This is a genomic window from Bradyrhizobium sp. IC3123 (assembly GCF_020193625.1).
In the GTDB taxonomy this organism is placed as follows: domain Bacteria; phylum Pseudomonadota; class Alphaproteobacteria; order Rhizobiales; family Xanthobacteraceae; genus Bradyrhizobium; species Bradyrhizobium yuanmingense.
Map to the genome: position 1 here is coordinate 563251 of NZ_JADYVF010000003.1, position 57400 is coordinate 620650.

At 64.3% G+C, this 57400-nt stretch carries 49 protein-coding genes (2 of these 49 running past the window's edge); 27 read left to right on the top strand and 22 right to left on the bottom strand.

Features of this window, described 5'->3' with window-relative positions; all coding sequences use genetic code 11:
- Together I6F20_RS12765 and I6F20_RS12770 are read left to right on the top strand one after the other, a co-directional pair.
- Positions 1-610, top strand: partial view of a type II secretion system F family protein gene (locus I6F20_RS12765; protein WP_057028159.1) — the 3' portion only. Its footprint begins 368 nt before the window's first position; only the last 610 of its 978 coding nucleotides appear in the window; its start codon lies beyond the left edge, outside the window; its stop codon occupies positions 608-610.
- A gap of 9 nt (positions 611-619) precedes the next feature.
- Positions 620-1594: a type II secretion system F family protein gene (locus tag I6F20_RS12770; protein ID WP_036021591.1), complete on the top strand. Its 975-nt coding sequence runs from the start codon at positions 620-622 to the stop codon at positions 1592-1594.
- A 48-nt stretch (positions 1595-1642) separates the two neighbouring features.
- On the opposite strand, the gene I6F20_RS12775 is transcribed toward I6F20_RS12770, so the two are convergent.
- Positions 1643-2470 (bottom strand): tetratricopeptide repeat protein, encoded by an 828-nt coding sequence (locus I6F20_RS12775; RefSeq protein ID WP_036021589.1) that lies wholly within the window; start codon positions 2468-2470, stop codon positions 1643-1645.
- Between the two features lie 96 nt (positions 2471-2566).
- Positions 2567-4072 carry a metallophosphoesterase family protein gene (locus I6F20_RS12780; RefSeq protein WP_225126423.1) on the bottom strand — a complete coding sequence of 502 codons (1506 nt, stop codon included), beginning with the start codon at positions 4070-4072 and terminating at the stop codon, positions 2567-2569.
- A 450-nt stretch (positions 4073-4522) separates the two neighbouring features.
- On the opposite strand from I6F20_RS12780, the gene I6F20_RS12785 reads away from it, so the two are divergent.
- Together I6F20_RS12785 and I6F20_RS12790 are read left to right on the top strand one after the other, a co-directional pair.
- Positions 4523-5896, top strand: a complete 1374-nt coding sequence (locus tag I6F20_RS12785; protein ID WP_225126425.1) for a leucyl aminopeptidase family protein — start codon at positions 4523-4525, stop codon at positions 5894-5896.
- On the top strand, positions 5889-6743 hold the full coding sequence (locus I6F20_RS12790; protein ID WP_225126427.1) for a C40 family peptidase: 855 nt from the start codon (positions 5889-5891) through the stop codon (positions 6741-6743). The genes I6F20_RS12785 and I6F20_RS12790 overlap by 8 nt, the downstream gene beginning before the upstream one ends.
- Positions 6744-6750: 7 nt before the next feature.
- Here the strand turns inward: I6F20_RS12790 and I6F20_RS12795 are convergent, their stop codons facing one another.
- From I6F20_RS12795 to I6F20_RS12820, 6 genes are all read right to left on the bottom strand, one after another.
- Entirely contained in the window at positions 6751-8388 is a 1638-nt protein-coding gene (locus I6F20_RS12795) for an ABC transporter ATP-binding protein (RefSeq protein ID WP_225126428.1), read from the bottom strand.
- Between the two features lie 4 nt (positions 8389-8392).
- Entirely contained in the window at positions 8393-9571 is a 1179-nt protein-coding gene (locus I6F20_RS12800; RefSeq protein WP_036021579.1) for an ABC transporter permease, read from the bottom strand.
- Entirely contained in the window at positions 9571-10680 is a 1110-nt protein-coding gene (locus tag I6F20_RS12805) for a microcin C ABC transporter permease YejB (protein ID WP_035998032.1), read from the bottom strand. Before I6F20_RS12805 ends, I6F20_RS12800 begins: the two co-directional genes overlap by 1 nt.
- Before the next feature lie 2 nt (positions 10681-10682).
- Positions 10683-12569 (bottom strand): extracellular solute-binding protein, encoded by a 1887-nt coding sequence (locus tag I6F20_RS12810; RefSeq protein WP_057028564.1) that lies wholly within the window; start codon positions 12567-12569, stop codon positions 10683-10685.
- Between the two features lie 14 nt (positions 12570-12583).
- The gene (locus I6F20_RS12815; protein WP_225126430.1) at positions 12584-14497 is read right to left on the bottom strand and encodes an extracellular solute-binding protein; all 1914 of its coding nucleotides are present in this window, start codon (positions 14495-14497) and stop codon (positions 12584-12586) included.
- A gap of 209 nt (positions 14498-14706) precedes the next feature.
- Entirely contained in the window at positions 14707-15261 is a 555-nt protein-coding gene (locus tag I6F20_RS12820; protein WP_225126432.1) for a c-type cytochrome, read from the bottom strand.
- 231 nt (positions 15262-15492) lie between these two features.
- Here I6F20_RS12820 and I6F20_RS12825 point away from each other — a divergent pair, with 231 nt between their 5' ends.
- Together I6F20_RS12825 and I6F20_RS12830 are read left to right on the top strand one after the other, a co-directional pair.
- Positions 15493-16233: a 3-deoxy-manno-octulosonate cytidylyltransferase gene (locus tag I6F20_RS12825; RefSeq protein WP_035998024.1), complete on the top strand. Its 741-nt coding sequence runs from the start codon at positions 15493-15495 to the stop codon at positions 16231-16233.
- 21 nt (positions 16234-16254) lie between these two features.
- Positions 16255-17112, top strand: a complete 858-nt coding sequence (locus I6F20_RS12830; protein ID WP_225126433.1) for a prephenate dehydratase — start codon at positions 16255-16257, stop codon at positions 17110-17112.
- Between the two features lie 185 nt (positions 17113-17297).
- On the opposite strand, the gene I6F20_RS12835 is transcribed toward I6F20_RS12830, so the two are convergent.
- Complete coding sequence (locus I6F20_RS12835) at positions 17298-18311, bottom strand: LLM class flavin-dependent oxidoreductase (protein WP_036021573.1); 1014 nt, start codon at positions 18309-18311, stop codon at positions 17298-17300.
- 373 nt (positions 18312-18684) lie between these two features.
- Here I6F20_RS12835 and metF point away from each other — a divergent pair, with 373 nt between their 5' ends.
- On the top strand, positions 18685-19605 hold the full coding sequence (gene metF, locus I6F20_RS12840; RefSeq protein WP_225126434.1) for a methylenetetrahydrofolate reductase [NAD(P)H]: 921 nt from the start codon (positions 18685-18687) through the stop codon (positions 19603-19605).
- Between the two features lie 6 nt (positions 19606-19611).
- The gene (gene metH / locus I6F20_RS12845) at positions 19612-23454 is read left to right on the top strand and encodes a methionine synthase (RefSeq protein ID WP_225126435.1); all 3843 of its coding nucleotides are present in this window, start codon (positions 19612-19614) and stop codon (positions 23452-23454) included.
- A 282-nt stretch (positions 23455-23736) separates the two neighbouring features.
- Here metH and I6F20_RS12850 read toward each other — a convergent pair whose 3' ends face one another.
- Both I6F20_RS12850 and I6F20_RS12855 read right to left on the bottom strand, forming a co-directional pair.
- Positions 23737-24366 (bottom strand): glutathione S-transferase family protein, encoded by a 630-nt coding sequence (locus I6F20_RS12850; protein WP_225126436.1) that lies wholly within the window; start codon positions 24364-24366, stop codon positions 23737-23739.
- 140 nt (positions 24367-24506) lie between these two features.
- Positions 24507-24809, bottom strand: a complete 303-nt coding sequence (locus tag I6F20_RS12855) for an ArsR/SmtB family transcription factor (RefSeq protein ID WP_036021541.1) — start codon at positions 24807-24809, stop codon at positions 24507-24509.
- Between the two features lie 27 nt (positions 24810-24836).
- Between I6F20_RS12855 and I6F20_RS12860 the strand changes: the two genes are divergently transcribed.
- Positions 24837-25820, top strand: coding sequence for a threonine/serine dehydratase (locus tag I6F20_RS12860; protein ID WP_225126437.1), 984 nt, complete (start codon positions 24837-24839; stop codon positions 25818-25820).
- An 11-nt stretch (positions 25821-25831) separates the two neighbouring features.
- Positions 25832-26251: a DUF6636 domain-containing protein gene (locus tag I6F20_RS12865; RefSeq protein ID WP_225126438.1), complete on the top strand. Its 420-nt coding sequence runs from the start codon at positions 25832-25834 to the stop codon at positions 26249-26251.
- A gap of 536 nt (positions 26252-26787) precedes the next feature.
- On the opposite strand, the gene I6F20_RS12870 is transcribed toward I6F20_RS12865, so the two are convergent.
- The 7 genes from I6F20_RS12870 to I6F20_RS12900 all read right to left on the bottom strand — a co-directional run bounded on the left by I6F20_RS12870 (position 26788) and on the right by I6F20_RS12900 (position 36926).
- A complete protein-coding gene (locus I6F20_RS12870) occupies positions 26788-27381 on the bottom strand; it encodes a GNAT family N-acetyltransferase (protein WP_225126439.1) in 594 nt (197 codons plus the stop codon).
- 269 nt (positions 27382-27650) lie between these two features.
- Positions 27651-29156, bottom strand: a complete 1506-nt coding sequence (gene glpK / locus I6F20_RS12875; RefSeq protein ID WP_225126440.1) for a glycerol kinase GlpK — start codon at positions 29154-29156, stop codon at positions 27651-27653.
- 377 nt (positions 29157-29533) lie between these two features.
- The gene (locus tag I6F20_RS12880; protein WP_109142412.1) at positions 29534-30307 is read right to left on the bottom strand and encodes an SDR family NAD(P)-dependent oxidoreductase; all 774 of its coding nucleotides are present in this window, start codon (positions 30305-30307) and stop codon (positions 29534-29536) included.
- A 143-nt stretch (positions 30308-30450) separates the two neighbouring features.
- Positions 30451-31593 carry a pimeloyl-CoA dehydrogenase small subunit gene (gene pimD, locus I6F20_RS12885; protein WP_225126441.1) on the bottom strand — a complete coding sequence of 381 codons (1143 nt, stop codon included), beginning with the start codon at positions 31591-31593 and terminating at the stop codon, positions 30451-30453.
- 173 nt (positions 31594-31766) lie between these two features.
- Complete coding sequence (gene pimC, locus I6F20_RS12890; RefSeq protein ID WP_172784944.1) at positions 31767-32957, bottom strand: pimeloyl-CoA dehydrogenase large subunit; 1191 nt, start codon at positions 32955-32957, stop codon at positions 31767-31769.
- Positions 32958-32976: 19 nt separating this feature from the next.
- On the bottom strand, positions 32977-34671 hold the full coding sequence (pimA, locus tag I6F20_RS12895) for a dicarboxylate--CoA ligase PimA (protein WP_225126443.1): 1695 nt from the start codon (positions 34669-34671) through the stop codon (positions 32977-32979).
- 158 nt (positions 34672-34829) lie between these two features.
- A complete protein-coding gene (locus tag I6F20_RS12900) occupies positions 34830-36926 on the bottom strand; it encodes a 3-hydroxyacyl-CoA dehydrogenase NAD-binding domain-containing protein (RefSeq protein WP_036021523.1) in 2097 nt (698 codons plus the stop codon).
- A gap of 130 nt (positions 36927-37056) precedes the next feature.
- Here I6F20_RS12900 and I6F20_RS12905 point away from each other — a divergent pair, with 130 nt between their 5' ends.
- From I6F20_RS12905 to I6F20_RS12935, 7 genes are all read left to right on the top strand, one after another.
- Positions 37057-37923, top strand: coding sequence for an IclR family transcriptional regulator (locus I6F20_RS12905; RefSeq protein WP_035997958.1), 867 nt, complete (start codon positions 37057-37059; stop codon positions 37921-37923).
- A 66-nt stretch (positions 37924-37989) separates the two neighbouring features.
- A complete protein-coding gene (locus I6F20_RS12910; RefSeq protein WP_035997955.1) occupies positions 37990-38787 on the top strand; it encodes an ABC transporter ATP-binding protein in 798 nt (265 codons plus the stop codon).
- On the top strand, positions 38784-39497 hold the full coding sequence (locus I6F20_RS12915) for an ABC transporter ATP-binding protein (protein WP_035997952.1): 714 nt from the start codon (positions 38784-38786) through the stop codon (positions 39495-39497). Before I6F20_RS12910 ends, I6F20_RS12915 begins: the two co-directional genes overlap by 4 nt.
- 13 nt (positions 39498-39510) lie before the next feature.
- Positions 39511-40389 (top strand): branched-chain amino acid ABC transporter permease, encoded by an 879-nt coding sequence (locus I6F20_RS12920; protein ID WP_035997949.1) that lies wholly within the window; start codon positions 39511-39513, stop codon positions 40387-40389.
- Positions 40390-40391: 2 nt separating this feature from the next.
- Positions 40392-41411 (top strand): branched-chain amino acid ABC transporter permease, encoded by a 1020-nt coding sequence (locus tag I6F20_RS12925; RefSeq protein ID WP_036021517.1) that lies wholly within the window; start codon positions 40392-40394, stop codon positions 41409-41411.
- A gap of 30 nt (positions 41412-41441) precedes the next feature.
- Positions 41442-42677, top strand: a complete 1236-nt coding sequence (locus I6F20_RS12930; protein ID WP_109142408.1) for an ABC transporter substrate-binding protein — start codon at positions 41442-41444, stop codon at positions 42675-42677.
- A gap of 116 nt (positions 42678-42793) precedes the next feature.
- Positions 42794-44020, top strand: a complete 1227-nt coding sequence (locus I6F20_RS12935) for an ABC transporter substrate-binding protein (RefSeq protein ID WP_225126444.1) — start codon at positions 42794-42796, stop codon at positions 44018-44020.
- A 10-nt stretch (positions 44021-44030) separates the two neighbouring features.
- On the opposite strand, the gene I6F20_RS12940 is transcribed toward I6F20_RS12935, so the two are convergent.
- Positions 44031-44213, bottom strand: coding sequence for a hypothetical protein (locus I6F20_RS12940; RefSeq protein WP_156447016.1), 183 nt, complete (start codon positions 44211-44213; stop codon positions 44031-44033).
- A gap of 55 nt (positions 44214-44268) precedes the next feature.
- Here I6F20_RS12940 and I6F20_RS12945 point away from each other — a divergent pair, with 55 nt between their 5' ends.
- From I6F20_RS12945 to I6F20_RS12955, 3 genes are all read left to right on the top strand, one after another.
- Positions 44269-45498 carry an ABC transporter substrate-binding protein gene (locus tag I6F20_RS12945; RefSeq protein WP_225126446.1) on the top strand — a complete coding sequence of 410 codons (1230 nt, stop codon included), beginning with the start codon at positions 44269-44271 and terminating at the stop codon, positions 45496-45498.
- 177 nt (positions 45499-45675) lie between these two features.
- Positions 45676-46905, top strand: coding sequence for an ABC transporter substrate-binding protein (locus tag I6F20_RS12950; RefSeq protein ID WP_035997932.1), 1230 nt, complete (start codon positions 45676-45678; stop codon positions 46903-46905).
- A gap of 190 nt (positions 46906-47095) precedes the next feature.
- The gene (locus I6F20_RS12955; protein ID WP_225126447.1) at positions 47096-48379 is read left to right on the top strand and encodes a glycerate kinase type-2 family protein; all 1284 of its coding nucleotides are present in this window, start codon (positions 47096-47098) and stop codon (positions 48377-48379) included.
- Between the two features lie 31 nt (positions 48380-48410).
- Here the strand turns inward: I6F20_RS12955 and I6F20_RS12960 are convergent, their stop codons facing one another.
- A complete protein-coding gene (locus tag I6F20_RS12960; protein ID WP_035997926.1) occupies positions 48411-48932 on the bottom strand; it encodes a MarR family winged helix-turn-helix transcriptional regulator in 522 nt (173 codons plus the stop codon).
- Between the two features lie 173 nt (positions 48933-49105).
- Here I6F20_RS12960 and I6F20_RS12965 point away from each other — a divergent pair, with 173 nt between their 5' ends.
- Genes I6F20_RS12965 through I6F20_RS12975 form a run of 3 tightly spaced genes read left to right on the top strand, consistent with a single transcriptional unit; the run spans position 49106 to position 52649 of the window.
- Positions 49106-50146, top strand: coding sequence for a branched-chain amino acid ABC transporter permease (locus tag I6F20_RS12965; RefSeq protein WP_035997923.1), 1041 nt, complete (start codon positions 49106-49108; stop codon positions 50144-50146).
- Positions 50147-50151: 5 nt separating this feature from the next.
- Positions 50152-51921 carry a branched-chain amino acid ABC transporter ATP-binding protein/permease gene (locus I6F20_RS12970; protein WP_225126448.1) on the top strand — a complete coding sequence of 590 codons (1770 nt, stop codon included), beginning with the start codon at positions 50152-50154 and terminating at the stop codon, positions 51919-51921.
- Complete coding sequence (locus I6F20_RS12975; RefSeq protein WP_035997921.1) at positions 51918-52649, top strand: ABC transporter ATP-binding protein; 732 nt, start codon at positions 51918-51920, stop codon at positions 52647-52649. Before I6F20_RS12970 ends, I6F20_RS12975 begins: the two co-directional genes overlap by 4 nt.
- Positions 52650-52855: 206 nt before the next feature.
- Here the strand turns inward: I6F20_RS12975 and I6F20_RS12980 are convergent, their stop codons facing one another.
- Positions 52856-53464 (bottom strand): pyridoxamine 5'-phosphate oxidase family protein, encoded by a 609-nt coding sequence (locus I6F20_RS12980; RefSeq protein ID WP_225126449.1) that lies wholly within the window; start codon positions 53462-53464, stop codon positions 52856-52858.
- A 121-nt stretch (positions 53465-53585) separates the two neighbouring features.
- On the opposite strand from I6F20_RS12980, the gene I6F20_RS12985 reads away from it, so the two are divergent.
- On the top strand, positions 53586-54470 hold the full coding sequence (locus I6F20_RS12985) for a LysR family transcriptional regulator (protein WP_225126667.1): 885 nt from the start codon (positions 53586-53588) through the stop codon (positions 54468-54470).
- Between the two features lie 55 nt (positions 54471-54525).
- On the opposite strand, the gene I6F20_RS12990 is transcribed toward I6F20_RS12985, so the two are convergent.
- Positions 54526-54945: a PaaI family thioesterase gene (locus I6F20_RS12990; protein WP_035997915.1), complete on the bottom strand. Its 420-nt coding sequence runs from the start codon at positions 54943-54945 to the stop codon at positions 54526-54528.
- 415 nt (positions 54946-55360) lie between these two features.
- Between I6F20_RS12990 and I6F20_RS12995 the strand changes: the two genes are divergently transcribed.
- The 3 genes from I6F20_RS12995 to I6F20_RS13005 all read left to right on the top strand — a co-directional run.
- Positions 55361-56377 (top strand): TRAP transporter substrate-binding protein, encoded by a 1017-nt coding sequence (locus I6F20_RS12995; protein ID WP_036021503.1) that lies wholly within the window; start codon positions 55361-55363, stop codon positions 56375-56377.
- A gap of 278 nt (positions 56378-56655) precedes the next feature.
- The gene (locus I6F20_RS13000; RefSeq protein ID WP_035997911.1) at positions 56656-57165 is read left to right on the top strand and encodes a TRAP transporter small permease; all 510 of its coding nucleotides are present in this window, start codon (positions 56656-56658) and stop codon (positions 57163-57165) included.
- A gap of 2 nt (positions 57166-57167) precedes the next feature.
- Positions 57168-57400: the beginning of a TRAP transporter large permease gene (locus I6F20_RS13005; RefSeq protein ID WP_057028189.1), read on the top strand. The gene runs 1087 nt beyond the window's last position; 233 of the gene's 1320 nt are visible here — the first part of the coding sequence; the start codon lies at positions 57168-57170; the stop codon falls past the right edge of the window.

The following is a 57400-nucleotide window of genomic DNA, read 5'->3' on the forward strand; positions in this document are numbered from 1 at the left end:
CGCCGGTCTTGCCTTTGCCGGCGGCTTCGGCCTGCCGCGCTGGGCACTCGGCTTCCTCAAGAAGCGTCGCGAAACCAAGTTCCTGGCTGCACTGCCCGACGCGGTCGACGTGATCGTCCGCGGCATCAAGGCAGGCCTGCCCTTGTTCGAATCGATCAAGGTCGTAGCCGCCGATTCGCCCGAGCCGCTGCGCAGCGAGTTTCTGGCCATCATCGAGACGCAGGCGATCGGCATGCCGCTGGGCGAGGCCTGCGCGCGGCTTTACGAGCGCATGCCACTGCCGGAAGCCAATTTCTTCGGGATCGTGGTGTCGATCCAGCAGAAATCGGGCGGCAACCTCTCCGAAGCGCTCGGTAACCTCTCCAAGGTGCTGCGCGACCGCAAGAAGATGAAGGAAAAGATCCAGGCGATGTCGATGGAAGCCAAGGCCTCGGCCGGCATCATCGGCTCGCTGCCGCCGATCGTGATGTTCCTGGTCTATCTCACGACGCCGCAATACATCTCGGTGCTTTGGACTCATCCCACCGGCCAGCTGATGCTGGTCGGCTGCGTCGTCTGGATGTCGATCGGCATCCTGGTGATGAAGAAGATGATCAACTTCGATTTCTGACGGTGTCGCATGGTCGAATTCCTCGTCTCGAAACTGCACGACGTCCGTTTCATGACCATGCTGCTCGCGGCGATCGCCGCGAGCGCCACCGTCTATACGCTGGTGATGCCGTTGTTCGCCGGCGAGGGCCTCTCCAAGCGCATGAAGGCGGTGGCGAGCGAGCGTGAACGCATCCGGCAGCGCGAGCGTGAGCGTCTCAACAAGAGCGAGAAGGTTTCACTGCGCCAGACGCCGAAGCAACTCGTCTCCAAGGTGGTCGAGGACTTCAACCTGACCAAGTGGCTCGCGCAGGAGGCTGCGCGGGACAAGCTCATCATGGCGGGTTACCGCGGCCAGGCGCCCTACATCACCTTCCTGTTTGCCCGCATGGTCGCCCCGATCGTGTTCTTGATCGGCTCGGCCCTCTACGTGTTCGTGATCGGAAACATGCAACAGGCGATGCCGATCAAGATCGGCATCTGTATCGGCGCCGCCTATCTCGGCCTCCAGGCGCCGATGCTGTTCCTCAGGAATGCGATCTCCAAGCGCCAGCTCTCGATCAAGCGTGCGTTTCCCGACGCGCTCGATTTGCTCCTGATCTGCATCGAATCGGGCATGTCGGTCGAGATGGCATTCCGGAAAGTTGCGACCGAAATCGTGGGCCAGTCGATCGCGCTGTCGGAGGAGTTCACCCTGACCACGGCCGAGCTGTCCTACCTGCAGGATCGCAAGGTCGCCTATGAGAACCTGGCACGGCGCACCGGTCTCGAGGGCGTCAAGTCGGTGTGTTTGGCGCTGCAACAGGCGGAACGATACGGCACTCCGCTCGGCCATTCCCTGCGCGTCATGGCGCAGGAAAATCGCGACATGCGCATGAACGAGGCCGAGAAGAAGGCGGCCGCGCTGCCGCCGAAGCTCACGGTGCCGATGATCCTGTTTTTCCTGCCTGTGCTGTTCGTGGTCATTCTCGGACCCACCGCCATCAAGGTCACCGAGATGCAATGAGCCGGGCTGGACCGTACGGTCCGCCACCAAGGCCAGGAAGTCAGATGATCAGCCGGGCTGGCTCAGCGAAGCGACCGGCGTCCGCTTCGGCGCGCCGCGCGGGGCCTCGCTACGGCTCAGCATCTCCTTGAGATAGGCGACATTGGCCGCAGCTTGGTCCGGCGGCAGGTCCGCCTTGACGATGGTCTCCGCCTCCGCGAAGCGGCCCTGCAGGCCGACGACCAGGCCGAGGTTCTGCCGGACCCGGGCGCTGGCACGCGGCGAGGCATGCGCCTGCCGCAGCGCCTCTTCCGCCTTCGGCAGCTCTTTCGACAGCATGTAGGACAGGCCGAGGTTGGAGAGCACGCCGGGATCACCCGGTGCGATCTTGAGCGCGCTCGCGTAATAGGATCGCGCCTCCTCATGACGGCCCATCTGGTCGAGCGCGGTGCCCTGCACCGAGAGCAGGCGCCAGTCCGGATTGTCGGGCGAATGCGCCTTCGACAGCACGTCGAAGGCCTGCTGGAAATTGCCGTTGTCGGCGAGTGCGCGGCCGTACTGGGCAAGCAGCGCCTTGTTGCCGGGGTTGGCGATCGTCGCCTGCTCGAGCACGGCGGCGGCCTGGGCGCGCTGGCCGTTGGCACGCAAGGCCTGTCCATAGGCGAGCGCGGCGTCGGCATCTTTGGGATTGGCGCGGTAGCGCTCGCCATAGGCTTCGACCGCACGCGCCGGATCGGTGGGCGCGCGATCGGCGGAGGCCGCGTCCGCCCGGGGGCCGACCGAGCCCGTCACCTCCGAGAGCTTCGACATCGCCGTGCAGCCGCCGAGGCTCATCGCCACCGTCGCGACCAGCGACGTCGAAGCAAGTAGCCGGGTAAGCCTGATCCGTTGACGCATGACGCTTTGACTCTCGAGCTGCTCGATCGAGCCGAACGTGTCAGCAGTAGAATGTTAACCCTAACGGCCGGTTAACAGCGCTCAGACGCGCTTCTCTCACGCCGGCGATGGTTGCGGCGGCGCTTTGCCGCCGAGGCCGAGATCGGGGCCGAGCGCCTGCACCTGCTGATCCAGCTCCAGCAGCAGTTGCAGCCTCTGCCGCCCCCGCCGCTGAACGTCGACACCTTCAGAAGGCAGCCGCGGCACCTGACGCAGGAAGTCGTTACAATTGATCAGGCCTCTCCCGTAGAGCTCATCGAGCTGAGCGCGATCGATGCCGAGCACGTCAGCGGATTGCTCGATCAATCGGCCGAGCAACGTCTTCACCGCGGCGAGCGCGTCGCTGTCGAATCCCGGCCGGGATCTCGCGGCCTTACGCTCGAGCTCCGCCCAGGCATGGGCCGAGACCATGTAGGTGTAGAGCGCTATCGCCCAGTTCGGCTCCGCCCCATCGTAAAAGCTGCCACGCATGAACAGCCGGCGGACGATCGCCGCGACCTGGTCGCGTTTCAGTGTGCGGGACGAGGCCGCCTCGATCGCCGACTGGACGGCCGGATCGCGGGAAAAGTCCCGCCCCGCCGGCAGCCTGATGACGCCGCCCGGCAGGTTGGAATCGAGCGGCCTGAAGGCCGCATCGTTGCGGAGCCTCGTATAGCGGGTGATCGCGAAGCGGTGCTCGTTGCGGCCGGCATGGGACGCGGGGCCGAAATGGACGAGGTTGAAACCGGCATCGTCGCCGGCTTGCCCGGTCGAGGACGGACAGGAGAGCACGTAGATCGTGCGCCAGAACGCCTCACCGCTCTCGCTCGACGTCGCACGCGGATCGGGGATGGAATAGCGGGTCAGCCCCTCGACATGGCGATGACCGTGCAGAACCAGATCGACATTGAGCGAGGTGGCGGCCTCGAGGAAGGTCGCGGGTGCGGCGAGATACATCAGCGGCTCGTCCGGCATGCCTAGAAAGCGCTTTCCTTCGCCGGTGGCCTGCGGCAGTGGGTGATGGTGCAGGGCCAGCACACGCACCAGATTTTCCGCCGGCTCGGCGTAGTCGGCGCGCCCGGCCGAACCGATGCTTCCCGCGACCTCGGCGCTCAGCCGGGCGGAATCGGCGACCATCGCCTTATAAGCGCTCTCGTCGATCTTGCCGCTCGCGAGCGCCTTCAAGTTGGCGCGATTGGAATCGAGCAGCACCAGGTCGAGGCCTGCCTGACGGTAATAGACATTCTTCGCGGTCCGCGGCAGGTGCAGGTAATCGTAGGCGTCGTGACGGCCCGCACGCTGGTTCGGCCGCTTGACGTCGTGATTGCCTGCCACGGCTTGGATGTCGGTGAACAGCCCCGTCTGCCGGAAGCATGCGATGACGGCGAGCGCCTCGTCGAGCGCGCGCGGCGTTGGGTCGTCCACCAGATCGCCCGTGATCAGCAGGATGCGATCGGGAACATTCGCGGCAGCCGCCATCTTCTCGCAAATCGCGGCCCTGAGCGTCTCGATGGCCGGAAGCAGCCGGCCCGACCCGTCCAGATGCAGGTCGGAAATCTGCGCAACAACGAACGATCTATCCATTTTGCGCCGCTCATCTGCATATGCTGCGCCGCCCAAACAATGAGAAAAATGCTTCGACGAGCAGATTCAGCCGTATCGACCCAACCTGGGCAGGCACCATGCCGCCGCGTGTCTGCGTTCGGGTTCATGCAGAACAAGCGACACAATCTAAAATGTTCGTCGATAATGCCACAACCGAAGCGCTAGTAAAGCCCTGGGGCCGTGGCGTTGCGAACGGCAGCTCTCGGCGTGAGATACGAGATTTGTCCGCGGACGGTTTCGTCGCGCCCGGTCGATACTCGATGGCAAGCCGCTCGCGGATCTCGTCGAGCGCATCGAACCGCATGCCCACCTTGCGGCGAGTAGCGGCTCGCTGAACGGTGACGGCAAAGCCGATTGCAGCGGCGGCCAAACTCTGCGAAGTCTCGTCCGTTCGCATGACTCGCCTGAACTGACGATCCGGACCCGCCAATGCCTTCTGTCTTCGAGACGTCATCCACCGCCACCCCGATCACCTTCGTCACCAAATCGAGCTGGGATCAGGTCGCCGAAACGCTGCCGCCGGCGCAACGCCAATTCGCGCGTGCCAGCGCCTTCGCCGCCAAGCCGGGCAGCTATCTGGCGCTGCCCGCGACCGACGGCACCATTGCGCAGGTGCTGTTCGGGCTCGAGGAAGAGGATGCAAGATCGCGCGACCTGTTTCGGCCCGGCGCCCTGCCCGGCCTCTTGCCGCCCGGCACCTATCGGTTTGCCAATGCACCGCACGATGCGCGGCTGGCCGCGCTCGCCTTCGCATTGGGTTGCTACCGCTTTGCCCGCTACCGCAAGGCAGATCGCCCCGAGATCCGGCTGGTGCCGCCTGACAGTGTCGACGCGGCCGAGATCGAGCGGATTGCCGATGCGGCAATGCTCGCGCGCGACCTCATCAACACGCCGTCCAACGACATGGGCCCGGATGAGCTCGCCGCAGCCGCGCAAGCGCTCGCCGCCGAGTTCGGCGCGAGCTTTTCCTGCACCGTCGGCGAGGAGCTGGCGAAGAACTTTCCGCTGATCCACGCCGTCGGCATGGCCTCCAGCCGCGCGCCACGGCTGATCGACATCGTCTGGGGCGATCCTGATCATCCCAAGGTGACGCTGGTCGGCAAGGGCGTCTGTTTCGACACCGGCGGGCTCGACCTGAAGCCGTCGAGCGGCATGCTGATCATGAAGAAGGACATGGGCGGCGCAGCCAACGTGCTGGCGCTGGCGCGCATGGTGATGGATGCGAAGCTGAAGGTGCGGCTGCGCGTGCTGATTCCGGCGGTGGAGAACGCCGTCGCCGGCAATGCCTTCCGTCCGCTCGATATCTTCACCTCGCGCAAAGGGATCACCGTCGAGATCGGCAACACCGACGCCGAAGGCCGCCTCGTGCTCGCCGACGCGCTGGCGCTGGCCGATGAGGAGAAGCCCGATCTGCTGATCGACCTGGGCACGCTGACCGGCGCGGCCCGCGTCGCACTGGGGCCGGATCTGCCGCCGTTCTACACCCATGATGAGACGCTGGCTGCCGACCTCGCGCGCTGCGCGATGAGGGAGAACGATCCGTTGTGGCGCATGCCGCTGTGGCCGCCTTACGATGCCTGGCTGGACTCCAAGACCGCCACCATCACCAATGCACCCTCGGGCGGTTTCGCCGGCTCGATCACCTGCGCGCTGTTCCTGCAACGCTTCGTCGAGCACGCCAAGAGCTGGCTCCATGTCGACATCTATGGCTGGACGCCGTCGGCGAAGCCGGCGCGGCCCGAGGGCGGCGAATGCCAGGCCGCACGCGCCATCTACGCACTGCTGAGCGAGCGCTATGCCTGATCCAGGACACGACCCGAGGCTGACGCCGGCGCGGGGCGACCTTGCCGCCAAATATCTCGAAGGCAAGGTCGAGGCGCAGCGCTTCGTCGAGGGTGACGAGTTCGAGGTCGTTGAGCCGATCGCGCCCATGCGCGAGCAGCCGTCCTCGAACGCGACGTTGATGACCGAAGCGCTGCGCGGCGAACGCGTCACCATCTACGACCGCAACGGCGAGGGTTGGGCCTGGGGCCAGCTCAGTAGCGATGGCTATGTCGGCTGGCTCCCGGATGCGGCGCTCGCAAAACCGTCGGCTGCCGCAACGCACTTGGTCGGCGCACTGCGGACGTTTGCGTTCCCCGGCCCCTCGATCAAGCTGCCGCCGGCCGACACGCTCGTGATGGGATCGAAGCTTGCCGTGGCGCGCGAGGACGGCAGCTTCGCCGTGACGCACGACGGCAGATATCTGCCGAGAACGCACCTCATCCCGCTCGATCATCGCGAGCCGGATTTCGTCGCGGTGGCCGAGCGCTTCGTCTGCACGCCCTATCTCTGGGGCGGCAAGAGCAGCTTTGGCATCGATTGCTCCGGCCTCGTCCAGGTCTCGCTGACATCAGCCGGGATCGGCTGCCCGCGCGACAGCGACATGCAGCTCGCCGGTCTCGGCCGCACGCTGGAGCCGCACGAGCGGAGCAGCTCGCAGCGCGGCGATCTGATCTTCTGGAAAGGTCATGTCGCCATCGTGCGCGACGCCACCACCATGGTTCACGCCAATGCGCATCACATGGCAACGGTGATCGAGCCGATCGAGCCGGCGATCGCGCGGATCAAGGCGGCTGGCAGCGAGGTCGTCGCGATCAAGCGGCTCTGACGGAGCGCTACGTCGCCACCGCCCCGTTCCCGGCCGTCTCCAGCCGGAACGCGGCCGCGAACAGCGCTCGGGTATAATCCGTCTTCGGATTCCTGAACAATTCGGCCGCCTGCCCCTCCTCGACCACCTTGCCGCCGCGCATCACGATGAGGTGGCTGGCGAGCGAGGCGACGACACGCAAATCGTGCGAAATGAACATGTAGGTGAGCTCGCGCTTGCGCTGGAGCTCGCGCAACAGATCGACCATCTGCGCCTGGAACAGCATGTCGAGCGCGCTGGTCGGCTCGTCCAGCACGACGAAATCAGGCTCCAGCACGATCGCGCGCGCGATCGAGATGCGCTGACGCTGGCCGCCGGAGAATTCGTGCGGATAGCGGAAGCGCGTCTCCGGATTGAGTCCGACATCCTCGAGTGCCTTGACCACGCGCGCCTCGCGTTCCTCGCGCGAGAGCGCCGGCTGATGCACGGACAGGCCCTCGGCGATGATGTCGGCGACCGACATGCGCGGTGAGAGCGAGCCGAACGGATCCTGAAACACGATCTGCATGTCGCGCCGGAAGGGACGCATCTCCTTGAAGCGCAGGCCCTGGATGTCGTTCCCTAAGAACACGATGCGTCCGTTCGAGGAGATCAGCCGCAGCAGCGCCAGCCCCAGCGTAGTCTTGCCCGAGCCGGATTCGCCGACGACGCCGAGCGTCTCGCCCTTGCGCACGGCGACGCTGACACCGTCGACCGCCTTGATGTGACCGACCGTCTTGCGCATCAGGCCGCGCTTGATCGGGAACCAGACTTTTAGGTCATTGGCCGACATCACCACCGGCGCATTCGGCTGCGGCGGCGCCGGATCGGGCTTGGGCTCCGCCGCGAGCAGGTCGCGTGTATAGGGATGTTTCGGGGTCTTGAAGACCTGCTCGACCGGACCCTGCTCGACGATCACGCCGCCCTTCATGACACAGACGATGTCGGCGATCCGGCGGACGATGCCGAGATCGTGGGTGATGAACAGCAGGCTCATGCCGAGCCGCGCGCGGATTTCGGCGAGCAGCGCCAGGATCTGCGCCTGCACCGTGACATCGAGCGCCGTGGTCGGCTCGTCCGCGATCAGAAGGTCCGGCTCGTTGGCGAGTGCCATCGCGATCATCACACGCTGGCGCTGGCCGCCGGACAGCTGGTGCGGATAGCTGTTCAGCCGCGTCTCTGGATCGGGGATGCCGACCTGGGTCAAGAGCTCCAGCGTCCGCTTGCGCGCCTGCGCAGTGCTGGTCGGATTGTGCAGCTGGATGATCTCGCCGATCTGCGCCTCGATCGTGTGCAGCGGATTGAGCGAGGTCATCGGCTCCTGGAAGATGATGGAGATGTCGCTGCCCCTGATCTCCCGCATCTGCTGCTCGGACTGGTCGATCAACTCCTGGCCCTTGAAGCGGATGCTGCCGGAGGGATGGGAGGCATTCGGATACGGCAGCAGCTTCAGGATCGAGAGCGCGCTGACCGACTTGCCGGAGCCGGACTCGCCGACCAGCGCGACGCATTCGCCGCGCTTGATCTGGAACGAGACCTTGTCGACCGCAAGCGTGGTGGCGCCGCCCTGGTGAAAGGCCACCGAGAGGTCGCGAACGGCGAGCAGGGGCTGGTTGATCGCATCCATGGCCTTACCTGAACGTCTTGCGCGGGTCGAAGGCGTCGCGCACGGCTTCACCGATGAAGATCAACAGCGAGAGCATGATCGCGACCGAGAAGAAGCCGGAGAAGCCGAGCCACGGTGCCTGCACATTGGCCTTGGCCTGCGAGAGCAATTCGCCGAGCGAGGGCGATCCCGGTGGCAGGCCGAAGCCGAGGAAATCGAGCGCCGTCAGCGTCATCACCGAGCTCGAAACGATGAACGGCAGGAACGTCATGGTCGCGACCATCGCGTTAGGCAGCAGGTGGCGGAACATGATCAGAGGATTGGAGACGCCGAGCGCACGTGCCGCCTGGACGTATTCGAAATTGCGCCCGCGCAGGAATTCGGCCCGCACGAGGCCAACCAGCGAGACCCAGGAGAACAGCAGCAAGATGCCGAGTAGCACGAAGAAACCGGGCACCAGCACCGAGGACAGGATCAGGAGAAGATACAGCGATGGAATCGCGGTCCAGATCTCGATGAAACGCTGGAAGATCAGATCGACCCAACCGCCGAAATAGCCCTGCACCGCACCCGCCGCGATGCCGATGACCGACGAAACGATGGTGAGGCAAAGGCCGAACAGCACCGAGATGCGGAAGCCGTAGATCAGCCGCGCCACCACGTCGCGGCCCTGATCGTCGGTGCCGAGCCAATTGTATTCGAGATCGCGGCAGCTCTTCAGTCCCTTCTTCTCCACCACCGGCTTGCACTGCTTCTCCGTCAGCATCCAGGTCGGCGGCGACGGCGCCGGCGTCGGCAGATCGAGATTGTGGGTATCGTAGGAGTAACGGATCAGCGGCCAGACGATGCTGCCGCCCTTCTCCTTGATCAGCTTCTGCAAGTAGGGGTCACGATAGTCGGCCGCCGTCTCGAAATCGCCGCCGAACGTCGTCTCCGAATAGGTGACGAAAGCCGGCCAATAGAGACGGCCATCGAACTTGATCAGGAAGGGCCGATCGTTCGCGATCAGCTCGGCGAACAGCGAAATCACGAACAGGCCGATGAAGATCCAGAACGACCAGTAGCCGCGGTGGTTCGCCTTGAAGTTCTGCCACCGCCGCCGGTTAAGCGGCGATGGAGCGAACGGCTTGCGCGTGATCGGAACGGCATCGCCGAGCGGCGACTTCGCTGTGGTCTCAATCGGCGTCGGCGCGGTGATCGTCATCAGACCTCCCGCGCTTCGAAATCGATCCGGGGGTCGATCCACATATAGGTCAGGTCGGAGATCAGGTTGATCACGAGGCCGACCAGCGAGAAGATGTAGAGCGTGCCGAACACCACGGGATAATCGCGATTGAGCACGCTCTCGAAGCTGAGCAGTCCGAGCCCGTCCAGCGAGAAGATGGTCTCGATCAGCAGCGAGCCGGAAAAGAAGGCGTGGATGAAAGTGCCGGGGAAGCCGGCGATCACGATCAGCATCGCGTTGCGGAAGACGTGGCCATAGAGCACCCGGTTCTCGCTGCAGCCCTTGGCGCGGGCGGTCATGACGTATTGCTTGCGGATCTCATCCAGGAACGAATTCTTGGTCAGGAACGTCATGGTGGTGAAGGCACCTAGCCCCATGGCGATAAGTGGCAACGTCAGATGCCAGAAATAATCGATGATCTTCCAATACCAGGGAAACTGCGACCAGCCGTCCGAGGTCAGTCCGCGCAGCGGGAACCAGTTGAAGAAGGAGCCGCCGGCAAACAGGATGATGAGGAGAATGGCGAACAGAAAACCGGGGATGGCATAGCCGAGCACGAGCACCGTCGAGGTCCAGGTGTCGAACCGCGCCCCGTCGTTCACGGCCTTGCGAATGCCGAGCGGGATCGAGATCAGGTAGGTCAGAAGTGTTAGCCAGAGGCCAAGCGAGATCGAGACCGGCAGCTTTTCCTTGATGAGCTGGAGCACGCTGACGTCGCGAAAATAGCTCTTGCCGAAATCGAAGCGGGCGAAGTTCCACACCATCAGCAGGAAGCGTTCCGGCGCCGGCTTGTCGAAGCCGAACTGCACTTCCAGCTTCTTGATGAAATCGGGGTCGAGGCCCTGCGCGCCGCGATATTTCGAGTTGACGGAATCGCCGCCGGCACCGACCTGTCCCGGCGCGCGCTGCGCAAAATCGCTGCCGCCCGATATGCGCGAGGTGCCGCCGGTGTCGGCGCCCGAGAGCTGCGCGATCACTCGTTCAACCGGGCCGCCGGGCGCGAATTGCACCACGACGAAGGACACGAAGAGGATCCCAAGCAGGGTCGGAATCATTAGCAGGAGGCGGCGGGCGATATAGGCGCTCATGGCTATTTTGCCTGCTCGAGCTTGGCCGCCTTGGCGGGCTCATACCACCAGATGTCGGGCGCGCCGACGCCGTTGGCATAGCGCGGCAGCTTCGGCGGATGTCCGAACTGATCCCAATAAGCCAGCCGGTGCGTCTTGTTGTACCATTGCGGCACCCAATACCGGCCGGCGCGGAACAGGCGATCGAAGGCGCGGCAGGCGACGGTCAGGTCTTCGCGGCTGTCGGCCGCCATGATCTTCTCGATCATGGCGTCGATCGCCGGACTGGCGACGCCAGCCAGATTGTACGAGCCCTTGGTGTTTGCGACCTGCGAGGAGAAGAACGCGCGCATGGCATCGCCTGGCGTCGCCGACATGCTGAAGCGCTGGATGGTCATGTCGAAATCGAAATCTTCCTGCCGGGCTTTGTGCTGTACGGCATCGACGAGGCGCACGCTCGCTTCGATGCCGAGCGTCGCGAGATTCTTGATGTAAGGCGCGTGGTGCGGCTGGAACGAGGGCTCATCCAGCAGGAACTCGATCTTGAACAATTCGCCGTTCGGCAGCACCCGCTTGCCGTCCTTGATGGGCACGCCGGCCTCGGTCAGCAATTGCTGCGCCTTGCGGAGCAGGCTGCGGTCCTGTCCGGAGCCGTCGGAGGCCGGCGGCGTGAACGGCGCCGCGAACACCTCGTCAGGAACCTGGCCGCGAAACGGCTCCAGCAGCTTCAGCTCTTCCGGCGAAGGCGGCGCATTGCCGGCCATCAGGTCCGAGTTCTGGAACGGCGACACCGTACGAGCGTAAGCGCCGTACATGATTGTCTTGTTGGTCCATTCGAAATCGAAAGCGTTGATCAGGGCCTCGCGCACGCGGGGGTCTTTGAATTTGTCGCGCCGCGTATTGATGAACCAGCCTTGCGCACCGGAGGGCGTATCGTCGGGCACGACCTCCATCTTGACTCGGCCTTCCTTCACCGCGGGGAAGTCATAGCGCGTCGCCCAGATGCGCGAAGTGAACTCCTCGCGATAAAGATAGCTCTTGCCGGTAAAGCCCTCGAAGGCGACGTCGCGGTCGCGATAGAATTCATAGCGGACGACATCGAAATTATAGCTGCCGCGGCAGGGCGGCAGATCAGCGGCCCACCAGTCCTTCACGCGCTCGAACTCGATGTAGCGATTGACCTCGAACCTGCCGACCCTGTACGGGCCCGAGCCGAGCGGAATCTCCAGCGACGATTCATCGAACGGGCGGGAGGCGTAGTACGCCTTCGAGAAGATCGGCAGGCTGGCGACATAGAGCGGCACGTCGCGTGCACGCCCCTTGGCGAAGGTGACGACGAGCGTCGCATCGTCGAGGGCTTCGGCACTGACCATGTCGCGCATCTGCACGGTGATCAGCGGATGCCCCTTGGTCTTCAGAGTCGTCAGCGAATAGGCTGCATCGTGGGCAGTGAGCCTGGTCCCGTCGTGGAATTTCGCCTCGGGTCGCATCGCGAAGCGGTAGACCAGCTTGTCCGGCGATATCTGCACGGATTTGGCCGCCAACCCGTACATTGCGTCGGGCTCGTCAGCTGCGCGGATCATCAGCGGCGAGAACGTCATACCCATACCTTGTGCGCCGTCGCCTTTCAGGATGAAGGCGTTGAGCGAGTTGAAGGTCTGGTAGGACTGATTGTAGGCCCGCACCGACGGGATCAGCGAGAACGTGCCGCCTTTCGGCGCGTCGACATTGACGTAATCGAAATGACGGAAGTCGGCGGGATATTTGAGATCGCCGAATGCCGACATGCCGTGCGCCTCGGTCGCCGCTTCCGATGCTCGCGCGCTGCGCAGCAGCGGCGCGCCGACGGACGCCCCGAGGGCGCCGCCAACACCCAGGACCAGCACATGGCGGCGTGACATCTGCGTCATGCGGGGATTGTCCTTCACGATTTCTTTGCGATCCGTGCCGCCTTGTCTGCGTCGTACCACCAGATGAACGGGAAGCCGGACAGACCATACCTGGGCAATTCCGTCGGCCGGCCGAAGCGATCCCAGCGCGCGGTGCGCACCTTGTTGTAGGTCCATTGCGGCACGACGTAGTGATTCCACAGCAGCACGCGGTCGAGGGCCTTGGTGGCCGCGACGAGATCGTCGCGATCAGTGGCGTAGATCACCCGCTCGATCAGCTTGTCGATGGCCGGATTCTTGATGCCGGCGATGTTGCGCGACCCGGCGATGTCGGCCGATTTGGAGGACCAGAACTCGCGCTGCTCGTTGCCCGGCGATTGTGACTCGCCCCAGGAGTTCGTCACGATGTCGAAGTCCCACTCGCGCGTCCTGTTCTCATACTGGGTCGGATCGACCGTCCGAACGCTCACCGCAATGCCGAGCCGCTCCAGCGACGGCTTGTAGAACAGCGTAATTCGTTCGAAGCTGGGATCCGAGTTGAGCAATTCCAGCGAGAACTGCGCACCGGTCTTGACGTCGACCAGCTTGCGATCTCGCACCTCGTAGCCGGCTTCCTTGAACAGGCGCAGCGCCTCACGCAAATTGTCGCGCACCGCCTCCGGACTACCCCCGACCGGATTGGTGTAGGGCGTCGTGAAGACCTCGGCCGGTACCTGGGCGCGGACGGTCTCGAGAATTTCGAGCTCCTTACCCTGCGGCAATCCCGTTGCCATCAGCTCCTCGATGCCGTCGAAATAGCTGCTGATGCGCTTGTACTGACCGTAGAAGATCTGCTTGTTCATCTCCTCGAAGTCGAACGCGTAGTTGAGCGCACGACGCACGCGCGGATCGCTGAACTTGGCGCGGCGCAGGTTCGGCACGAAGGCCTGCATCACGCCCGAGCTGCGATTGACGAATTCCTCGAGGATCACCCGCTTTTCGGTCACGGCCGGGAAATCATAGGCGGTCGCCCAACTCTTCGCGCTGTTCTCGGTGCGCCAATCGACCTGGTCGGCCTTGAAGGCCTCGATCGCAACGGTGCCGTCGCGAAAATATTCGTAGCGCAGCTCATCGAAATTATTGCGGCCCACATTGATGGGAAGATCGCGGCCCCAATAGTCCTTGACGCGCTCCAGCGCGATCGAGCGTCCTGCGACGAATTCCTTGACCTTGTAAGGGCCCGAGCCGAGCGGCACTTCCAGCGTGGTGGTGGCGATATCGCGCTTGCGGCCTTGCGCGTCCGTCCCCTCCCACCAATGTTTCGGAAGGACGATCAGCTGTCCCACGATCAGCGGCAGCTCGCGGTTGCCGGGTGCGTCGAACACGAACTTCACGTCACGCTCGCCGATCTTCTCGGCCTTCACCACATGGCTGTAATAGGCCGAGTACATCGGATGGTTCTTCTTGAAGGAATCGAGCGAGAAGATCACGTCCTCCGGCGTAACAGGCTTGCCGTCATGCCATTTCGCCTGCGGGCGCAGGCGATAGGTGACGAAGGAAAAATCGTCGGGATGGCTGACCGCTTCGGCCAGCGCGCCGTATTCGGTCGAGACCTCGTCGAGCGACTGCGTCAGGAGCGATTCATAGATGAACGCGACGGCACCAGCGACCTGGCCCTTCACGCCCGAGACAACGATGTTGAAATTGTCGAACGTGCCGACGGCGATCTGGCGCGCGACACCGCCTTTGGGGGCGTCCGGATTGACGTAGTCGAAGCGCTTGAAGTCGGCGGGGTACTTGACCTTTCCGAACAGCGACAGCGCGTGGCGCCAAGGCAACCCGCCGGAAGGCAGCTCAGTTGCTGATTGCGCATGCGCCACGCCGACGGGAACGCCCGCGAGGGAGCCAAGGGCTGGAAGCGCTGCGGCTGCAGTGCCGGTGAGCAGGAGATCGCGTCGGGTAATGGCCAAATCAACATCCCTGTCTTGAAGGAGGCTACTCCTTTAAGTTCCCAATATAGGCGAGGTTTCGACCGAATATGTTGCTTTTTCCTCATCTTGGAAGCCCGGCCGGCCTATCGGATGCGGCCAAACGCCCCGATAACGTCGCCGCGAGGCCCGGATAAGGAAACGGCCAGACTTTTCAGCCTGGCCGTATTCGAGCGCCGGTTCTTGGGACCTTATTTTGACGCCGTCGGCAGCGGCTGAGGTTTCTCCGACTGCGAATTCAGATAGGCGATGATATCGGCACGCTCGGAATCCTTGGCAACACCGGCAAAGCCCATCGCGGTGCCCGGAATGAAGCCCTTCGGATTGGCGAGGAACTTGTTGAGGTCGTCGAAGCTCCAGTTGCCACCCTTGGCCTTTATGGCGGCCGAGAAGTTGAAGCCACCACGGCCCTGGCCCTTGGGCTCCCCAACGACGCCATAGAGGTTCGGACCGACCCGGTTCGGGCCGCCCTTCTCGAAGGTGTGGCAGGCGCCACACTTCTTGGCGGCCGCGGCGCCCTTCTCGACGGAGGCGGTTTGGAGCAGCTTTTCGATCGGTTCGGACGGTGCGGCGGCAGCGGCGCCCTCCTTGCCGGAGCCGGCATCTTGCTTGACCGCGATCTCGAAGCCCGGCTTTTCCGGCATCTTGGGGGAGAACAGCGCACTCGCGGTGAAGCTCGTCACCAGCAGGAAGAGACAGGTGCCGAACACGGCGCCGAGAATCTTGTTGAGTTCGAAAGAGTCCATTTCCGGCCAGGCCCCACCGCAAGAAGGAAACAGCGGCCCGGATGGCCGCAGGACGAGCCTCGGAGAATCAAACGTTCCTTATTGTTTCCCCGAGTTTTGCCATTGAGATATCGGTTTGCCCGGGGTCTGGCAACCCGTATAAGCGACCCGGCTTCAGGCCCGTCCCCACCCCATGTCCCGGTGCGGAAAACGCTCCGTTTTCAGGCTCTTGACCTCAGACCTTTGAACCCGATGATCGATCCCCGCATCCTGGTGCTGATCCCGGCTCGCATGGCCGCCACCCGCCTGCCCGGCAAGCCGCTCGCCGATATCGCAGGATTGCCGATGATCGTGCATGTGCTGCGCCGTGCCGAGGCCGCCGCAATCGGCAGGGTCGCGGTGGCCACCGACACCGACGAGATCGCCTCGGTCGTGACCGCCCATGGCGGCGAGGCCGTGATGACCCGCGGCGACCACCCCTCCGGCTCCGACCGCATCCACGAGGCCATGCAGAAGCTCGATCCCGAGGGCAAGGCCGAGATCGTGGTCAATGTCCAAGGGGATTTCCCGACCATTACGATCGACAACATCCGCGAGGTGCTGCCGCCGCTGCAAGACCCGGCCGTGGACATCGCGACGCTGGCCTCGCGGATCCACACCGAGGAAGAGGATCTCGCCCCAAGCGTGGTGAAGGCGATCGGAACCTCGGTTGGCGGCAGGCGGATGCGCGCACTTTATTTCACCCGCGCGACCGCCCCGACCGGCGACGGACCGCGTTATCACCATATCGGCCTCTATGCCTTTCGCCGCGCCGCGCTGGAGCGCTACGTCTCTCTTCCGCCGTCTCCGCTGGAATTGCAGGAGAAGCTCGAGCAGCTCCGGGCGCTTGAGGCCGGAATGCGCATCGATTTCACCATCGTCGACACCGTGCCCCGCGGGGTCGATACGCCGGCGGACCTCGAGACCGCGCGCAGCATCCTTTCCAAATCCTGAGCCGCTGCTACAAGGCCGAGCATGAGCAAGATGAAGATCGCATTCCAGGGCGAGCCTGGCGCCAATTCCCACATCGCCATCGTCGAGGCCTATCCCGGCGCCGAACCGATGCCCTGCGCCACATTCGAAGACGCGCTGTCGGCGATCTCGTCGGGCGAGGCCGATCTCGGCATGATCCCGATCGAGAATTCGGTCGCCGGCCGCGTCGCCGACATCCATCACCTCCTGCCGGCGTCCGGCCTCTTCATCGTCGGCGAATGGTTTCTGCCGGTCCGGCATCAGCTGATGGCCGTGAAGGGCACCAAGCTCGAAGACATCAAGAGCGTCGAGAGCCATGTGCATGCGCTCGGCCAGTGCCGGCGCATCATCCGCAAGCTCGGCATCAAGCCGATCGTGCATGCCGATACCGCCGGCAGCGCCCGCGACATCTCGGAGCGCAAGGACAAGACGGTGGCCGCGATCGCCTCGCGCCTTGCTGCAAAGATCTACGGTCTCGACATCCTCGCCGAGGACATCGAGGACGAGGCCCACAACACCACTCGCTTCGTGGTGCTGGCGCGCGAGCCGAAATGGGCGCCCCAAGGCACCGGGCCGCTCGTCACGACTTTTGTGTTCCGGGTGCGCAATTTGCCGGCGGCGCTCTACAAGGCGCTCGGCGGCTTCGCCACCAATGGCGTCAACATGACCAAGCTCGAGAGCTACATGGTCGACGGCAATTTCTTCGCCACGCAGTTCTATGCCGACGTCGACGGCCATCCCGATGACAAGGGCCTCGCCTTCGCCATCGAGGAGCTGAAATTCTTCTCGCGCGAATTCCGCATCGTCGGCGTATATCCCGGCCATCCGTTCCGCGCCACGTTCAGCGAAGTGCAGGATTGATCCCCCACCCTCCCCTGGAGAGGTCCGGGACGAGCGCAGCTCGCCCGTGGGTCGCTACGCATGGAGCGCAGCGCAATGCGTAGCGGGGTGGGTGACGGTCTCTCCACGTCGAATACTGCCCGAGTGGAGAGATCACCCCGCTCGCGCTGCGCGCAATCGACCCGCCCCCTCCAGGGGAGGGTAAGCTACCCCGCCGCTCTGAGCCCGAATGCCTCCGCCAATAGCGAATACGACTTCTTTCGCGCCGCGTGGTCATATACCGCCGTGATCACCATCAGCTCGTCCGGCTTGCTTGCGTAGATCAGCGGCTGCAGCTTCTTCTGCACCGTCGCGGGACTGCCGACGAACAGGCGCGAGCGGTTGCGCAGGATCGAGGTGCGCTCGGCGTCCGTATACGGATAGGCCATCGCCTCCTCGACGCTCGGCAGCGGCAGATATTGACCGCGGTCGCGGCGAAGACGGTTGAGGTCGAAGGACGAGGCGAGCCTTTCGGCCTCCTCGTCGGTATCGGCCGCAATGACGGCGACCGCGAGAATGGCATGTGGGCTCGCACGCCAGGCCGAGGGTTGAAAGCGATTGCGGTAATGCACCATCGCATCGATCGCGTCGTGGGACGCGAAATGATGGGCGAAGGCGAAGCCCATGCCGACCTGGGCGGCCAATTCCGAGGAATAATCGCTGGAGCCGAGCAGCCAGATAGGCGGCAGTCTGGTGTCGTCGGGCATTGCGACGACGTTGTTGTAGGGGTGCCCCGCGGGGAATTCGCGGGTCTCCCACAGGATCAACTCGTGCAGCCGCTCCAGGAAATCGTCGCCCTCGCGGCGGTCGAGCCGGCTCCTGAGCGCGTAAGCCGTCGCACCATCGGTGCCCGGCGCGCGGCCGAGACCGAGATCGATCCGGCCCGGAAATAGCGCCTCCAGCATCTTGAAGCGCTCAGCGACGACCAGCGGCGCATGGTTGGGCAGCATCACCCCGCCGGAACCGACGCGGAGGTGCTTCGTCACCGCCGCGATCTGGCCGATCATCAGGTCGGGCGCGGGGCTCGCGACGGAGGCGAGATTGTGATGCTCGGCGAGCCAGTAGCGGACATAGCCGAGGCCATCCACGTGACGCGCCAAATCGATGCTGTTGCGCAGCGCCGCGGCGGGCTTGGTGCCTGATGTGACGACGGAGAGGTCGAGGACGGAGAGCGGGATCATGGCGGCTTAACCTAATGGAGGCGGTCGCGGCGGCAATGGCAGGCTGCGCAGGCCTGACGTGTACGGACGGGCGGGCACGCCAGCGGCTGGAGTTGGGACAACCGCCGCTACTTTGCAGACGGTTTTGGTCTGCCCACCAAGAAAATCGTTCATGAAAGATGACTCTCGATAGATAATATCTGAAAATTCAACACATTATGTCATGCAGCGCGTTTCCCACCCAAAACATGATTCGCAAGAATGACCCATCAAACTACACCTGAATGGGCAACTTCCCATGCATGATGGGCTGTCGATCAAGGGGCCTTTGCCGTATTTTAGCTCTCCGAGACTAGACCCCGATTGCCGGCCTGACATTGGAGTGAGTGGCGCCATGACTGACCTGACGACGCCTGCGACAGCCGATCGGCAGGACAGGCACCTGAAGCGGCCCGCGATCTCCTTCGAGTTCTTTCCGCCGAAGACGGAAGAGATGGAGCGCAATCTCTGGGAGACCATCAACCGGCTGGCCCCGCTCGAGCCGAAGTTCGTCTCGGTGACCTATGGCGCCGGCGGCTCGACCCGCGAGCGCACCCATTCGACCATCACGCGCATCCTGAAAGAGACCGCGCTGCTGCCGGCGGCGCACCTGACCTGCGTCGGTGCTTCGTGCGGCGAGATCGACGAGATCGTCGACCGCTATCACGAGGTCGGCGTCCGCCACATCGTGGCCTTGCGCGGCGATCCCGTCGGCGGCATCGGCACGCCCTATTCGAGCCATCCCGAGGGTTATCAGAGCTCGGCCGAGCTCGTCGCCGGCATCAAGAAGCGGCACGGCGACATCGAGGTCTCGGTCTCTGCCTACCCCGAGAAGCACCCCGAAGCGCGCGACTTCGATGCCGATATCGACACGCTCAAGGCGAAGGTCGATGCGGGCGCGACGCGCGCGATCACGCAGGTGTTCTTCGACAACGATCTCTACTTCCGCTATCTCGACCGCGTGCGTGCGCGCGGCATCGACATCCCGATCGTGCCCGGCATCATGCCCATGCACAATTTCAAGCAGGCGCGCAATTTCGTGACCCGTGCCGGCACCACGGTGCCCGACTGGTTCGCGGCGAAGTTCGAGGGCCTCGATGACGATGCCGAGACGCGCAAGCTGGTGGCCGCGACCGTTGCGGCCGGCCAGGTGCAGAAGCTCGCCAAGCACGGCGTCGACACCTTCCATTTCTACACCATGAACCGCGCCGATCTCGTGTTCGCGATCAGCCATTTGCTCGGCATTCGCGCCAAGAGCGCGCAGAAGGCGGCGTAAGAGAACATGACCGTGACCGTCTCTCCGAAGCGAACTGCCCTTCTGAACGCCGCGCGCGAGCGCATCCTGGTGCTCGACGGCGCCATGGGCACGATGATCCAGAATCTGCAGCTCGACGAGAAAGCCTTCCGCGGCGAGCGCTTCAAGAACTTCCATCGCGACCTGCGCGGCAACAACGATTTGTTGATCCTGACCCAGCCGCAGGCGATCGAGGACATCCACGCCGCCTATTTGCGCGCCGGCGCCGACATCGTCGCGACCAACACGTTCTCGACGACCTCGATCGCGCAGGCCGATTACGACCTCACCGACATCGTCTACGAGATGGCGCGTGAAGGCGCCCGCCTCGCCGGCAATGCTGCACGGCGCGTCGAAGCCGAGGACGGCAAGCCGCGCTTCGTCGCCGGCGCCATCGGCCCCACCAACCGCACGGCCTCGATCTCGCCCGATGTTTCCAATCCCGGTTACCGCGCCGTCACCTTCGACGATCTGCGCAAGTCCTATGGCGAGCAGATCCGCGGGCTGATCGACGGCGGCGTCGACCTCCTGCTGGTCGAGACCATCTTCGACACACTCAACGCCAAGGCGGCGCTCTATGCGATCGCCGAGATCACCGAAGAGCGCGGCATCGACGTGCCCGTGATGGTGTCGGGCACCATCACCGACAAGTCCGGCCGCCTGCTGTCGGGCCAGATGCCGGAAGCGTTCTGGAATTCGGTGCGGCACGCCAAGCCCGTTACCATCGGCTTCAACTGCGCGCTCGGCGCGGAAGACCTGCGCGCGCATATCGCCGATATCGGCCGCGTCGCCGACACGCTGGTCTGCGCCTATCCCAATGCCGGCTTGCCGAACGAGTTCGGCCAGTATGACGAGACGCCCGAATACATGGCGCGGCTGATCGGCGAGTTCGCGCGCGACGGCCTCGTCAACATCGTCGGCGGCTGCTGCGGTACGACCCCGGACCATATCGCGGCGATTGCTGCGGCAGTGGCCCCGCACAAGCCGCGCATCGTGCCGGAGATCACCCCGCGCCTGCGACTCTCCGGCCTCGAGCCGTTCGTGCTGACGGATGCAATCCCATTTCTCAACGTCGGCGAACGCACCAACGTCACGGGCTCGGCCCGCTTCCGCAAGCTGATCACCGCTGGCGACTACACCGCCGCGCTCCAGGTCGCGCGCGATCAGGTCGAGAACGGGGCCCAGATCATCGACGTCAACATGGACGAGGGCCTGCTCGATTCCGAAGCGGCGATGGTGACCTTCCTCAACCTCGTCGCCGCCGAGCCCGACATCGCGCGCGTGCCTGTGATGGTCGATTCCTCGAAATTCTCGGTGATCGAGGCCGGCCTGAAATGCGTGCAGGGCAAGCCGGTCGTCAACTCGATCTCGATGAAGGAAGGCGAGGAGAAGTTCATCCTTGAGGCCAAGATCGCCCGTCGCCACGGCGCGGCCGTTGTCGTGATGGCGTTCGACGAGGTCGGCCAGGCCGACACGTTCGCGCGCAAGACCGAGATCTGCAAGCGCGCCTACGACATCCTGGTGAACAAGGTCGGCTTCCCGCCGGAAGACATCATCTTCGATCCGAACATCTTCGCGATCGCGACCGGCCTCGAGGAGCACAACAATTACGGCGTCGACTTCATCGAGGCGACGCGCTGGATCCGGCAGAACCTGCCGGGCGCGCATGTCTCGGGCGGCGTCTCCAACTTGTCGTTCTCGTTCCGCGGCAACGAGCCGGTGCGCGAGGCCATGCACTCGGTGTTCCTGTATCACGCCATCAAGGCCGGCATGGATATGGGGATCGTCAATGCCGGGCAGATGATCGTCTATGACGACATCGATCCCGAGCTGCGGCAAGTGTGCGAGGACGTCGTCCTCAACCGCGATCCGGGCGCCTCCGAGCGGCTGCTCGCGCTCGCCGAGAAATTCCGCGGCAAGAAGACGGAAAGCAAGGAAGCCGATCTCGCCTGGCGCGAATGGCCGGTGGAGAAGCGGCTGTCGCATTCGCTGGTGCACGGCATCACCGAGTTCATCGAGCAGGACACCGAGGAGGCCCGCAAGAAATCCTCGCGCCCGCTCGACGTCATCGAGGGCCCGCTGATGGCCGGCATGAACGTGGTCGGCGATCTCTTCGGCGACGGCAAGATGTTTTTGCCCCAGGTGGTGAAGTCTGCCCGCGTCATGAAGCAGGCCGTCGCTTACCTCATGCCGTTCATGGAGGAGGAGAAGGCGCGCAATCTTGCGAGCGGCATCGGCACCGAGGGCTCCTCGTCCGCCGGCAAGATCGTGCTCGCGACGGTGAAGGGCGACGTCCACGACATCGGCAAGAACATCGTCGGCATCGTGCTCCAGTGCAACAATTTCGAGGTGATCGATCTTGGCGTGATGGTGCCGGCGGCAAAGATCGTCGAGACCGTGAAAGCTGAGAAGGCCGACATCGTCGGGCTGTCAGGCCTGATCACACCCTCGCTCGACGAGATGGCGTTCTTCGCCGGCGAGTTGCAGCGCGAAGGCTTGAGGCTGCCGCTCCTGATCGGCGGCGCCACCACCAGCCGCGTGCATACGGCCGTCAAGATCGACCCGAGCTATCGCGCCGGTCCCGTCGTGCATGTCAACGACGCCAGCCGCGCGGTCGGCGTCGCCTCCGCGCTGCTCTCGCCGGAGAAGCGCGAGGCCTATGCGGCCGAGGTGCGGGCCGAATACGCCAAGATCTCGGAGGCGCATCTGCGCGCGCAGGCCGACAAGAAGCGGCTGAAGCTCGCTGATGCCCGCGCCAACCGCGTGCCGGTCGATTTCGCCAAGAGCAAGCCGGTGAAGCCGACTTTCCTTGGCACCAAGAGCTTCGACGATTACGATCTCGCCGAGCTCGTCGACTGCATCGACTGGACGCCGTTCTTCCAGACCTGGGAGCTCGCCGGACGCTTCCCCGCCATCCTCGACGATTCCAAGGTCGGCGAGGTCGCGCGCTCGCTCTATGACGATGCGCGCAAGATGCTCGACACGATCGTCAAGGAGAAGTGGTTCCGGGCGCGGGCGACGATCGGCTTCTGGCCGGCGAACGCGCAAGGTGACGACATCGTGCTCTATGCCGACGATAACAGGACCAAGAGCATCGCGACGCTGCACACGCTGCGCCAGCAGCTGGAGAAGCGCGAGGGCCGCTTCAACGCTGCGCTCTCCGACTTCATCGCGCCTGCCGGCGTGCCCGATTACATCGGCGGCTTCGTCGTCACCGCAGGGATCGGCGAAGACGCGGTCGCCGACCGCTTCAAGATGGCCAACGACGATTACTCATCGATCCTATGCAAGGCGCTGGCCGACCGCCTCGCCGAGGCCTTTGCCGAACGCATGCACGCCCGCGTCCGCCGCGAGTTCTGGGCCTATGCACCGGATGAGGCGCTCTCCAACGAGGAGCTGATCCTGGAGAAGTACTCCGGAATCCGCCCCGCGCCCGGCTATCCCGCGCAGCCCGATCATACCGAGAAGGCGACGCTGTTCGAGCTGCTCGATGCGGAGGCGACCGCCGGCGTGAAGCTGACCGAGAGCTTTGCGATGTGGCCGGGCTCGTCCGTCTCCGGCCTCTATTTTGCCAGCCCCGAAAGCTATTATTTCGGCGTCGGCAAGATCGAGCGCGACCAGGTCGAGGACTACGCCGCGCGCAAGGGCATGAGCGTGGCCGAAGCCGAGCGCTGGCTCGCGCCGGTGCTGAACTACATCCCGTCGCAGGACAAGCCCTTCGCCGCCACGCCGGCGAACGACGAAATGCCGAAAGACCTCGCCTCGCATCCGCCGGGCTGCACCTGCGCGGTGCACTTGGTCTGGCAGAAGAAGCGCGCCGGCGCGGGGTAGACGCCGCCGAAACACAAACGTGAAAAACAACCCCATGCACAGTAGCGATGGGGTTGAAAAGGCTTGACGTTTTCTGACTTGCCGAAAACACGGTTGCGGCGTCGGGCAAAACAGGGGTATTATTGCATCATCGACTGCGGTGGCCGTCCGATACTCTCGCCAGGCCCCGCGCTGTCATTCCGGGGCGCGCCTCTTGGCGCGAGCCCGGAATCCATTGCTCCACATCATCCGCTGCACGGATTCCGGGCTCGCGCTTCGCGCGCCCCGGAATGACAGAGCGCTTCACCCCTTCGGCGGGGACAGCGGCTGCACGATCTCCTTGAACGGCGCCAGTGCCTCGCAACGCTCGCTATGGGCCGCGAGCGCCGGATAGCGCGCGGCATCGAACAGCTGCGGATGCGCTTCGCGGGTGAAGCGGACGACACAGGCGACGGCAACGTCGGCGTGGCCGATGCGGTCGCCCAGCCAATACGGCGTCGTCACCTTGGCGCGCTCGGCCTCGAGCACTTTCAGCACGTCCGCGATCTGCGCCTGGCAACGCTCGACCCACAGCGCGAGCTGCTCCTTCCGCAGCACGCGCTCGTAGAGCAGGCTCACCGCCTTGTCGCCGAGGCCGGAAGCGAGCGCGCAGATGCGCAAATGCTTGCGCCGCTCGGTGCCGCCGCGCGGCAGCATGGCCCTGTCCGCGCCGACGAGGTCATCGAGATAATCGAGGATGATCGTGCTCTCGATCAAAGCCTCACCGTCGTCGAGCACCAAGGTCGGCACGCGGCGGAGCGGATTGTACGGCGCGATCTTGTCGGCATCGCCGAAGGTCGACCATGGCCTGTGCTCGAAGGCGAGCCCGTAAAGCCGGAGCGCAATCGCGACGCGGCGGACGAAGGGGGAATCATATTGGCCGATCAGGAACATGGTTCTCGCTCTTCTCTATCATTGAACAAGGCAGGGCCGATCAGTCTCCACGACCAGCTCGGCGCGGCGCAACAAATATCTCGGAAACGGAGCATTGCGCCGGCTGCAACGACCCGCGACGGCCTCACCGCGCACCACGCTCAAAGGCCGTCCTGGATCGAGCGCTTGATCGCGGCAATGGCGGTCTCGTTGCGCTTGTACATCGTCCACTGCTTGATCCGCTTGGCGCGCACCAGCTTGGCTGCCGTCAGCACCCGCATGTGCTCGCTCAATGTCGGCGCGCTGACCCCGAGCTTTTCGGCGATCAGCAATCCGCAGACACCGTCCTCGACCAGGTCGCCGTCTTCCTGCTCGCGAAAATGCTTCCGCGGATCTCGCAGCCATTCCAGGATCTGCAGGCGGCGTTCGTTAGCGAGCGCGCGCAGGGCGACGGCAAATTTCATTTAGCCATTTTGCTAATTACCTAATTGATGTCAACTCTCAGTTGGGTTATCCTGGACGGCATCATGACAGCGACAATGGACATCACACGGGAGCGGATTGCGGCGACCGAGCCGGTCATCCGTCCGCATATCAGGCGCACGCCGCTTGTTCAGGCCGACCTCGCCGATTTCGGCCTGCCGGCCGCGCCGGTCACGTTCAAGCTCGAGATGCTGCAGCATTCCGGATCGTTCAAGGCGCGCGGCGCCTTCGCCAATCTGCTGCTGCGGCAGGTGCCGCAGGCCGGTGTGGTCGCCGCGTCCGGCGGCAATCACGGCGCCGCCGTTGCCTATGCCGCGCATCGGCTCGGCATTCCCGCCACGATCTTCGTGCCCGACATCACCTCGCCGGCCAAGGCCGAGCGGATCAGGACCTATGGCGCAAAGCTCGTGATCGCCGGCAGCCGCTACGCCGATGCGCTCGCCGCGAGCGAGGCGCATGTCGCGCAGACCGGCGCGCTGGCCGTCCATGCCTACGATCAAGCCGAAACCCTGCTCGGCCAGGGCAGCGTCGGGCTGGAGCTTGAGCAGGATGCGCCCGGCATCGACACGCTGCTGGTGGCGGTCGGCGGCGGCGGGCTGATCGGCGGCATTGCGGCGTGGTACGGCGGCCGGACACGCATCGTCGCGGTCGAGCCGGAGCAATCGCCGACCCTGCACGCCGCGTTCGAGGCGGGTGCACCGGTCGATGCGCCGGCCGGCGGCATCGCCGCCGACAGCCTTGCGCCGCGGCGTGTCGGCGAGCTGATGTTTCCGGTCGCGCGGGCAAATGTCGAGCGCGTCGTCCTGGTCAGCGACGATGCGATCCGGCAGGCGCAGGCTGCGCTGTGGTCGCACTTGCGCCTCGTGGCCGAGCCCGGCGGCGCAGCTGCATTTGCCGCGGTGCTCTCCGGCCGCTATCGTCCCTCACCTACCGAGCGCGTCGCAGTTCTGGTCTGCGGGGCAAACACGACGGCGGTGACTTTCGAGAGCTGAGCGGGAATGACATGACGCGACCGCGCGGACTGGTCCTGATGGCGATCCTGCTGCCGATGATCGGCGCCGCCCACGCGCAGGACCGCCCGATCGGCTTTCTGACGCCGTCGAAGAACATCGCCTGCCAGTTCTTCACCGACAACGGACAGGGCGTGCTCCGCTGCGACATCATGAACATGGACGTGCGCCCGCGCCGGCCCGCCGATTGCGAGCTCGACTGGGGCCACGCCTTCGAGATGAGCGCGAAGGGCGCAGCAAGCCGCATCTGCGCCGGCGACACCGTGATGGACCCCTCACTGCCGGTGCTGGCCTATGGCGAGGTGTGGCAGCGCGGGGGATTATCGAGATTGTCAAAAAGCACCCATACGGAGCCCTTGAACCGCAGATATGCTGAAAGAGCCGAACGAATTTCACGTACATTGTGCTTGTAGACTAGTTCGGTGACTTGCTGGGAGGTGAGACGTTGGTCATGTCCCTGTCCATAGTCATTTTGAAACTTTGCTGCGAGCTCTCTGGAGAGAGCTAACAAACGCTCAGAAAAATCGCCCTCACCAGCATCGCCAGCTTCATAAGCCGTTAGCAAGCGCCGATATCCGAGTTCAAAGGTGACATTGAAGTTCACTGTCGTAACATCAGCAAACAGAACATCGCAGCCGTGAATTTGCTCGAAGATGGGGTCAGTAAGCGGCCGTCCGGCTATGTCATTCTCGATCCAAAGATGCAGATGTATGTCATTGCCTCGCTGGGCAACTAGGCGGCCGGCCCCCTTAATGGCTTGCATCACTTCCGCCAACGACGATGGATAAGCATAAAAAATCTTCATTCTTCGAATCGCTCGCTTGAGAAATCGATAGGATCATACAACTATTCGTAGCCTTGTACGAATCCTGCAACGCAGCAGAGGGCCGCGAGGAGCGAGATAGCGCCTGAAGGTTGAAGGTAATTTGAGATGTTATAGCTGTCCGTCCTATTCAATGGTCGGCACGTGCTTCGCCGCATCGCGCGGCGCCGTGCCATCAAGCCGCGGATCATCCGCCACTTCGATCTGGCGGCGAAACGCGCGGAAGCCGGAGCGTTGATAGAACGCGACGGCGGAGGGATGGTCGAGCGTGCAGGTGTGGACCCAGACGCGGCGGACGTCGCGCGACCAGGCGCGCTCCAGCGCGCGGTTCATCAGGAAGCGGGCGGCGCCGGTGCCGATGAGGCCAGCGGTGACGCCGAAATAGGTCAGTTCGCACTGGCCGGGCTCGCGGAAGTCGAGCTCGAGCAGGCCTTCGTCTCGGCCGTCGAGGACGAGGGCATAGACCTCGATTCCAGGCGCATGGATGATCGCGGCGAGCTCGGCGTCGGTCATGCGCGCGCGCGAGAACCACAGCCAGCCCTCGCCGACGCGGCGGAAGAGATCGCGGTACCAGGGAAGCGCGGGGGCATCGACCTTGCGCAAGGTCCAGGCGCCGGGCGGATCATCGCGGCGCGCGGGCGGTGCAGTCATCTCCAGATGGGTGCCGATTGCGGCGATCTTGCCGTTCGGGACGTCGGAATAGCCGTCGGGGACGATCATGCTTCGTTTCTTCTTTTGTTAGCGGTTAGCGGGCGGCGCCGTTTGAGGCACCACAGCAGCGCCACACTCCGTCATTGCGAGCGCAGCGAAGCAATCCAGGATCTTTCCGCAGAGGCAGTCTGGATTGCTTCGTCGCAAGAGCTCCTCGCAATGACGGTGTAGAGGCGGTGGTGTAGCCCGGATGGAGCGCAGCGCAATCCGGGATTTGTGCCACCATCGACAGCGGGCCCGGATTACGCTGCGCTCCATCCGGGCTACGACATTTGCCGCTACCCCTCCCCCTCGTCGCTCGCCAGCACGCCCTTTACCGCGCGCGCCCAACCCGCGAGCTTCCGCTCGCGCGTGGCCTGGCTCATGTTCGGCTTGAAGCGGTGCTCCAGACGCCAATTGTCGGCGAATTTGGTCGGCTCGGGATAGACGCCCGCCTGGAGGCCGGCGAGATAGGCGGCGCCCAGCGCGGTGGTCTCCTGGATCACGGGGCGGTCGACCGGGGCATCCAGGAGATCGGCGAGGCGCTGCATGGTCCAGTCGGAGGCGGTCATGCCCCCGTCGACGCGGAGCACGACGCTTGCGGTTTCCGAACTCGGCCAGTCCGCGCGCATTGCGGCCCAGAGATCGAAGGTCTGGTAGCAGACGCTTTCCAGCGCGGCATGGGCGAGCTCGGCGGGGCCGGTGTTGCGGGTGAGGCCGAACAGCGCGCCGCGGACGCGCGGATTCCAATAGGGCGCGCCCATGCCGACGAAGGCGGGGACCAGGTAGACGCTCTGCATGGAGTCCGACTGATCGGCAAGCGGTCCGGTTTCGGCGGCATGCTTGATGATGCCGAGGCCGTCGCGCAGCCATTGCACGGCGGAGCCGGCGACGAAGATCGAGCCTTCCAGCGCGTAGGTGCGTTTGCCATCGAGCTGATAGGCGACGGTGGTGAGCAGCTTGTTCTTGGAGACGACGGGCGTGGTGCCGGTGTTGAGCAGCGCGAAACAACCGGTGCCGTAGGTCGACTTCATCATGCCCGGGCGGAAGCAGGCCTGGCCGATGGTGGCGGCCTGCTGGTCGCCGGCGATGCCGGCGATGACGATGGGGCCGCCGAACAGGTCCGGCGTGCTCTCGCCGAAGCGGGCGGAGGAATCCTTCACCTCGGGCAGCATCGAGCGTGGCACGCCGATGATCTCCAGGAGCTCGTCGTCCCACGCGCCGGTGTGGATGTTGAACAGCAGCGTGCGCGAGGCGTTGGTGGCGTCGGTGGCGTGCACCTTGCCGCCGGTGAGGCGCCAGAGCAGATAGCAATCGATGGTGCCGAACATCAGTTCGCCGCGCGCGGCGCGGGCGCGGGCACCGGGGACGTGATCGAGGATCCAGGCGACTTTCGTTCCGGAGAAATAGGGATCGATGATCAGGCCGGTCTTCTCAGAGATCACGGGCTCGCGGCCGTCGGCCTTGAGCTTCGCGCAGATGTCGGCGGTGCGGCGGTCCTGCCAGACGATGGCGCGGTGCACGGCCTGCCCCGTCGCGCGATCCCACACCACGGTGGTCTCGCGCTGGTTGGTGATGCCGATCGCGGCGATATCCTTTGCGCTGATGCCGGCGTGCTCGATCGCCTCGCGGCAGACCATCACGGTCGAGGTCCAGATGTCCTCCGGTTCGTGCTCGACCCAACCCGAGGCCGGAAAGTGCTGCGGAAACTCGGCCTGCGCCTTCGCCGCGATGGAAATATCGCCGCGAAACACGATCGCGCGCGAGGAGGTGGTGCCCTGGTCGATGGCGAGGACGAAAGACATGGCGGATACCTTGGCGTTTTCTTTGGGCGTCTTCCCTGGAGGGGTCATTGTGTCGCGCCAAAGGGAGCGGATTGGAGGCAGAAGGTCAAGGTTTGGATCAGTGGGGGCCGCTGCCCTTCCTTCTCCCCTTGTGGGAGAAGGTGGCATAGGCGGCCGTCGGCCGCCGTTCTCAAGAACGCCGAAGCAAGGCTTCGGCTACGGCGCCGGATGAGGGGTATGCTTCGGCGAACACAGCCGCAAAAGAGTCACGTGCGGAGGGATACCCCTCACCCGTCTCGCCGCTTCGCCATAGCCGATGCGAAGCATCGGCGTTCTTGAGAACGGCGGCCGAAGGCCGCCTATGCCACCCTCTCCCGCAAGGGGAGAGGGGAAGAACCCTACACCGCCGCCGTCGTCACGCCGCCGTCGATGACGATGGTTTGGCCGGTCATGAAGCTCGAGGCGTCGGAGGCGAGGTAGGCGACGGCGCCGGCGATTTCGTCGGGCTCGCCGATGCGGCGGAGCGGCGTGGTGGCGGTGCGGCGCTTCAGATTGGCTTCGTCTTCCCAGAGCGCGCGGGCGAAGTCGGTCTTGACCAGGCCGGGCGCGATGCAGTTGACGCGGACGCCTTTCGGACCCCATTCGCCGGCGAGCGAACGGCACAGCGCGAAGTCGGCGGCCTTGGAGATGCCGTAGGCGCCAATCACGGTGGAGCCGCGCAGGCCCCCGATCGAGGAGATGATGATCACCGAGCCCTTGCCGCGCTCGGCCATTTGCGGGATCGCGAGCGCGGAGAGCCAGATGTTGCTCTTGACGTTCGAGCCCATGATCTTGTCGAAGGCTTCGTCGGTGATTTCGAGCAGCGGGCCGTAATAGGGATTCACGGCGGCGTTGCAGACGAGAATGTCGATCTTGCCGTAATGCTTCGTCGCGCCCGCGATCAGCGCCTCGACCTCGTTCTTGCGCGCGATGTTGCAGGGAATGACGATGGCATCGCCGCCAGCGGCATTGATGCCGTCGGCGACTTCCTTGCAAGCGTCGGCCTTGCGCGAGGAGACAACCACCTTGGCGCCTAACTTGGCGAGCAACTCGGCGGAGGAGCGGCCGATGCCGCGGCTGGAGCCGGTGACCACGGCGACCTTGCCGGTGAGATCGAACGGGGTGTTCTTCATTGTTGTTGCCTCCTCCTGGTCATTCCGGGGCGCGCATAGCGCGAACTACGATGCGCAATTGCGCATCTGAGAATCCATTTCACCGCACGTATTGCCGCCCGATGGATCCCGGGCTCGCGCTTCGCGCGCCCCGGGATGACAGGTCAGATCAACCCGCCCGCATCCGCGACGCGGCGCTGGTGGTAGTCGGTGTCGCCAAAGGTGTTCTCGATCATGGTGAGGCGCTTGAAGTAGTGGCCGATCTTGGCCTCCATGGTCATGCCGATGCCGCCGTGGAGCTGGATCGACTGCTGGCCGACGAATTTCAGCGACTTGCCGATCTGCACCTTGGCCGCGGCGATCGCGTTGCTGCGCTCCTTGGCGTCCTCGAAGTCGTTCGCCATGGTCGCGAACATCGACATCGAGCGCGCCTGCTCGGTGGCGACGAACATGTCGGAGGCGCGGTGCTGCAGCGACTGGAACGAGCCGATCGCGACGCCGAACTGTTTGCGCGTCTTGATGTACTCGACCGTGGTCTTGAGCGATTCGTCCATCAGGCCGACCGCCTCGGCGCAGAGCGCGACGCGGGCTTCGTCCACCACGCGCTCGATCAGTGCGAGTGAATCCTCGGGATTGCCGAGCACGCCGTCGGGACCGACCTCGACACCGGTGAAGGTGATGTCGGCGGCGTGCAGGCCGTCCTGGGTCGGATAGGACTTTTTCGCGACGCCCTTGGCATTGGCGGGGACCAGGAACACGCCGATGCCTGACTTGTCGCGGCGGTCGCCCTTGGTGCGCGCGGTGACTAGAAGCGTGTCGGCGTTCTCGCCGTTCAGCACGACGAACTTCTCGCCGTCGATCACGTAGGCATCGCCCTTCTTCTTCGCGGTCGTGGCGACGTCGAACAGATCGTAGCGCGAGTTCTTCTCGAGCTGGGCGAAGGCCAGCGTCTTGCTGCCGTCGATGATGCCGGGCACGTGCGCGGCCTTCTGCGCATCGGTGCCGGCATGACGCAGGAAGCCGCCGCCGATCACCACCGTCGCCAGATAGGGCTCGAGCACCAGCGCCTTCCCGAGCGCTTCCATCACGATCATGGTCTCGACACCGCCGCCGCCGAAGCCGCCGTCAGCCTCGCTGAAGGGCAGGCCCAAAAGTCCCTGCTCGGCGAGCTTGAGCCAGACCGTTTTGCTCCAGCCGCCCTTCTCCGCCATGTACTTCTTGCGCTGCTCGAAATCGTAGGAATCGGTCAGCAGGCCGTCGATGCTTTCCTTGAGAAGCCGCTGCTCCTCGGACAGATCAAAATCCATTTCTTTGGTTCCTCGTACCCGGACTTATTTGGCTTCGTCATCCCGGGGCGCGCGTAGCGCGAGCCCGGGATCCATACTCCCGATCGGGGTTATGGATTCCGGGTTCGCGACTTCGTCGCGCCCCGGAATGACGGTTGAAATTGCCCTCCCCGCGGTCGCGGTGAGGTGGCAGATCACAGCCCCAGCACCGCCTTGGCGATGATGTTGCGCTGGATCTCGTTGGAGCCGCCGTAGATCGAGACCTTGCGGTTGTTGAAGTAGCTCGGCGCGATCTGGGCGGTCCAGTCCATGGCTTCGTTCGAGCCATCGTCGCCGTGCACGTCGTAAGGCGCGGCGAACGGGCCGATCACTTCCATCAGCAGCTCGGTGGTGGTCTGCTGGATCTCCGAGCCCTTGATCTTCAGCACCGAGGAGGCCGGATTGGGCTTGCCCTTGCCGTGCTTGCCTTCGTCGGCGACGACGCGCAGCTGGGTGAGCTCGAGCGCCTTCAGCTCGATCTCGCAGGCCGCCAGCTTCTCGCGGAAGGCGGGATCCTGGATGATCGGCTTGCCGGCGGACTCGACCTTCGAAGCCAGATCCTTGATGCGGCGGATGCGCTCCTTGGAGACGCCGACGCGGGCGATGCCGGTGCGCTCATTGCCGAGCAGGAACTTGGCGTAGTCCCAACCCTTGTTCTCCTCGCCGATCAGGTTCTCGTAGGGAACCTCGACGTCATCGAAGAAGACCTCGTTGACCTCACGGCCGCCGTCGATGGTCTGGATCGGGCGCACGGTGACGCCCTTCGACTTCATCGAGAACACGATGAAGGAGATGCCCATCTGCTTCTTGGCGTTGTTGTCGGTGCGACAGAGGCAGAAGATCATGTCGGCGTGCTGGGCGAGCGTGGTCCAGGTCTTCTGGCCGTTGATGATCCATTTGTCGCCACGGCGCTCGGCCTTGGTCTTGAGCGAGGCGAGGTCGGAGCCGGAGCCGGGCTCCGAAAAGCCCTGGCACCACCAATCGTCGACATTGGCGATGCGCGGCAGGTACTTCTTCTTCTGCTCCTCGTTGCCGAAGGTGTAGATGACGGGGCCGACCATGCTGACGCCGAAGGCGAGCGGCTGCGGCGCCGGATAGGACTGCAGCTCCTCGTTGAAGATGTAGTGCTGCACGCTGGTCCAGCCGGTGCCGCCATATTCCTTCGGCCAATGGCTGACGCCCCAGCCCTTCTTGTTGAGGATGCGCCACCACGTCACCATCTCGTCCTTGGAGAGGTGACGGCCCTCGACCAGCTTGCGCCGCGTATCCGGCGGCACGTTGTCGCGGAAGAACTGCCGCACTTCGTCGCGAAACGCCTGCTCTTCTTTCGTGAATGCGAGATCCATTGGATCCTCCTGTGAAACGTTACTTCATTTTCGTCATTGCGGGGGCATCAGCAGCGCGAATCCCGGAAGACGATTTCTGCTGCTGGCGCAATTCGTGGCGCGACAATTTCCCGACCGGCGTGCGCGGCAGGTCATCGACGAATTCGACCGCGGCCGGCAATTCGTGCCTGCCGAGCTTGCCGGCAAGCTGCGCGCGCAGCTCGTCGAGCGTGAACGGCTTTGCCTCGGGCCTCAGCTTGATGAAGGCCTTGGCGGCTTCGCCGCGATAGGGATCGGGAATGCCGAGCACGATCACCTCGTGCACGCCCGGGATGGTGTAGATCGCCTGCTCGATCATCTGCGGATAGACGTTGAAACCGCCGGAGATGATCATGTCCTTCTTGCGGTCGACCAGGAAGAAGTAGCCGTCGGCATCGACATAGCCGATGTCGCCGGTGAGAAAGCGGCCATCGACGAAGGCTTCAGTGGATCCCTCCGGCTTGTTCCAGTAGCCCTTGGTGACGTTCGGGCCCTTGATGCGGATCTCGCCGATTTCGCCCGGCGGCAGCACGCGCCTGGGATCGTCGAGCGCGACGACGTCGAGCTCGATGCCGGGCAGCATCAGGCCGATCGAGCCCGGTTTCTCGGGGCCCTCGGGCGGATGGCCGGTGCCGGGCGAGCAGGTCTCGGTCATGCCCCAGCCGCTCTTCAGCTTCTTGCCGACCTTGCGCTCGAAGAAGCTCGCGATCTCCACCGGCAGCGGCGCGCCGCCGGAGCCGATGGTGACCAGCGAGGAGAAATCGCGTTTGTCGAGATCGGGCAGCGCGGCGATCGCGATCCACATCGTCGGCACGCCTGGGAAATACGTTGCACGCTTGACCTCGATGTCGCGCATCACGGCTTCGACGTCGAAGCGCTGATGCAGCGAGATCAGATTGCCGCGGCGGAGCGAGGACAGCAGCACCACCGTGAGCGCGTAGATGTGGAACAGCGGCAGCACGCAGATCACGCGCTCGATTGTCTCGCCGCGGGCGGCGCGGGCCGGCCTGCCCCAGACGTCGTAGATCGACACCGCCGAGGTGAGATTGCCGTGCGTGAGCATCGCGCCCTTCGGCAGGCCGGTGCTGCCGCCGGTATATTGCAGCAGCGCGACGTCGTCGGCCGCAACGACTGGCCATTGCGCCGGCGCGGTGGCGCCCTCGACGAAGGCCGCGAAGGTGACGATGCGGGGATCGTCGGGGATCGCCGCCTGCGGCGTGCCGACCTTGCCCCAATGATCATCCTCGCAGACGACGAGCTTGTCGATCAGGCCCTTCTCCAGGAATTTCAGCGCGGTCGGCAGCAGGGCCTGGAGGTTGGAGGTGACGAGCAGGCGCGAGCCGGAATCGGTGATCTTGTGCGTCAGCGCGATCTCGCCGTCGAGCGGCGACAGATGCGCGACGCGGCCCCCGGCCTTCAGCGCGCCGAAGAAGCTGACGGGATGATCGGGCGTGTTGCCGAGGAACAGCGCGACCGAGCTGTTCCTGCCGATGCCAGCGCGCAGGAACGCCGCGGCGGCACGATCGGCCAAGCTTGCGAGCTCGGTGTAGCTGATGGGCCGGTCGCGGAATTCCAGCGCGGTGCGCGGGCCGTAATCGGCGGCGGCCTTGGCGAGAAGGTCCGGCAGCGTGCCCTGGACGATGGGGTCGTCCCACCGCACGCCCTCGGGATAAAACTGTTCGCCGGGATGGGTCATTTTCCTGATTGCTCGAGCGAACAACTAACACAGACCGTCATTCCGGGGCGCGACGAAGTCGCGAGCCCGGAATCCATAACCACCAGCTGGGGTTATGGATTCCGGGCCTGCGCCTTGCGGCGCATCCCGGAATGACGAAGGTTGGGACGAAGCCCCGATCACGCTGCTTTAGACTCCGCAGCCAGCGACGCAAACGTCTTGCCCTCCGCGGCGAGCTTCTTCAGCAGCGGGGCGGGCTCGAGGCTCGGATCGTTGGTCTCCTTAGCGTAGAAGGCCAGACGATCGGCGATGTGCTTGAGGCCGACGCTGTCGGCCCAGAACATCGGGCCGCCGCGATAGATCGGCCAGCCATAGCCGTAGAGCCAGACCACGTCGATGTCGCTGGGACGCGCGGCGATGCCCTCTTCCAGGATCTTCGCGCCCTCGTTGATCATCGGATACATCATGCGCTCGAGGATCTCCTCGTCGCTGACGACGCGCTTCTTGCGGCCGAGACGCAGCAAGGTCTCGTCAATCAGCTTCTCGACATCAGGGTCGGGCAGCGGCGCACGAGAACCCTGCTCGTACTTGTAATAGCCCTTGCCGGTCTTCTGGCCGAAGCGGCCGGCCTCGCACAGCGCGTCCGCGATCTCCGACTTGATGCCGCGGTCCTTACGCGAGCGCCAGCCGATGTCGAGGCCGGCGAGATCGCTCATCGCGAACGGGCCCATCGGCATGCCGAACTTGGTGACGACGGCATCGACCTGCTGCGGCAGCGCGCCCTCGAACAGCAGCTTCTCGGACTGCTTGCCGCGCTGGGCCAGCATTCGGTTGCCGACGAAGCCGTCGCAGACGCCGACCACGGCCGGCACCTTCGCGATTTTTCGCGCGATCGTCACCGCAGTCACCAGCGCATCCGGCGCGGTCTTGTCGGCACGCACGATCTCGCACAGCTTCATGACGTTGGCCGGCGAGAAGAAGTGCATGCCGAGCACGTCCTGCGGACGCTTGGTCGACTTCGCGATCTCGTCGATGTTGAGATAGGAGGTGTTGGAGGCGAGCACGGCGCCCGGCTTGGCGTACTGGTCGAGCTTGCCGAACACCTCCTTCTTCACCGCCATGGTCTCGAACACGGCCTCGATGACGAGATCGGCATCGCCGACATTCTCGATGCCGACGACGCCGTTGATCAGCGCCATGCGCTTGGCGGGCGCATCGGCCGGGATGCCGCCGCGCGCGGCGGTCGCCTCCCAGTTCTTCTGCATCACGCCCATGCCGCGCTTGAGCTGCTCCTCGCCGGTCTCGATCAGGGTGACGGGAATGCCGGCATTGGCGAAGGACATCGCGATGCCGCCGCCCATGGTGCCGGCACCGAGAATGGCGACGCGGTTCACGGGCCGCGGCTTGGTGCCTTCAGGAACGCCCGCGATCTTGTTGGCCTCGCGCTCGGCGAAGAAGGCGTAACGCTGCGCCTTGGACTGGTCGCTGGCGACGAGCTTGAGGAAGCCCTCGCGCTCCTTCTTCAGGCCCTCGTCGAACGGCAGGTCGATGGCGTAGCCGACGGCATCGGCGGCGGCGAACGGCGCCTCGAGGCCGCGCGACTTCTTGGTCATGGCGGCGACCGCATTGGTGAAGATCGAGCGGTCGGCCTTGGCGGCTGCGAGCTTGGAATCGTCGTCGCGCAGGCGGCGCAGCGGGCGCTTCTCCGCGAGCAGCTTGCGCACGAAAGCCTCGCCGCCGGAGGCCGGGCCCTCGACGATCTCCTCGATCAGGCCGTTCTTCAGCGCCTCCGCCGCCCCGATCGGGTCGCCGCCGACGATCATCTTGACCGCAAGCTCCGGGCCCACCGCACGGGGCAGGCGCTGGGTGCCACCGGCGCCGGGCAGAAGTCCGAGCTTCACCTCGGGCAGGCCGAGCTTGGCCTCTTTCACCGCGACGCGGAAATGGCAGGCCAGCGCGACCTCGAGGCCGCCGCCGAGCGCGGTGCCGTGGATCGCGGCAACGACCGGCTTGGGCGAGTTTTCGATCTCGGACAGCACGTCGTTGAGCGCGGGCGGCTTCGGCGGCTTGCCGAACTCGGTGATGTCGGCACCGGCAATGAAGGTGCGACCGGCGCAGGTCAGCACGATGCCCTTGATGGAGGGATCGGCGATCGCGGCTTTGATGCACTCGAGGATGCCGCCGCGGACTGCGGCACTCAGCGCATTGACCGGCGGGCTGTTGACCGTGACGATCCCGACTTCATCATGACGCTCAAGCTTGACCACTTCGCTCACGGTGTCCCTCCTTGGTGGGGATTTACTTTTATTCGATTTCGCATTGCGGAATTTAATTCCGCATCTTGACGGCAGGGTTATTTTGAAGCACGGACGTTGTCAACGACTCCGCGCAAGAAGCAGATCAGGGATGAAGCGTACAGGAAAGAAGACCGCGACCGATCGGAATTTCGTCGTCGCGCTTTCCCGCGGACTGGAAGTATTGCGCGCGTTCCAACCCAATGACGGCCTGCTGGGCAATCAGGAGATTGCGTCCCGCACCAATCTGCCCAAGCCCACCGTGTCGCGGCTGACCTACACGCTGACCAAGCTTGGCTATCTGACGCCGGTTCCTCGCTTCGAGAAGTACCAGCTCGCCCCGGCAGCGATGTCGCTCGGCTACGCGGCGCTGGCCAATCTGGGCGTTCGGCATTTGTCCGAGCCGTTCCGCGAAGAGGTGATGCGCGCGACCGGCGGCGCCGTCGCCGTCGGCGGCCGTGACCGCCACAGCATGATCTATTTCGGGCAGAGCCGCGGCAGCGAGACTGTCGGCGTTCAACTTGACGTCGGCTCGCGCGTGCCGATTGCAACCAGCGCGATGGGCCGCGCCTATTTCTGGGCACTCGATGACGAAGGTCGCGCCGAAGTGTCGCGCATCCTGCGCGAACATTACGGCAGCCGCTGGCCGAAGATGCGCGAGGGCTTGGAACGTTCCGGCGAAACGGTCGCGAAATACGGCTTTGCGATTTCGGTCGGCGATTGGCACGACGACATCGGCGCCGCCGGCGTCGCGCTCAAGCTCAACGACGGAACCGGGCCTTACGCATTCAATTGCGGCGCGCCCGCATTCCGTTTCACGGAAGAGCGTTTGATCAACGACATTGGACCGCGTCTCTTAGCGATGGTAAGGAACATCGAGGCGGCGCTCGGGGGTCTGATGCCGCATTCAAAAAAAGACATCAGCAAAAAGCTGAAATCAGGAGGAAAAGTTGCGCGTGTGGCCGAGGGATTCAGATAGCCTTTGTCATCATCGGGAGCGGCTCGCATCGCCCCATCGCTCACTGTACGTCGTGAGCGAGACGAGATGACGCAGGCACAGCTCGCGCAGGGTACATCGCCCCTGCTCGCGGTTCGCGACGTCAGCGTCGTGTTCGGCGGCATCGTCGCGCTCAACGGCGTGTCCTTCGACATGCACAAGGGAGCCATCCTCGGATTGATCGGCCCGAACGGCGCCGGCAAGACCACGCTCTTCAACTGCCTGTCGCGGCTGTACCAGCCGTCGTCCGGCGACATCTTGATGGACGGCGTGAGCATCCTGACGCGGCCGCCGCACCGGATCGCCGAGATCGGCATCGGCCGCACCTTCCAGAACGTGGCGCTGTTTCCCAACCTTTCGGTGATGGACAACGTCCGCGTCGGCGCCCATTCGAAGACCTCGAGCGACATTATCAGCGACTCCCTGAAGCTTGCCTGGGTCCGGCGCAGCGAGACCAGCATCAACAAGAAGGTGCACGAGATCCTTGCTTACCTCGACCTCGAGGACGTCGCCCATACCGTCGTGTCCGGCCTACCGTTCGGTACGCAGAAGCGGGTCGAACTGGCGCGTGCGCTGGCGGCCGATCCGAAGATCCTGCTGCTCGACGAACCCGCCGGCGGCCTCAACCACGAGGAAGTTCATGTGCTCGGCGACCTCATCCGCAAAATCCGCGACGAGCGCCATATGACCGTGCTCCTGGTCGAGCATCACATGGGCCTCGTGATGTCGATCGCCGACCACGTTGTCGCGCTGAATTTCGGCAAGAAGCTCGCGGAAGGCACGCCCGCCCAGGTGCAGGCGGACCCGGACGTCATCAAGGCCTATCTCGGGAGCAAGGATCAATGACGCCACTGCTCAACGTCAAGGACCTGCGCGCTTATTACGGCCAGGTCCAGGCGCTCCATGGCCTGTCCTTCTCGCTCAATGAGGGCTCGCTCGTGACGCTGCTGGGCGCCAACGGCGCCGGCAAGACCACCACACTGCGCGCGATCTGCAACATGGTGCGCTCCACCGGCGGCGTCGAGTTCGAAGGCAAGCCGCTGAACAACCGTTCGACCGAGAGCATCGTGCGGTTCGGCATCGCCCACGTGCCGCAGGGCCGCGGCACCTTCACCAACATGACGGTGGAAGAGAACCTCCAGCTCGGGGCCATCACCCGCAAGGACCGCGCCGGCATCGTCTCCGACATCGAGCGCATGTACGCGCATTTCCCGGTGTTGAAGCAGCGCCATACCCAGCAGGCCGGCACGCTCTCCGGCGGCGAGCAGCAGATGCTCGCGGTCGCCCGCGCGCTGATGCTGCGACCGCGGCTGATGCTGCTCGACGAGCCCTCCTTCGGCCTCGCGCCGCTGGTGGTGCGCGACCTGTTCGGCATCCTCGGCAAGATCAACCGCGAGGACAAGGTCTCGATCCTGGTGGTCGAGCAGAACGCCCAGCTCGCGCTCGAGCTCGCCGACCAGGCCTATGTGATCGAGACCGGGCGCATCGTGATGTCGGGCAAGGCCAAGGACATCGCGAACAACGAAGAAATCCGCAAATCCTATCTGGGTTACTGAGGGAGCCGGCACAATGGAGCTGTTCACCAACCAGGTCCTGGCCGGCATCGCCACGGGGGCGATCTATGCCTGCATGGCGCTCGCCGTGGTCATGATCTACCAGGCCATCGACCATCTCAACTTCGCGCAAGGCGAGATGGCGATGTTCTCGACCTTCATCTCATGGCAGCTGATGCAGTGGGGCGTGTCTTATTGGGCTGCCTTCCTGATCACGCTGGCATTTTCTTTCGTTGCCGGCATCGCGATCGAGCGCATCCTGTTCAAGCCGCTCGTCAAGGCGCCGGTGCTCACCAACGTCGCCGGCTTCATCGCGTTGTTTGCGATCATCAACTCCTCGGCGGGCCTGATCTGGGACTTCACGATCAAGCAATATCCGACCCCGTTCGGCTCCGCACCGTTCCTCGGCAGCCAGCTGATCTCGACGCACCAGGCCGGCATGATCGGCGTCACCGTGGCGCTGCTGCTCGCGCTCTATTTCTTCTTCCAGTACACGCGCATCGGCCTTGCGATGCGAGCCGCAGCGTCGGTGCCCGAATCGGCCCGCCTCGTCGGCATCAACACGAGCTGGATGATCGCGCTCGGCTGGGGCATGGCGACCGCGATCGGCTCGATCGCCGGCATGCTGATCGCGCCTGTCGTATTCCTCGAGCCGAACATGATGGGCGGCGTGCTGATCTACGGCTTCGCCGCGGCGGTGCTCGGCGGGCTGTCGAGCCCGTTCGGCGCCGTGGTCGGCGGCTTCCTGGTCGGCGTGTTCGAGAACCTCGCCGGTACCTACATCCCCGGCGTCGGCAATGAGCTGAAACTCCCGATCGCGCTCGCGCTGATCATCTCCGTCCTGGTCGTCAAACCCGCTGGTCTGTTCGGCCGGCATATCGTCAAGCGAGTTTGATCATGAGCGCAGCAGAAGAAGTCGTCGCCGAGGGCCACGAGGCGGTCGAGGCGGTTCCGAAGCGGGCCATGACGCTGGGCACCGGCACGTCGCTGGTGGTGCTGGCCGCGCTGTTGATCGTGCCGATGTTCGTCAAGAACTTCATCATCTTCCAGATGACGATGCTCCTGATCTACGGGCTCGCGGTGCTGGCGCTGAACATCCTGACCGGCGGAAGCGGCCAGTTCTCGCTCGGCCAGAGCGCGTTCTACGCCGTCGGCGCCTATGTGTCTGCGGTGCTGATGGAACATGCCAACGTCAACTACGCGCTGACCATTCCGATCTCCGCCGTGATTTGCTTCGGATTCGGTTACCTGTTCGGCAAGCCGGCGCTGCGGCTGTCGGGCATCTATCTCGCGCTCGCGACCTTTGCGCTCGCGACCGCGATGCCGCAGTTGCTCAAGCTGAACTTCCTCGAGCACTGGACCGGCGGCGTGCAGGGCCTCGTCGTCACCAAGCCAGACGCACCGTTCGGCTTGCCGATGTCGCAGGACATGTGGCTGTACTACTTCACGCTTGCCGTGACGGTCGCGATCTACATCTTCTCGGTGAACCTGTTGCGCTCCCGCTCGGGCCGCGCCTTCATGGCGATCCGCGACAACGAGATCGCGGCCTCCTCCATGGGCGTCAACGTCGCGCTGTACAAGACGCTGGCCTTCGGCGTATCCGCCGGCATCACCGGCGTTGCCGGCTCGCTCGGCGCCATCGCGGTGCAGTTCGTCGCGCCCGACAGCTACACCATCACGCTCGCGATCTCGCTGTTCCTCGGCATGGTGGTCGGCGGCGTCGGCTGGCTGCCCGGCTCGTTCGTCGGTGCGGCCTTCATCATCTTCGTGCCGAACATGGCGGAGAGCATCTCCAAGGGCCTCTCCGGCGCGGTATTCGGCGTGCTGCTGTTCCTCGTCATCTACCTCGTGCCGCACGGCGCAAGGCAGGTCGCGATCCTGGGCCAGCAACTCGTCGGCAAGCTCAGGAAGAACTGAAGACCCGTTGAATTAACCAAGGAGACCGAATTGTATTTTGGAAGAACACTGCGAGCCGCCGCGCTGATCACGGCAACGGCGGCCATCACTCTCACCTCCGGCGCTGCACTCGCCCAAAAGAAATACGACACCGGCGCGTCCGATACCGAGATCAAGATCGGCAACATCATGCCGTACAGCGGTCCGGCGTCGGCCTATGGCATCATCGGCAAGACCGAAGAAGCCTATTTCAAGATGATCAACGACAAGGGCGGCATCAACGGCCGCAAGATCAACTTCGTCACCTATGACGACGGCTATTCGCCGCCGAAGGCCGTCGAGCAGGTCCGCAAGCTGGTTGAGAGCGACGAGGTGCTGGTCGTTTTCAATCCGCTCGGCACGCCCTCGAACAGTGCGATCCAGAAGTATCTGAACTCCAAGAAGATCCCGCAGCTCTTCGTCGCGACCGGCGCCACCAAGTGGAACGACCCGAAGAACTTCCCCTGGACCATGGGCTGGCAGCCCTCCTACCAGAGCGAAGCGCAGATCTACGCGAAGTGGCTGATGAAGGAGAAGCCGGACGCCAAGATCGCAATCCTCTACCAGAACGACGATTTCGGCAAAGACTACCTCAAGGGCACCAAGGACGGCCTCGGCGCCAAGGCCTCGTCCATGATCGTCATGGAGGAGAGCTACGAGGTCTCCGAGCCGTCGATCGACGGCCATATCGTCAAGATCAAGGCCGCCAATCCCGACGTGCTCCTGATCTACACCACGCCGAAGTTCGCGGCCCAGACCATCAAGAAGACCGCCGAGCTCAGCTGGAAGCCGCTCCAGATCCTCACCAACGTGTCGATCTCGGTCGGTAGCGTGATGAAGCCGGCCGGCTTCGAGAACGCGCAGGGCGTGCTGTCGGCCGCCTACGCCAAGGACTCCACGGATCCGCAATGGGCCAACGACCCCGGCATGAAGAAGTGGAACGAGTTCGTCGACAAGTACATGCCGGGTGCCGACAAGTCGGACACCAGCATGGTTTATGGCTATGGCGCCGCCTCGACGCTGGCCAAGGTGCTGGAGATGTGCGGTGACGATCTCACCCGCGCCAACATCATGAAGCAGGCCGCCTCGTTGAAGGACTTTGCTCCGGATACGCTGCTGCCCGGTGTCAGGATCAACACCAGCGCCACCGACTTCGCTCCGATCGCGCAGCTGCAGATGATGCGCTTCAAGGGCGAGAAGTGGGAACTGTTCGGCGAGATCATCAGCGGTGACGTCGCCTCCGAGTGACGCGTGACGCGATGATCGAGGACGAGGAGCCCCCGCGGACAGTCGCGGGGGCTTTTTGTTGACGACAGGCGCCAATCTTGTTCAATGCGATCGATCCATCCCGGGGTAGGAGAGCAATGGCCGCCGTTCGTTCCCAGGTTGCGACGCTCTGGGCCGCGCTTGCCTTGTGCACTGCAATGAGCGGCGAGGCGCTGGCGCAGAAGAAATACGACAGCGGCGCCTCCGATACCGAGATCAAGATCGGTAACATCATGCCCTACAGCGGTCCGGCCTCCGGCTATGCTGCGATCGGCAGGACCGAGGAAGCCTACTTCAACAAGATCAATGCCGAGGGCGGCATCAACGGCCGCAAGATCAGATTCATCTCCTATGACGACGGCTATTCGCCGCCGAAGACGGTGGAACAGGCGCGAAAACTGGTCGAGAGCGACAACGTGCTGCTGATCTTCGGCTCGCTCGGCACCTCCACCAACAGCGCCATCCGCAAGTACATGAACGAGAAGAAGGTGCCGCAATTGTTCGTGGCGAGCGGCGCCTCGAAATGGAACGAGCCCAAGCAATATCCCTGGACCATGGGCTGGCAGCCGAGCTACGTCAGCGAGGCTCGGATCTATGCCAAATACATCATGAAGGAGAAGCCAAACGGAAAGATCGGCGTGCTCTACCAGAACGACGATTTCGGCAAGGACTATCTAAACGGGTTGAAGGAGGGCCTCGGCGCCAAGGCTTCGATGATCGTGCGGGAGGAGGCCTACGACACGTCCGAGCCCGCAATCGACGAGCGAGTCGTGAAGCTGAAGGCGGCCGGCGCCGATATCTTCATCAGCCTCACCAACCAGAAATTCGCCGCGCAGGGAATCAAGAAAGCCGCGGAGATCAACTGGCATCCGATGCACATCATCTCCAACGTCTCGGCTTCGGTCAGCGGCGTATTGGAGCCGGCGGGCATTGAAGTCTCGCAAGGCATCCTGTCGGCGACCTACACCAAGGACGGCTCCGACCCGCAGTGGAATGCCGACGACGGCATGAAGAAGTTCTACAGTTTCCTCGCGCAATACGAGCCCAGGGCCAACAAGCTCGATGCCGGCGTCGTGTACGGCTATGCCGCCGCACAGACCATCGTGAAGGTGCTGCAGATGTGCGGCGACGATCTCACCCGCGAGAACGTCATGAAGCAGGCCGCCAGCCTGAAGGACTTCGCACCCGACACGCTGCTGCCAGGCATCAAGATCAACACCGCGCCCGACGATTTCGCCCCGATCGAGCAGCTGCAGATGATGCGCTTCAAGGGCAGGAAATGGGAGCTGTTCGGCGACATCATCTCGAGCGAGATGAGCCACTGAACGACGCAATTCAAAATAGCCGCTTTCTCGTAAAGCAACTCAAGCGGTGAGTTTGCCCCGCAAAAAGAATCTCACGCGCCGGAATATTCAGCACCGCCTTCGACGAGATCGCCGCCTGCGCGAGGCCCGTGCAGGCGTTCTTCTTGCTGACGGCCGTGGATAGGTATTGAATGCGTGACGGAGCGACGCGCAACGATCGCTCCCAATAAGAACAAACGACACATTCAATCCTGTCCAGGGAGATCAAAATGCCTGCAATGCATGTGCGATTGGGGGCCTTCTCGGCTGCCCTCGTGCTAGCCGCCACGCTGTCCACGACAGCGCTCGCGCAGAAGAAATACGACACCGGCGCATCCGACACGGAGATCAAGATCGGCAACATCATGCCCTATAGCGGTCCCGCGTCTGCCTACGGCGTGATCGGCAAGACCGAAGAGGCCTATTTCCGCAAGATCAACGCAGAAGGCGGCATTAACGGCCGCAAGATCAACTTCATCACCTATGACGACGCCTATTCCCCGCCGAAGACCGTGGAGCAGGCGCGCAAGCTGGTCGAGAGCGACGAGGTGCTGCTGATCTTCAACTCGCTCGGCACCCCGCCGAACTCGGCGATCCAGAAGTACATGAACCAGAAGAAGGTTCCGCAGCTGTTCGTCGCCACCGGCGCCACGAAGTGGAACGACCCGCAGACCTTCCCGTGGACGATGGGCTGGCAACCTAACTACCAGATCGAGTCGATCATCTACGCCAAGTACATCCTGAAGAACCATCCGAACGCCAAGATCGCCGTGCTCTACCAGAACGACGATTACGGCAAGGACTATCTGAAGGGGTTCAAGGACGGGCTCGGAGCCAAGGCCGCCTCGATGATCGTCATCGAGGACAGCTACGAAGTCTCCGAGCCGACCATCGACTCCCACATCGTCAAGATGAAGCCGACCAACGCCGACGTGTTCTTCAACATCACGACGCCGAAATTCGCGGCACAGGCGATCAAGAAGAACGCCGAGATCGGCTGGAAGCCGCTGCACTTCCTCAACAACGTCTCGGCCTCGATCGGCAGCGTAATCAAGCCGGCCGGCTTCGAGAACGCGCAGGACATCATCTCGTCGCAGTACTTCAAGGATCCCACCGACGCGCAGTGGAAAAACGACAAGGCGATGATCGCCTGGAACGAATTTCTGGATAAGTACTATCCGGAAGCGAACCGCGCCGATGCCTCGGTAATGTACGGCTACATCGTCGCCCAGGGCCTCGTTCACGTGCTCAAGGCCTGCGGCGACAATCTGACCCGCGAAAACATCATGAAGCAGGCCGCCAACATCAAGGACTTCGAGCCGGCGGGCCTGTTGCCGGGCATCAAGGTCAACACCTCGGCCACCGACTTCGCGCCGCTGTCGCAGCTGCAACTGATCCGGTTCAAGGGCGAGCATTGGGTGCCATTTGGCGAGGTGCTGAGCGGCGACGTCGGCGGCTGACCATTAACCACTTGCTCAAGATGTAGCCAAATCGAGTAAAGACGCAGCCCCTGCGGCCATGCCGCAGGGGCTTTTCCTTGAAGCGTTCAGGCAAATCGTATTGAATTGCGGCCGCGTCGCGAAGAAAAACGAGACAAGAAAAGGGACGCACACACAAAGAAAAACAGGGAGATTGGAATGCCTGCTGTCACCGGCAAGCTTGCGGCCGCATCATTGGCGCTCGCGCTCATCGCGGCCTCGGCCTCAACCGCAACGGCCCAGAAGAAATACGATACCGGTGCGACTGACACCGAGATCAAGATCGGCAACATCATGCCCTACAGCGGACCGGCCTCCGCCTACGGCATCATCGGTCGCACCGAAGCCGCCTATTTCAAGAAGATCAACGAAGAGGGCGGCATCAACGGCCGCAAGATCAATTTCGTCTCCTACGACGACGCCTACTCGCCGCCGAAGACGGTGGAGCAGGCGCGCAAGCTGGTCGAGAGCGACGAGGTGCTGCTCGTCTTCAACTCGCTCGGCACGCCGCCGAACTCCGCGATCCAGAAATACATGAACTCGAAGAAGGTGCCGCAGCTGTTCGTAGCCACCGGCGCCACCAAGTGGAACGATCCGCAGAACTTCCCGTGGACCATGGGCTGGCAACCCAACTACCAGAGCGAGACGCAGATCTACGCGAAATACATCCTCAAGGCCATGCCGAACGCCAAGATCGGCGTGCTCTACCAGAACGACGATTACGGCAAGGATTACCTGAAGGGCCTGAAGGACGGCTTGGGGGCCAAGGCCGCGAGCATGATCGTGCTGGAGGAAAGCTACGAGACGTCGGAGCCGACCATCGACAACCACATCGTCAAGCTGAAAGCCACCGGCGCCGACGTCTTCATCAACATCACCACGCCGAAGTTCGCGGCGCAGGCGATCAAGAAGATCTCCGAGATCGGCTGGAAGCCGACCCACTTCCTCAACAACGTCTCGGCCTCGGTCGGCAGCGTGATCAAGCCCGCCGGCTTCGAGAATTCGCAGGACATCATCTCGGCCGCCTATCTGAAGGACGTCTCCGATCCGCAGTGGAAGGACGACGCCGGCATGAAGGCGTTCCTGGAGTTCATGACGAAGTACTTCCCCGAGGGCGACAAGCTCGACGGCGGCACCATCGTCGGCTACGGCGTCGCGCAGACGCTGGTCGAGGTGCTGAAGAAGTGCGGCGACAATCTCACGCGCGAGAACGTCATGAAGCAGGCGGCGAGCCTGAAGGACTTCCGCACCGAAGTGCTGCTGCCCGGCATCAAGATCAGTACCGGGCCGAACGACTTCGCGCCGATCAGCTCGCTGCAGCTGATGAAGTTCAAGGGCGACAAGTGGGACCTGTTCGGCGAGGTGATCAGCGCCGACGCCGGCGGCTAGAAACTGCAACGCGCGGACGACGAGCCCCCTGCGCTGATCGCGCAGGGGGCTTTTGCTTTGTGTGGCAATTGTGATCACGCGATTGCACAATCGAATGACGGCGAAGGCGCTTACGCTTTGGCACACGATGCGGTAGGCAGATGGCGGCGACCTCCTCGCCGCCAGTCCAGTCTGCGCAAGGCCATTGTCCATGACCGACCGACGTCCCCTGCTCCGCGCGCTCTACGACACTGCCATTGCTGCCGCCCATCCGGGCGTGGTGCTGGCCCCTCACCTGCGGCCTGCACCCAGGGGGCGCGTGATCTGCCTTGCGGCCGGCAAGGGCGCCGGCGCAATGGCCGCAGCCGCGGAGCGGCATTATCTCGATGCGCTGGGATTGGCGCCGGAGCGCCTTGTCGGCATCGCCACCACGCGCCACGGCTACGGCGTGCCGACGCGCAGCATTCGCGTGGTCGAGGCCGGTCATCCCGTGCCTGACGAAGCGGGCCTGAAGGGCGCGGCCGACACGCTCGCACTCGCGGGCGAGGCCGGGCCGGACGATCTCCTGCTGGTGCTGCTCACCGGCGGCGGCTCGGCCAACTGGATCGCGCCGGTGGACGGCATCAGCTTCGCGCAGAAGCAGGCGGTCAACAAGGCGCTGCTGCGCTCGGGCGCGCCGATCGGCGAGATGAACGTCGTGCGCAAGCACCTGTCGCGGATCAAGGGCGGCCGCCTCGCCCGCGCCGGCAGCAACGCCGCGGAGATCGTGACGCTCGCGATCTCCGACGTGCCGCATGACGATCCGTCCGCGATCGCCTCCGGCCCCACCGTGCCCGATCCGACCACGCTGGCGGATGCGCGCGCGATCGTGGCGAAATACAGGCTCGACATCGACGATGCGGTGCGCCGCGCGCTCGACGATCCCAACAACGAGAGCTGCAAGCCGGGCGACGCCGCCTTTGCGCGCGCCTCGTTCGAGCTGATCGCGCGGCCCAAGCAGTCGCTGGACGCTGCGGTCAAGCTCGCGCGCGAGGCCGGCTACGAGACCATCGATCTCGGCGCCGATCTCGAAGGCGAGGCGCGCGAGGTCGCCGCCGATCACGCCAGGCTGGCGCTTCAGGCACGCAGCCAGGGCAAGCGCGTCGCGATTCTCTCCGGCGGCGAGCTCACGGTCACCGTGCGCGGCAACGGGCGCGGCGGGCCGAACCAGGAATACGCGCTGGCCCTGGCCTCGCTCTTGAAGGACACTTCCGGCATCGCGGCGCTGGCCGGCGACACCGACGGCGCCGATGGCGGCGCCGGCCACCCGACCGACCCCGCCGGCGCGCTGATCGATGCGGCGACGTTCGCGAAGATTAAGGCGCTGGGGCTCGAGCCGCAGGCCTATCTCGCCAACAACGACGCCACCACGTTTTTCGAGGCGACCGGCGACCTGCTACAGCCTGGACCGACGCTGACCAACGTGAACGACATCAGGGTGATTTTGGTGGATTGACGTTCGCTTACCCTCCCCTGGAGGGTAAGAGTCAAAACTCGTTGGCGATCTTCGCGAGCATCTCGATCAGGGCTTCGCGGTTGGCCTGGCCGAGCAAGTCGTTCAGCCGGGCCTCGTGCTTGGTGGCGACGAGCTTCTTGGCGCGCGCCAGCACGGCCTTGCCCTTGTCGGTCAAGACCAGGATGTGCGAGCGCCGGTCGTTGGTGGAGCGGATCCGCGCACAGAGGTCGCGGCTCTCCAGATTGTCGAGCATGGCTACGAAGTTCGGCCTGAGGATGCCGAGCGTGGAGGCGATCTCGGTCTGGTTACGGCCGGGGTTTTTCTCGACCAGGAGCAGCACCGAGAACTGCGCCGGCGTCAGCTGGAGCGAGGCCATGCAGCGCAGGAAATTCTCGAACACCTTGAGCTGCGCACGTTTCAGGACATAGCCGAGCTGCTCGGAAAGCTCGCCGAGCTGGAGGGCCTCCGCCTGCGGCTCGCCTGCCTCCTTGCGGCCCTTGGCCGCGTCGGCCGGCTTGTCGGAGGACTTTTCAGCGGTTTTGGAAACGGTCATCGCCTCGTGCTCGTAATCCCGCTAAATTCCGGGGCGGGTCGTTCCCACCCTTGAAGTTATATTTGATAATTGTTATGGACCATACCAAATATCGCCTGCGTTTTTCAATGGCTGTGAGCGGACCGTCCACCGCAATCGAGGGGACCGGTCCGGATTAGGGGGAGCGTCCGGTCTTGAATACCACCATCATGCTGTTCCTGGTGCAGGACGGCATCACCAATGGCGCGATCTATGCGCTGCTCGGCCTGGCGCTGGTGCTGGTGTTCGCCGTCACCCGCGTCATCCTCATTCCCCAGGGCGAATTCGTCACCTACGGCGCGCTGACCTATGCCTCGCTGGCCGCCGGCCAGATGCCGGGCACGGCAAAGCTGGCGCTGGCGCTCGGCATCGGCGCCTTCGTCTTCGACCTGTTCGTGGCGCGCAAGGCGCTGCACGGGCGGCTGGTCGTCCGCAGCTTCATCGCCAACGTCGTGCTGCCGGCGATCGTGCTGGCGCTGACCCTGTCGCTCGCCGCGCAGAAGCCGCCGGTCGCGGTCTGCATCGCGCTGTCGCTGGTGATCGTGGCGATGATCGGCCTCTATCTCTACCGCATCGCCTTCCAGCCGCTGGCGCACACCTCGGTGCTGGTGCTGCTGATCGCCTCGGTCGGCGTCCACCTCGCGCTGCAGGGACTTGGCCTGTTGTTCTTCGGCGCCGAAGGCCAGCGCGGGCCTGCCGTGCTGTCCGGCGCCTTCACCGCCGGCGCATTGCGCTTCACCGGCCAGAGCATCACCGTCTATGCCATCACCATCGCCTTCATCGTCGCGCTCTGGCTGTTCTTCGGCCTGACGCTCTACGGCAAGGCGCTGCGCGCGACCGCGGTCAACCGGCTTGGGGCGCGGCTTGCCGGCATCCGCACCACGCTGTCGGGCCAGATCGCCTTCCTGCTGGCTTCCGTGATCGGCGCACTCTCCGGCATCCTGATCGTGCCGATCACGACACTGTATTACGACTCCGGCTTCCTGATCGGGCTGAAGGGCTTCGTTGCCGCGATCATCGGCGGCCTCGTCAGCTATCCCCTCACCGCCGTCGCGGCGCTGGTGGTCGGCATCGTCGAGGCGTTCTCGTCCTTCTATGCCTCCAACTACAAGGAGGTGATCGTCTTCATGCTGCTGATCCCCGTGCTGCTGCTGCGCTCGCTCGCCGCGCCCGCGGTCGAGGAAGAGAAGGACTGAGCCCGATGCAGAGCCGGCTTCCCATCCTCGTCTTCGCGATCCTCATGGCGGCGATCCCGCTCATCCCGGGCGTGCCCCCGTTCTGGATCGTGCTGCTCGACAATATCGGCCTTGCCGCGCTGGTCGCGATGGGCCTCGTGCTGCTGACCGGCGTCGGCGGCCTCACCTCGTTCGGGCAGGCCGCCTTCGTCGGTTTCGGTGCCTACACCACCGCCGTGCTGACGACGGCCTATGGCCTGTCGCCCTGGCTGACGCTGCCGCTGTCGCTCGTGGTCAGCGGCTCGCTCGCGGTGCTGCTCGGGCTGATCACCGTGCGCCTCTCCGGCCATTACCTGCCGCTCGGCACGCTCGCCTGGGGGCTTGGGCTGTTCTACCTGTTCAGCAAGCTGGAGTTTCTCGGACGCAACGACGGCATCTCGGCGATCCCGCCGCTGTCGATCGGTACCTTCAAGATGCTCTCGCCCGGCTCGATCTATTACGCGATCTGGGTCGCCGTGATCCTCTCGGCCCTGCTGACGATGAACCTCTTGGACTCCCGCACCGGCCGCGCCATCCGCGCGCTGCGCCGCGGCCATGTCGCCGCCGAAGCGTTCGGCGTCCACACGCCGCGCGCAAAGCTCCTGGTGTTCATCCACGCCGCGGTGCTCGCCGGCCTGTCCGGGTGGCTCTACGCCCATCTCCAGCGCGCCGTGAACCCGACGCCGTTCGGCGCGCATATGGGCATCGAATATCTCTTCATCGCGGTGGTCGGCGGCGCCGGCTATGTCTGGGGCGGCGTGCTGGGCGCGGCGATTGTCGTGATCCTGAAAGAGGTGCTGCAGAGCTATCTGCCGCTGATCCTGCCGGGCTCCGGCCAGGTCGAGACCATCGTGTTCGGCATCATGCTGGTGGCGCTGCTGCAGCTTGCGCCCGGCGGCCTCTGGCCCTGGCTGATGTCGTTCTTCCCCGAGCGCACCGACGGCAGGAAGCCGGACACCTCGCTGAAGCTGGAGCATCGCACCCGCGCGCCCGCCGAGACCGGCGTCCTGCTTCAGGTCGAGAAGGCGCGAAAGCAGTTTGGCGGCGTGGTTGCGGTGAACAACGTGTCCTTCGACGTGCAGGCCCGCGAGATCGTCGCGCTGATCGGCCCGAACGGCGCCGGCAAGAGCACGACCTTCAACCTGATTACCGGCGTGCTGTCGGCAACCTCGGGCTCGATCTCGGTGCTCGGCAGGAAGGTCGACAACGCGCCGCCACAGGAGATCGTCAAGCTCGGCATCAGCAGGACCTTCCAGCACGTCAAGCTCGTCCCCGACATGACCGTGCTGGAGAACGTCGCGATTGGCGCACATTTGCGCGGCCATTCCGGCCCAATCTCCTCGATGCTGCGGCTCGACCGCGCTGACGAGGCCAAGCTGCTCGCCGAGGCCGCGCGCCAGATCGAGCGCGTCGGCCTCGCCGAGCAGATGCACCAGCTGGCAGGCTCGCTCTCGCTCGGCCAGCAGCGCATCGTCGAGATCGCCCGCGCGCTCTGCGTCGATCCGATGCTGCTGCTGCTCGACGAGCCGGCAGCCGGACTGCGCCACATGGAAAAGCAACGGCTGGCAACACTGCTCCGCGAGCTGCGCGACGGCGGGATGTCCGTCCTCTTGGTCGAGCACGACATGGGCTTCGTGATGAACCTTGCCGACCGCATCGTGGTGCTCGATTTCGGCACCAAGATCGCGGAGGGCACGCCGGCGACGATCAAGACCAATCCCGAAGTGATCAAGGCCTATCTCGGAGTGGCGGCATGAGCACGCTGTTGTCCGTCACCGACGCGCATGTCGCCTATGGCAAGGTCGAGGCAGTGCGTTCGGTCTCGCTCGAGGTCGGAGCCAACGAGATCGTCACCATCGTCGGCGCCAACGGCGCCGGCAAGACCACGCTGCTCTCGGCCATCATGGGCATCCTGCCGCTGAAGGGCCGCGTCGCCTTTGCCGGGCAGGATCTCGCCCGGCTCGACATCGAGGACCGCGTCGCGATGGGGCTCGGTCTCGTTCCCGAGCATCGCGAATTGTTCGTGACCATGAATGTCGAGGACAATCTCGAGCTGGGCGCGTTCCGGATCGAGCGCAGCAAGGCCAAAGCCTCGATGGAGCGGGTCTATGCGCTGTTTCCGCGGCTGAAGGAGCGGCGCAAGCAGCTCGCCGGCACACTCTCCGGCGGCGAGCAGCAGATGCTCGCGATGGGCCGCGCGCTGATGGGCGAGCCGAAGCTCTTGATGCTGGACGAGCCGAGCCTCGGCCTTGCGCCGATCATCGTCGCCGACATCTTCCGCATCGTCACCGAGCTCCGCGCCGCCGGCGTCTCCGTGCTGCTGGTCGAGCAGAACGCGCAGGCCGCGCTGAAGATCGCGGACCACGCCTACGTTATGGAGCTCGGCGAGTTCGTGCTCAGCGGCAAGGCCAGCGACATCGCCGCCAACGAACGGGTGGCCGCGAGCTATCTCGGCTTCCAGCACGAAGGCGAGAGTGTGATTTAGCGATTCAGCGCTCTTCTTCCCTCCCCTTGTGGGAGAAGGTGGCGCGAAGCGCCGGATGAGGGGTTCTCTCCGCGCGTGAGACCGTCCGAGAGGACAGAACCCCTCACCCGGCTTCGATGCTTCGCATCGAATCCACCCTCTCCCACAAGGGGAGAGGGTGCACCGCGCAGCCTGCTTCAGCTTTCGTTAGAGGCTAAGCTCGCCGCCTACCCCTTCAGCGCCGCAACCTCCGCTTCCAGCTCTGCGATCCGCTGATCCCTCGCGGCGAGCGCGGCCGCGACATCGGCTGCATCAAACTTCTGCGGGATGTGCTGCGGGCAGTTGGTGTCCCAGGCCGCGATCTTGAACAGGATCACTTGCTCGGGCCGGGCGCGGTAGCCTTTCGGCATCAGCGACGTGGTCAGGGCTTCGTCGTCCTCGACCACGCGCGCCTCGCCCCAGATCTTCACCCGGCGGCGGTGGGCGTAGTCCATCACGAAGATGTAGGCCTTGGGATTCTCCGAGAGATTTCCTTGCGTGATGAACTGCTGGTTGCCGGCGTAGTCGGCGAAGGCGAGCGTCTGCTTGTCCAGCACCTTGAGAAAGCCCTTCGGGCCGCCGCGGTGCTGGATGTAGGGCTGGCCGTCGGCTGAAGCCGTGGCGAAATAGAAGCTGTTGGCGTCGGCCAGGAACGCGGCGAGATTGTCGTCGACCTCGGTGCGCCAGCCGCGCTGCTCGCTGCGCGCATAGGCCTCGCGCGAGCCCTTGCGCGCCTGGATCGTCTTCACCGCCGGCGAAAAGGCCACGTCGCTGGCATAGGTGTGAACTGCCGTCATCGGAACATCTCCTGAAATTCCGGCGCATTGCTGCGTCTTCCGCGCCTAATCTGGACCTTTCGGCGTCTAAAACAATTGAGCAGCTTGACACTTCATCATTGCGATTTATGCAATAATGTCCATGGACCGCCTGGAAGCCATGCACGTCTTCGTCACGGTCGCCGACCTGCGCGGCTTCGCGCCGGCCGCGCGCAAACTGCGGCTGTCGCCGCCGGCGGTGACGCGGATGATCGCGGCGCTGGAGGAGCATCTCGGCGCGCGGCTGCTGCAGCGGACCACGCGGCAGGTGGCGCTGACCGACGTCGGCACGCGCTACCTGGAGCGCGCGCGGCGCATCCTCGCCGACGTCGAGGAGGCTGACGGCTCGGCGCGGGAGGAGCGCAATCGGCCGAGCGGGCGTCTCGTCGTGTCCGCGCCGGTCGGCTTCGGCCGGCTGCATGTCGGGCCTCTCATGACCGCCTATCTCAAGCGCTATCCCGAGGTCGCCGCCGAACTCAGGCTGTCCGACCATCTCGTCAACCTCGTCGAGGACGCCGTCGATGCCGCGGTGCGGATCGGCCATCTCGCTGATTCCTCGCTTGTGGCGCGCCAGGTCGGCGAGATGCGGCGGATCGTGGTGGCCGCGCCCGGTTATCTCAAGCGCAACGGCGAGCCGAAGACGCCGGAAGCGCTCGCCACGCACCAGACCATCCAGTTCGGCCCCTGGTCCGAATGGCGTTTCCTGCGCGACGGCCGCGATATCGGGCTGCCGCTGTCGCCTCGCTTCATCAGCAACAGCGCCGACGCCGCCCTGCAATATGCCGAGGCCGGCGGCGGCGTGACGCGGGTGCTGGCCTATCAGGCCGCCGAGGGCCTGAAGCGCGGACGCCTGAAGATCGTGCTGGCGCAATACGAGCAGCCGGCGTTGCCGATCCACATCGTCTACCCGACCTCGCGCCTGCTCTCGGCCAAGGTGCGCGCGTTCGTCGACCTCGTGGTGGAGACGGCGGAGTGGAGGTTTGGGTGATCTTTTCCGTCATGGCCGGGCTTGCCCCGGGCATGACGACGGAGAGAGTTGGGCCTCACCCCTTCTTCGGCACTACCCGAAACGTGCCGCTGGCCCGCGCGATCACGGCGTCGTCCGCCTTCACCAGGCACTGCGCGAAGCAGATCGTGTTCCCGGTCTTGATCGCCTCGCCCTCGACCGCCAGCCATTGGCCGATCTCGGCGGCGCCGACATAGTCGACCGACAGCGAGATGGTGACGAATGACGTGGTCCAGCCCGTCGCCTGGGCGCAGCTGTAGCCCATGGCGGCGTCAGCGAGCGCCGCGATCAGCCCGCCATGGATCAATCCGCGGGCGTTGGTGTGCGGCGTCGCCAGGCGCAGTCCGACGGTGACGCCCTTATCGGTCTTCTTCGAATAGAGCGGCTCCCAGGGATCGGTCAGCGGCGCTTTGCGGAAATGTGGCTCGTAGCCGGCGGGGATGTCGGTGCGGGTCATGGCGGTCTCGCTTCATTGCCTCGGCTGCATTGGAAGCGAATGACGCGAGGAATGCATCACCTACAAAGCTTTAAACGGAATTTGTGCAGATGTTTGAAACGAGCCCCGCCATCGCCGCAACGGCCCGACGATTGCGACCTTTGTCCGCAATACATGCTGCTTCCGATCCTGTTAGGCTTTGGCCGCAGCCTGCTTGTGGCAAAGGCTCGCAGGCGATAATTATACCATATAACGTTTGCGCAAAGGGAGAGCGGTGGTCGCCCGAGCAGCGACAAATCCATGCAACATGACTGACGTAGATGGCGCGACACGGCGGGCCTCAGTTCCGGCTTGAACGCGCCGGCGAATTAGATAACATGTTAATTAACGAGACCGGGCCAGCGAAGCCCGCCGTCGCAAAAGGGAGAGACGCGTGATGAGGAAAGCCTGTCTGGCCTTGCTGCTGGCAGCAAGCGTGAGCCCCGCGCTCGCGCAGGACAAGACATTTGACCTGAAGGTCTCGCACTGGGTGCCGGCATCGCATCCGCTGCAGAAATCGCTGGAAGACTGGGTGGCTGCGGTGAACAAGGATTCCGGCGGCACCATTACCGGCAAGGTGTTTCCGGCCCAGCAGCTCGGCAAGGCCTTCGACCATTACGACATGGCGCGCGACGGCATCGCCGACGTCACCTATGTCAATCCCGGCTACCAGCCCGGCCGCTTCCCGATCATCGGCGCCGGGGAATTGCCGTTCCTGATCTCGGATGCCAAGGGCGGCTCGATGGGGCTCGACGCGTGGTATCGCAAATTTGCCGAGAAGGAGATGAAGGACGTCAAATACTGCCTCGCCTTCGTCCACTCGCCCTCCTCGTTCCATTCCCGCACCAAGAAGATCGTCAACCCCGAGGACGTGAAGGGCATGAAGATCCGCCCGGCGCACGCTACCATGGCGAACTTCGTCACCTCGCTTGGCGGCACCAATGTGCAGTCCTCGGCGCCGGAAGTGCGCGACATCATCGAGCGCGGCGTCGCCGACGGCGTCACCTTCCCCTGGGGCTCACTGGTGCTGTTCGGCATCGACAAGGTGACCAAGTACGACATGGAGGCGCCGCTCTACACCACGACCTTCGTGTTCGTGATCAACAAGGACAAGTACAATGCGATGTCCGACAAGCAGAAGGCCGCGATCGACAAGAACTGCACGGTCGAGATGGCAGGCGCGGTCGGCGAGCATTGGGGCAAGTTCGAGGACGCCGGCATCGCCAAGGTGAAGGCGGAATCCAGCCATGAGGTCTACAAGCTGACGCCCGAGCAGATCGCGGCCTGGAAGAAGGCCGCCGAGCCGCTGGTCAAGACCTGGGGCGACGGCGCCAAGAAGGCCGGTGCCGATCCCGACGCCGCGCTCGCGGATCTCAAGGCCTCGCTGAAGAAATACAACGCGCTGGCGGAGTGACGCGGTGGCGAAGGAAACGCGGCGGCGGGATTGGTCCTGCCGCCGTTGCCTTGCAAGCTGAGAGCAGGTGAGGAGCGCACCGTGTCTCTTCCCCCTCTCCCCGCTTGCGGGGAGAGGGTGGGGTGAGGGGGAGTCTCCGCAGGGACGGTGACAATCGGACGCGTGGATAGTCCCCTCCCCCGCCACGCTTCGCGTGTCGGCCTCTCCCCGCAAGCGGGGAGAGGCGAAGTGCCGCCGCCAGAGCCGAGAATGAGAATAGCAGTGCTTAGGAAACACCCATGAAGCGCTCCTGGATGGATCGCGTGATCGACTCGATCGAATGGATCGCGGCCGGCTTCGTCGGCATCGTCGCGCTCGACATCTTCCTGTCGGTGCTCTTGCGCAACACGCTGAACTATTCGATCCCCGACAGCTTCGACATCGGCCGAATGCTGCTCGGCATCCTCATCTTCTGGGGCATCGCGGCAACCTCCTATCGCGGCACCCACATCACGGTCGACCTGGTCTGGGGCAATGTCGGGCCGCGCCATCAGCGCTGGATCGACGTGTTCGCGACCCTGGTGCTGCTGTTCGTCGTCACCGTGCAGACCTGGACGTTGTTCGACAAGGTCCGGCTGACCTACAACGACAACGTTCAGACCTTCGACCTGCACATGCCGACATGGCCGTTCTTCCTCGTCGCGTGGATCGGCGACGTCTGCGCCGTGCTGCTGATCGCGATCCGCACGTACCGGCTGATCTTCCACCCCGAAGACATGCATGAACCCAAGATCAAGGTGACGGAGTAACCATGAGTACCGACGCCGTCGCCGTCATCGGCTTCGTCGCCCTGTTCGCCCTGATGCTGCTGCGCGTGCCGGTCGGCATGGCCATGGGCCTCGTCGGCGTGTGCGGCTTCAGCTATCTCGTGGGCTCGACACCGGCCCTGAAGATGGTCGGTCAGGTCACCATGCGCACCGTGACCGACTACACCTTCGGCGTCATCCCGATGTTCCTGCTGATGGGCTCCTTCGTCAGCAATTC

Bases quoted from the DNA above. Each gene is read 5' to 3' on its own strand.
- I6F20_RS12770 (WP_036021591.1), top strand. From the start codon at position 620: ATGGTCGAATTCCTCGTCTCGAAACTGCACGACGTCCGTTTCATGACC.
- I6F20_RS12775 (WP_036021589.1), bottom strand. From the start codon at position 2,470: ATGCGTCAACGGATCAGGCTTACCCGGCTACTTGCTTCGACGTCGCTG.
- I6F20_RS12780 (WP_225126423.1), bottom strand. From the start codon at position 4,072: ATGGATAGATCGTTCGTTGTTGCGCAGATTTCCGACCTGCATCTGGAC.
- I6F20_RS12785 (WP_225126425.1), top strand. From the start codon at position 4,523: ATGCCTTCTGTCTTCGAGACGTCATCCACCGCCACCCCGATCACCTTC.
- I6F20_RS12790 (WP_225126427.1), top strand. From the start codon at position 5,889: ATGCCTGATCCAGGACACGACCCGAGGCTGACGCCGGCGCGGGGCGAC.
- I6F20_RS12795 (WP_225126428.1), bottom strand. From the start codon at position 8,388: ATGGATGCGATCAACCAGCCCCTGCTCGCCGTTCGCGACCTCTCGGTG.
- I6F20_RS12800 (WP_036021579.1), bottom strand. From the start codon at position 9,571: ATGACGATCACCGCGCCGACGCCGATTGAGACCACAGCGAAGTCGCCG.
- I6F20_RS12805 (WP_035998032.1), bottom strand. From the start codon at position 10,680: ATGAGCGCCTATATCGCCCGCCGCCTCCTGCTAATGATTCCGACCCTG.
- I6F20_RS12810 (WP_057028564.1), bottom strand. From the start codon at position 12,569: ATGACGCAGATGTCACGCCGCCATGTGCTGGTCCTGGGTGTTGGCGGC.
- I6F20_RS12820 (WP_225126432.1), bottom strand. From the start codon at position 15,261: ATGGACTCTTTCGAACTCAACAAGATTCTCGGCGCCGTGTTCGGCACC.
- I6F20_RS12825 (WP_035998024.1), top strand. From the start codon at position 15,493: ATGATCGATCCCCGCATCCTGGTGCTGATCCCGGCTCGCATGGCCGCC.
- I6F20_RS12830 (WP_225126433.1), top strand. From the start codon at position 16,255: ATGAGCAAGATGAAGATCGCATTCCAGGGCGAGCCTGGCGCCAATTCC.
- I6F20_RS12835 (WP_036021573.1), bottom strand. From the start codon at position 18,311: ATGATCCCGCTCTCCGTCCTCGACCTCTCCGTCGTCACATCAGGCACC.
- metF (WP_225126434.1), top strand. From the start codon at position 18,685: ATGACTGACCTGACGACGCCTGCGACAGCCGATCGGCAGGACAGGCAC.
- metH (WP_225126435.1), top strand. From the start codon at position 19,612: ATGACCGTGACCGTCTCTCCGAAGCGAACTGCCCTTCTGAACGCCGCG.
- I6F20_RS12850 (WP_225126436.1), bottom strand. From the start codon at position 24,366: ATGTTCCTGATCGGCCAATATGATTCCCCCTTCGTCCGCCGCGTCGCG.
- I6F20_RS12855 (WP_036021541.1), bottom strand. From the start codon at position 24,809: ATGAAATTTGCCGTCGCCCTGCGCGCGCTCGCTAACGAACGCCGCCTG.
- I6F20_RS12860 (WP_225126437.1), top strand. From the start codon at position 24,837: ATGTCAACTCTCAGTTGGGTTATCCTGGACGGCATCATGACAGCGACA.
- I6F20_RS12865 (WP_225126438.1), top strand. From the start codon at position 25,832: ATGACGCGACCGCGCGGACTGGTCCTGATGGCGATCCTGCTGCCGATG.
- I6F20_RS12870 (WP_225126439.1), bottom strand. From the start codon at position 27,381: ATGATCGTCCCCGACGGCTATTCCGACGTCCCGAACGGCAAGATCGCC.
- glpK (WP_225126440.1), bottom strand. From the start codon at position 29,156: ATGTCTTTCGTCCTCGCCATCGACCAGGGCACCACCTCCTCGCGCGCG.
- I6F20_RS12880 (WP_109142412.1), bottom strand. From the start codon at position 30,307: ATGAAGAACACCCCGTTCGATCTCACCGGCAAGGTCGCCGTGGTCACC.
- pimD (WP_225126441.1), bottom strand. From the start codon at position 31,593: ATGGATTTTGATCTGTCCGAGGAGCAGCGGCTTCTCAAGGAAAGCATC.
- pimC (WP_172784944.1), bottom strand. From the start codon at position 32,957: ATGGATCTCGCATTCACGAAAGAAGAGCAGGCGTTTCGCGACGAAGTG.
- pimA (WP_225126443.1), bottom strand. From the start codon at position 34,671: ATGACCCATCCCGGCGAACAGTTTTATCCCGAGGGCGTGCGGTGGGAC.
- I6F20_RS12905 (WP_035997958.1), top strand. From the start codon at position 37,057: ATGAAGCGTACAGGAAAGAAGACCGCGACCGATCGGAATTTCGTCGTC.
- I6F20_RS12910 (WP_035997955.1), top strand. From the start codon at position 37,990: ATGACGCAGGCACAGCTCGCGCAGGGTACATCGCCCCTGCTCGCGGTT.
- I6F20_RS12915 (WP_035997952.1), top strand. From the start codon at position 38,784: ATGACGCCACTGCTCAACGTCAAGGACCTGCGCGCTTATTACGGCCAG.
- I6F20_RS12920 (WP_035997949.1), top strand. From the start codon at position 39,511: ATGGAGCTGTTCACCAACCAGGTCCTGGCCGGCATCGCCACGGGGGCG.
- I6F20_RS12925 (WP_036021517.1), top strand. From the start codon at position 40,392: ATGAGCGCAGCAGAAGAAGTCGTCGCCGAGGGCCACGAGGCGGTCGAG.
- I6F20_RS12935 (WP_225126444.1), top strand. From the start codon at position 42,794: ATGGCCGCCGTTCGTTCCCAGGTTGCGACGCTCTGGGCCGCGCTTGCC.
- I6F20_RS12945 (WP_225126446.1), top strand. From the start codon at position 44,269: ATGCCTGCAATGCATGTGCGATTGGGGGCCTTCTCGGCTGCCCTCGTG.
- I6F20_RS12950 (WP_035997932.1), top strand. From the start codon at position 45,676: ATGCCTGCTGTCACCGGCAAGCTTGCGGCCGCATCATTGGCGCTCGCG.
- I6F20_RS12955 (WP_225126447.1), top strand. From the start codon at position 47,096: ATGACCGACCGACGTCCCCTGCTCCGCGCGCTCTACGACACTGCCATT.
- I6F20_RS12960 (WP_035997926.1), bottom strand. From the start codon at position 48,932: ATGACCGTTTCCAAAACCGCTGAAAAGTCCTCCGACAAGCCGGCCGAC.
- I6F20_RS12970 (WP_225126448.1), top strand. From the start codon at position 50,152: ATGCAGAGCCGGCTTCCCATCCTCGTCTTCGCGATCCTCATGGCGGCG.
- I6F20_RS12975 (WP_035997921.1), top strand. From the start codon at position 51,918: ATGAGCACGCTGTTGTCCGTCACCGACGCGCATGTCGCCTATGGCAAG.
- I6F20_RS12980 (WP_225126449.1), bottom strand. From the start codon at position 53,464: ATGACGGCAGTTCACACCTATGCCAGCGACGTGGCCTTTTCGCCGGCG.
- I6F20_RS12985 (WP_225126667.1), top strand. From the start codon at position 53,586: ATGGACCGCCTGGAAGCCATGCACGTCTTCGTCACGGTCGCCGACCTG.
- I6F20_RS12990 (WP_035997915.1), bottom strand. From the start codon at position 54,945: ATGACCCGCACCGACATCCCCGCCGGCTACGAGCCACATTTCCGCAAA.
- I6F20_RS12995 (WP_036021503.1), top strand. From the start codon at position 55,361: ATGAGGAAAGCCTGTCTGGCCTTGCTGCTGGCAGCAAGCGTGAGCCCC.
- I6F20_RS13000 (WP_035997911.1), top strand. From the start codon at position 56,656: ATGAAGCGCTCCTGGATGGATCGCGTGATCGACTCGATCGAATGGATC.